The sequence below is a fragment of the Streptomyces sp. NPDC004051 genome, assembly GCF_053604275.1.
This window is the reverse complement of the sequence record NZ_JBSGHG010000002.1, coordinates 199,826-256,262: the sequence shown is the minus strand read 5'-3', so window position 1 is coordinate 256,262 and position 56,437 is coordinate 199,826. Positions and strand designations below refer to the sequence as shown.

The following is a 56,437-nucleotide window of genomic DNA, read 5'->3' as shown; positions in this document are numbered from 1 at the left end:
CGGGGTCTGCGGGGAGCACAGTTCCTGCCAGCTCTCCGCATCCGCGTACAGGTCGAGGATCAGCGTCGTGGCGCCCGGGGGCCGCAGCCGCAGCTCCTCCCGGAACCAGTGCCACGGGAACGCCGTGTAGCGCGCGGTCGGGGCGGTGGTGCGGGCCAGCGCCAGATGGGGCAGGCGCTGGCGCCGGTCGAGCAGCAACTGCCCGGTGACGTACACGGTGAGCGGCCCGGGAGCGGTCGCGGCGGCACGCAGCCGGGTCAGGACGGCCTGCGGCTCGAGCGGGTCGGCGAGTTCGACGACGTTCGCGGTGTCCGTTCCGGACAGCACGGCGGGCGGTACGGCCGCGAGGACGGGGAGCACCGACGCGGCGTCCACCAGCCGCCCCCGCCCCAACGGCGAGGCCGCCAGCAGCAGTACGGTCCCGGGCGTGGTCCCTGACACGGTTCCCTCCCTCTGTCGCGCTTCCGGCCGACCCCCCGGCCGCTCGGGCCGTAGATCAGCCGCTCGACCGGTCCGTCGATCACCCGAACAGCACCGTAACCGCTGTGGCTCCCGTCGGGGGGCTCAGATCCGTGAACGTCCCCCTTCGGGGCGTTCGCCCCCGGGCGCGCGGATCCGGCGGACGGCGAAGGCGGTCGTGTCGTCGGTCAGCCGCCCGCCACTGTGCCGGAGCGTCCCCTCCCTCACGAAGGCGGCCAGCCGGTCCGGTGCGGCGAGGCCCGGGTCCCGCGTGACCGCCCGCGCCACCTCCTCGGCGAGCCGGTAGAACGCCCCGTGGGCGTCCCGCGCCTCGGTCACCCCGTCGGTGACCATCAGCAGCGTCTCGTCGGCGGCCAGCGGCAGCCGGTGCACGTGCACCGGGGCGGGGTCCAGCTCGCGCAGACCCAGCGGAAGATCACCGGTCACGGGCAGCGAGCGTACGCTGCCGGGCCTCACGGCCAGCGGCGGTTCGTGGCCGAAGACGACGACCTCCACCATGTCGGAGGGGGTCGGGGAAAAGCCCAGCAGCACGGCGGTGGCGAAGCGGTCGGCATCGGTCCGGCCGAGGGCCCTGACGTAGTCCCGGTGACGCAGCATCCGCTGCTCCAGGCGCTCGGCGACGCCCGTCAGCTCCGACTCGTGGGGGGCAGCCTCACGGAACGTGCCGAGCAGCACCAACGCCGTCTCGACCGCGCCCAGCCCCTTGCCCTGGACGTCCCCGAGGAGGACCCGGGTGCCGTACGGACCCGGCTGGATGTCGTAGAAGTCGCCGCCGACCCGGGCGCGGGCCTCCGCGCTGAGGTAGACGCCCGCGTGTTCCAGACCGCCCCAGAACGGCGGCAGGGGGCGCAGCACCGTGCGGCGGACCGTGTCGGCCACGTCCCGTGTGTACAGCGCGCGCCGCTCACCGCGCACCCGGACCGCGCACGCCAGCGTCGCCAGGACGCCGCCGACGGTGACGAGGACGAAATCGGGCAGCCCGGTCTGGAACTCGTGCGGCCAGGCGCTGTCGACGAGCCAGAAGGTGCCGATCGCGAGCGCCGCGAACACGGCCGTGCCCCACACCCCGCAGATCGCGGCGGCGATGCCCGGCGCCAGCACGATCCAGGAGATGACCCGGAACTCTCCGCCGGTGCGGTAGTCGACCACCGCGATGCCGGCCAGCAGCAGGAGCGGCGGCACCCAGGCGACACTGCGTCCTCGTACCTGCAGCAGTTCGTACCGGGGCAGGGCGTCCCCCCGACCGGCCGGGGAGGACCGGTCGTCCCCCTTGCTGCCCTGGTGCACCGCCCCAGCGAAGCACGCGGCCGCACGGCACGCATCCGGTCGGTACGCCCCGGTATGCCTCGGTACACCCCGGTACGCCTCGGTACGCCTCGGTACGCCGACTTGCCGACGGCCCCGTACCGGTGTGCTCTGGAGGAGCAAGCGAGGAGAAGCCCGTTCAGGGGAAGCTGAGAGAGAAGCCGAGAGGAGCGCTCTCATGGCTCATGCGGCACCCGGACCCAGGACCGCGGGCAGGCGGCCCGGCACGACCCGTGTCTTCGGCGACCGGACCCACAGGATCACCAAGCTGGCGGTGCCCGTCGTCCTCGGGCTCGTCTACGGCTACTGGGCTGCGGCCAACGCCCGCTACGGCGGACCCGTCACCGGCTGGAACCTCCTGTTCGGGTTCCTCACCGCGCTGGTGTTCGCCGTCCTGTGCGCGGCCCTGCTGAACATCGCGCCGAAGTTGCGCCGCGAAGCGCACGCGGTGCTGTGGGGCGCCTTCTCCGGCATCGCGATCGGCTTCCTCGTCAACCAGTCCCACACGAGCGTGCTGCGCTCGGCGGCGCTGGGGCTGGCGACCGCGGCGGGCGTCTCCGCGTTCCTGTTCTACCGCTACTACACGCACGAGGACGCGAAGGGCCGCCGCGTCGAGTGACACGGCCCCCTCGTCCGCCCTCCCCGCGGCCACCGGTCCGGCACCGCGGGCGCCGGACGCTTCGGGCATCCCGGTACTCCGGTTGCCCGCCCCGCGTTCGCGTGTCCGGCCTCCGCCGCCTTGGCTGGGGAGATGCCTCCCGCCGCCGCACCGCCCCGCCGCGAGCCGACGCCCGCGCGCCTGCGCGACGCCCTGTCGGCGGCGCTCGTCGCCCTGGCGTGCCTGCTCGCGCCCTGCGGCGCGCTCGCGGCCTGGGCGGCGTACGGGCTGGCCGACACCGGACGGTACGTCGGCACGATGGCACCGCTGGCGGCCGATCCCGGCGTACGCGACGCGGTCGCCGAGGCCGTCGGGGACGAGGTGCTGCGGGAACTGGACACGGGGGCCGCCCGCTCGTCGCACAGCGCGTTCGAGCCGTTCGTACGGGAGGCGGTCCGCTCGTTCACCCGTACCGAGGCGTTCGCCACGGCGTGGGAGGCGGGGAACCGGGCCGTCCACGACGCCGTCCTGCACGCCCTGCGCGACGAGCGGGCGGCCTCCGGCCCGGTCACCGTCGACCTCGCCCCCGTCACCGCCCGGGTGAAGCAGCGGCTCGTCGCCGATCACATGCCGTGGGCCGAGCGCATTCCGGTCCGGCACACCGAGGTCGCGGTGGTGCCGGCGGGGGAGGTGCCCGGGCTCCGGCAGGGGTACCGCGTCCTGGCCGCCGCCGCCCTCCGGCTGCCGCCGGCGGCCGCCCTCCTGGCCGCCGCCGGGATCGCCGTCGCCGTCCGCCGCCGCCGCGCGGTCACCGCGACCGGGCTCGGCGTCGCGCTCGGCGGCGGTCTGCTCGCCGCCGCCGTCGTCATCGGCCGCCGTCTCACCCTGGCCGACCTGCCCGAGCCGGCCCACCGCCCCGCGGCGGGCGCGGTGTACGACGCCCTGACCGCCGCGTTGCGCACCGCGTCCTGGCTGTTGCTCGCGCTGGGCCTGGCGGTGGCCCTCGCCTCCTGGCTGACCGGGCTCCGCGGTCGCGGGCCCGAGCGCGGACCGCCGCAACCTCCCGCCGGACGCCCTCGTCCTTGAGGGAGGATCTCCGTGCATCCCGGTGCATCCCACCCGCGAGCGGAAGGCCGGACCTTGGAGACTGCGACTGCCGAGTGGACGGCCACCGAGGACGGCGCCGGACGCCGCCGCGGCGGCGGGCGGCGGTTCGGCGCGTGGTGTGCGGCGCTGCTCTTCGCCGGGGTGAGCGCCGTCGTCGGCTGCCGGACCGCCGGCATCGACGGCGTCACCCCGGTGCCCCAGCTGCTCGCGTTCCTGCCCTGGCTGCTGGTCCCCACCGCCGCCGGGCTGCTGTGCACCGTGCTCGCCCGGTGGTGGACCGGCGCGGTGTGGGGCGTCGCCCTGCTCGGGCTGCTGGCCTGGTTCATCGAGCCGTACGGGAAGACCGGCGAGCCCGCCGGGCCGCCCGTCGCCGAGCTGCGGGTGTTGACCTCCAACGTCGAGTTCGGCCGGGCCGCCGAAGGGCTGGTCGACGCCGTGCTCCGGGAGAAACCCGACCTGGTGTTCGTCCAGGAGTGCGAGTACACCTGCGACGCGCTGCTGAAGCGGGAACTGGCGGCCGCCTATCCGCACCGGCGGGCCGTCGAGGGCGGCGGCTCCGAGGGCTCCGTCATCCTCAGCCGCTTCCCGCTCGAGGGCACCGACGGCGTCCCCGGCACCATGGGCATGCCCGGCGCCGTCGCCGACGTCGACGGGCACGCGGTACGGCTCCAGCTCGCCCACCCCATGCCGCCGCTCCCCGGCCAGGTGGACCTCTGGCAGCGCGAGCTCGGCAGGCTGCGCGACGCGGCCGCCGCGGACCGGACGACCCCGACGGTGCTCGCCGGGGACTTCAACGCCTCCCAGGACCACGCCGCCTTCCGGCGCATCCTCGACACCGGCCTCGGCGACGCCGCCCGGCTGGCCGGCTCGTACCGGATTCCGACCTGGCCGGCCAAAACCACTCCGCGGTTCGGCGCCCAGATCGACCACGTGCTGGTGTCCGAACGGTTCGCCGCGGACCGGGCCCGCTTCCTCGACCTCGCCGACACCGACCACCGCGCGCTGGTCGTCGACCTGACCCTGCACCGCGGCGACTGACCCGGGCCCGTCCGCCCGCACCGCGCCCGGAGACGGACGGGGTGCGGGCCCCGCGGGAACCCGCACCCCGTGTCGCGTCGGCGTCGGCGTCGGACGCCGACCTCGGACGCCGACGTCAGACGCCGATGTCCCGCCCGTCGGCACGCCACACGGAGACCACGGACGGCCGGACGTACGTGCCGGGCCCGTCGGGCCAGGTACTGCCCGGGTTGTCGACCGACGCCCCGTCCACCTCGCCCGGGTGCTGCACGGCGATCAGCACCCGCCGGTCCTGGATGATCGGGCCGCAGGTCTCCGCGCCCCTCGGCACGGTCAGGAACTGCTTCAGCTCACCGCGCCGCTCCCCGCGCGTGGCGACGCCGAAGAGTCCGTCGTGCGAGCCGAGGGCGGCGCCGTCGGTGGAGATCCACAGGTTGCCGTGGGCGTCGAAGGCGACGTTGTCCGGGCAGGAGATGGGGCTGACGGAGTCCTTGGGGAAACCGGCGAAGTACGTCGCCGGGTCCTGCGGGTCGCCCGCCACCAGGAACAGCGACCAGGCGAACTCCGTGCTCTCCGGCCGGTTCCAGCGCTCGGTCAGCTCCAGGACGTGGCCGTGCTTGTTGGCGTTGCGGGGGTTGGCCTCGTCCGCCTTGGGGTTCGAGCCGACACCGCGGTTGGAGTTGTTGGTCAGGGCGACGTAGACCTTGCCGGTGACCGGGTTGGGCTCGACGTCCTCGGGCCGGTCCATCTTGGTGGCGCCCACCTTGTCGCCGGCGAGGCGCGTGAAGACGAAGACCTCCTCGGCGGTCATGCCCTCGACGTGCGAGACGGCACCGCGGGCGGTGGCGGTGGCCAGCGGGATCCACCGGCCGCTGCCGTCGAACTCGCCGTCCTTCGGGAGCTTGCCGGTGCCGTCGATCTCGACGGCCGGCGAGTCACCGGTCAGCTTGGCGACGTACAGGGTGCCCTCGTCGAGCAGCGTGAGGTTGTGCTCGCGCGCGGCCCGGCTGTTGCCGTTCTTCATCCGCTTGCTGCCGACGAACTTGTAGACGTAGTCGAACCGCTCGTCGTCACCGGAGTAGATGACCGGCCGCCCGTCGTGCGTCAGCCGCACGGTCGCGGCCTCGTGCTTGAACCGGCCGAGCGCGGTGCGCTTGCGCGGGGTGGAGTCCGGGTCGTACGGGTCGAGTTCGACGACGTACCCGAAGCGGTGCACCTCGTTGGGCTCCTGCGCGAGGTCGAAGCGCTTGTCGAAGCGCTCCCACTTGCGGTCGGTGGTGCCGGTGCCGATGCCGTACCGCTTGTCGGTGGCGCGGCTGCCGTTGGAGAAGTACTGGTTGAAGTTCTCCTCGGCGTGCAGCGTGGTGCCCCACGGGGTGGTGCCGCCGGCGCAGTTGTTGAGGGTGCCGAGCACCTTGCGGCCGGTCGGGTCGGCGGAGGTCTTCACCAGGTCGGACCCGGCGACGGGGCCGGTCAGGCGGAACTCGGAGGTGGCCGTGAGGCGCCGGTTGAGGTGGTGCCGGGTGACGGGCGTCAGCCTGCCGCTCTTCTTGTCCTCCTCGACGACGACCGCCGCGAGCCCGTGCGCGGCCCAGGCGATCTCCACCTGCTCACGGGTGGGGTTCTCGGAGTCGTAGTCACGGAACATGAGGATCTCGTCGGTGTACTCGTGGTTGGCCACGAGCACCTGCCGGCCGCGCTCACCCTTGAGGGGGAGCAGCGCCAGGAAGTCGACGTTGTACCCGAACTGCCCGGCCTGCGCCGCGGCGGTCTGGTTCTCCGGATCGAAGGCGGGCGCTCCGCGCAGGATGGGCTCGCCCCAGCGGATGACGACGTTCTGGCGGTAGCCCTCCGGCACGGTGACGGCGTCGGCGGTGTTGGGCGCGACCGGCGTGAACCGCAGACCGCGGGCGCCCTTCGCCTTGTTGTTGCCGTGCCCGTGACCGTGGCCCTTCCCGGCCGCGGGCGCCGCCTGGACCTCGGGGGCGCCGGCGAGGCCGACGGCGCCAGCGCCGGCCGCGACGACCGTGACGGCGGCGGCCGCCCGCATCATCGAACGGCGGCTGAGGGCGTCGGAGATGACGTCACCGACGTACTCGTTGGAGCTGGTGTTGGGCACCTCGTGGAAGCAGGCGTCACCACACCGGAAACGACAGGTCATGGCGGACCGGCCGCCAGGGTGCGAGCGGGACGGCGTTCCGATCAACGGCAACAACTTGCGCACGTGTCTCTCCTTGGAAACCCGGGGTGTCAGCGTGACCGTAGGAGTACATATGTGCGGCAGCCGGGCGCCGGGGTGAACGGAGAGTGAACCTGCGGAAGCGTCAAGGGAGTTGCTGAAAACGCGGCACGAGGGCCCGAGCAGGCCGGATAACGGCCTTGACAAGTACGGCACCCGATACCCGACCCTACCCAAGATCGCCCACAAGGGCCGCTAACCTTACGTGTCCGTCCTGGCCAGGGATTGACGGGCTACAACTCATGCGAAGGGTTGCGCACATGGGCATTCTCACTCTCCTGCGGAACGCGTTCGGTCGATCACGCAGGGCGAACACCGCAGAGGCGGAGGGTGCGACGCCGGTCGCCGAAACGGACGGTGCGGAACAAACCGCCCGTACGGACGAGGCGACCGCGGCCACCCCGACGCCGCCCGACCGGACCGACGAGCCCGCCGCGGCCGCACCGGCGGCCCCGAGGCTTCCGTCCCCCTCCCCCGAACCGACCCCCACGCCGACGCCGAAGGCCGAATTCTCCGTCCCGGAGCCCCGCACCGACGAGCACGACCTCGTCTCAGCAGCCTTCGACCACGTAACGCCCCCCACCCCGGAGCCGACGCCGGAGCCCGAGACAAAGACCGAGCCCATCCCCGAGCCCGAGCCCAAGGTCGAGACGAAGGCCGAGGTCAGGCCCGAGGCAGAGGCCGAGCCCACACCTGAAGCCGAAGCCACCCCCGAGGCAAAGTCCGAGCCCGAGACCAAGGCAGAGCCCGAGCCCGAGACCAAGGCAGAGGCCCCCAAGCCCGAGCCGGAGCCGACGCCCGAACCCGAGGCAGCCGAGCCCGAGACCGAGGTCAAGCCCGAGCCCGAGGCCGCCCCCGAAGCCAAGGCTGAGCCCGAGCCCGAGCCCGCCCCCGAAGCGAAGGCCGAAACCAAGGCCGAGCCCGAGGTCAAGCCCGAGCCCGAGGCCGCCCCCAAGGTGAAGACCGAGGCGGAAGCGAAGGCCGAGCCCGAGCCCGCCCCCGAAGTGCAGGCCGAGCCCGAGACCGCCTCCGAAGCGGAAGCCGGGCCCGAGGTCGCCCCCGAAGCAGCGGCCGAAACCGCACCCACCCCCGCCCCCGAGGCAGAGGTCGAGACCACACCCGAAGCTGAGGTCGCACCCGAGCCGGAAGCAGAACCCGAGCCGGAGGCGAAGCCCGAAGCCGAGCCGGAGCCGGCGACGGCTGCCGCCCCGGAAGCACAGCCGGAACCGGAGCCCGCACCCGCCGACGGCGAGGACGCCCCGCAGGGGCCACCCGCACCCGACGACGAAAGCCGCACGGGTGGTGCGGGTGGGAACCCCACCGAGGCCGAAGGCGAAGCCGAGGCCGAGCCGACCACCACCCCCTCGCTGCCCCAGGCACTCACCACCGCCCACGCCACCGCCGCCACCACCCTCGCGGAGCGAAACCTCACCGGCACCCGCGCCGCCGTCTACCTCGTACTCGACCGCTCCGCGTCCATGCGCCCGTACTACAAGGACGGCTCCGCACAGGCCCTCGCCGAGCAGACCCTCGCCCTCGCCGCCCACCTCACCGCCGACCCCGAGGCCACCACGGTCAAGGTCGTCTTCTTCTCGACCGAGGTCGACGGCACCGGCGAGCTCACCCTCACCGACCACGAGAACAAGATCGACACCCTGCACGCCTCCCTCGGCCGCATGGGCCGGACCAGCTACCACGCGGCCGTGGCCGAGGTCCTCGCCCTGCACGACAAGGCCGCCCCCGCGGGCACCCCCGCCCTGGTGGTCTTCCAGACGGACGGCGCCCCCGACGCGAAGACCCCCGCCACCCAGGCCCTCACCGAGGCGGCGAAGACCCACCCCGCGGTCTTCTTCTCCTTCGTCGCCTTCGGCGACCCGGAGAACAAGGCCTTCGACTACCTCCGCAAGCTCAAGACACCGAACACCGCCCACTTCCTCGCCGGCCCGTCCCCCCTGGAACTCACCGACAAGGAGCTCTACGAGGCCGTCCTGAAGTCCTGGCGCCCGTAGCCCCACGGGGGCACCCCCCAGCACGTCCCGCGCCGCCCGCTTCTCAGCACGTAGAACGAGAAGCGGGCGGCGCACCCGTGTCGGCTACGATTTGGAGATTCCGTACGTTTCAACCTGGGAGCAGCCCCCGATGGCTCGACACCTCATCACCAGCGCCCTTCCGTACATCAACGGGATCAAGCACCTGGGCAACATGGTGGGGTCCATGCTCCCGGCGGACGTCTACTCCCGTTACCTGCGCCAGCGCGGCCACGAGGTCCTGTACATCTGCGCGACCGACGAGCACGGCACCCCCGCCGAGCTGGCGGCGAAGGAGCAGGGCCTCCCGGTCGACACGTTCTGCGCGCAGGCGCACGACGCGCAGAAGGCCGTCTACGACGGCTTCGATCTCGCCTTCGACCACTTCGGCCGCAGCTCGTCGCCGCAGAACGTCGAGATCACCCAGCACTTCGCCCGCCGCCTGAACGAGAACGGTTTCATCGAGGAGCGCTCGATCCGGCAGGTCTACAGCCCGGCCGACGGCCGCTTCCTCCCGGACCGCTACGTGGAGGGCACCTGCCCCCACTGCGGCTACGACAAGGCCCGCGGCGACCAGTGCGAGAACTGCACGCGCGTACTGGACCCGACCGACCTGCTCGACCCGCGTTCGGCGATCTCCGGCTCCACGGACCTGGAGGTCCGCGAGACCAAGCACCTCTTCCTCCTCCAGTCGAAGCTCCAGCACGAGGTCGAGGAGTGGGTCGCCCGGCACGAGGAGGAGTGGCCCCAGCTGGCTGCCTCCATCGCTCGCAAGTGGCTGAACGAGGGCCTGCACGACCGTTCGATCACCCGTGACCTGGACTGGGGCGTCCCGGTGCCGGCCGACACCTGGCCGGAGCTGGCGGCCGAGGGCAAGGTCTTCTACGTCTGGTTCGACGCCCCGATCGAGTACATCGCCGCCACGAAGGAGTGGGCGGACTCCGCTCCCGAGGGCGAGACCCGGGACTGGAAGTCCTGGTGGTACGAGGCGGACGACACCGTCCGTTACACGGAGTTCATGGCGAAGGACAACGTCCCCTTCCACACGGTGATGTTCCCGGCCACCCAGCTGGGAGTCCGCGAGCCGTGGAAGAAGGTCGACTACGTCAAGGCCTTCAACTGGCTGACGTACTACGGCGGCAAGTTCTCCACCTCCCAGAGGCGGGGCGTCTTCACCGACCAGGCGCTGGACATCCTCCCGGCGGACTACTGGCGGTACTTCCTCATCGCCAACGCGCCCGAGTCGGACGACTCGTCCTTCACCTGGGAGCACTTCACCGCCACGGTGAACAAGGACCTCGCCGACACCCTCGGCAACTTCGTCAACCGTGTCCTGTCCTTCTCGAAGAAGCGCTTCGGCGAGGCGGTCCCGGCGGGCGGCGAGCCCGGCGAGGCGGAGACCCGGCTCGGCGAGGAGATCGCCGGGCTCCTCGCCGAGTACGAGTCCCAGATGGAGGCCAAGCAGTTCCGCAAGTCGGCGGCCGCGCTGCGCGCCCTGTGGTCCGCGGGCAACTCCTACCTGGAGGAGAAGGCCCCCTGGCTGGAGATCAAGACCGACCAGGACGCCGCCGCCCTCACCCTGCGCACGGCGATGAACCTGATCCGCCTCTACGCGGTGGTGTCGGAACCGTTCATCCCGACGGCGGCGGCCGCGATGCGCCGGACGTTCTCCCTCGCCGACGACACGGCGACCTGGGTCACCGCCGAGGAGGCCCGCGCGCTCACGTCGGTCCCGGCCGGCACCCCCTTCACCGTCCCGCCGGTCCTCTTCGCCAAGCTGACGGACGAGGACCTGGAGGCGTACAAGGAGCGCTTCGGCGGCGAGCCGGAGTCCGCGTAACGACCGCGCACCACCGACGTCAGGGCCCGGGAACAAAGGTTCCCGGGCCCTGACGCGTTCGCTAGCGTCTCAGCACGACCACTTCACCCAGGGGGGCGCTCATGGCACTGTTCGGCAACGCACACAGCATCGACCCGGCGTCGGCACAGCAGGACTACGCCCGCCTCCTGGGCCACGGCGAACAGGTGCACGCCGCCTACCTGCTGATCCGCGACACCATCCTCTTCACCGACCGCCGGCTGATCCTGATCGACAAGCAGGGCATCACCGGCAAGAAGACCGAGTACCACTCGATCCCGTACCGCAGCATCAGCCACTTCGCCGTCGAGACCGCCGGCACCTTCGACCTCGACGCCGAACTGAAGATCTGGATCTCCGGTGCCCCGGCCCCGGTGCAGAAGACCTTCACCAAGGGCGTCGACATCTACGAGGTCCAGGCCATCCTCACCCAGTTCGTGGCCCGCTGACCCGCACGGAGCCCACCGCCTCCGTCACGACCACGAGCGGAACCACGACCACAACCGGGTCCCGGGAGCCGACGCCACGCACAGGCCCGGATCGACCGACAGCATCCCGCGGGGCGATGCGCAGTCGAACGGTCAGCTTCCCGACGCGTGTGCCACGAAGTCGGCCCACGCGCCGGGCGCGAGCGCCAGACGGGGGCCGTCGACGTTCTTGGAATCGCGGACGTGCACGGTGCCGGGGGTGAGAGCAAGCTCGACGCAGGAGTTGCCGTCGTTGCCGCTGCTGTAGCTGCTCTTGAACCACGCCAGCTCGGAGGCGTCCCCGGCAGTGGTCTTGCGGATCATGTCTCTCCCAGCAGTTGTTCGATGAAGGCCAGCGACTCCCGTGGCGAGAGGGCCTGAGCCCGGATGGTGCCATACCGCAACTCAAGGATGCGCAGGTGTTTGGGTTCCGAGGTCGGACGACCGTTGAACGCGCCATCGGAGCGGCCCACCGCCGAACCATCCGCGAACTTCAGCAGCTCGATCTTGCCGTCCATGCCGGAATGCGTCTCGCAGTTCAGCGGCATCACCTGAAGAACGACGTTGTGCAGCCGACCCACCTCCAACAGACGTTCGAGCTGCTGGCGCAACACCATTGTGCCCCCGATCGGGCGGCGCAGAGCCGCCTCTTCCAGGACGAAGCTGAGCGCAGGCGCGGGTGAACGCTCGTAGATCGACGAACGAGCCGCGCGTGCTGCCACCATCCGCTCCACCTCCTCCGGGGAGTAGGGAGGCTGCATGGCTTCGAACAGGGCGCGTGCGTGGTCGGGGACCTGCAGAAGTCCGTTGATGCCGTTGCTCTCGTAGATGCCGATCTCTACTGCCTGGGCTTCCAGCTTGGCCAGCTCCCGAACCGTTTTCGGATACCGGACCTTCTTCACGTCCTCCCAAGCCGCCGCGATGAGTCCGCCCGCCTCCAACACCTCGTCGGCCCTGTCCAGGTACTCCTGCCGGGGAATCCGCTTGCCGCCCTCGACCTTGTACACAAGGTCATCCCCGTACCCGATCGCCCCCGCGAAGTCGACGACCCGCATCCCCACGGCTTCCCGCCGCAGCCTCAACTGGCGCCCCACCGTGGCGAGAACGGCCACGCCCCACTCGTCGTCCGGGTCCACCTCCCACCCCGGTTCGTCCGCCTCGGTCCGGAGCCGTACCGCCTCGCCGTCCACCGACATACCGCACTCCTCTGTCGTACCGCCGTGCTGCAACTCCCTTGCCCGCAGGCCGGTTTCCGACGGTCCGGACAGCGGCCGACAAGCCCCGACAGTCACCCTACGTGTCGAGACTGTCACTGTTCACGGTAAGCACGTCCGGCCACTCTCGGTGAGGTGAACAGCAAAAAGTCCACCCAACTCGTGTCGACCACCGACCACTTCAGCGTGCTCCTGTCACCCACACCCCGAGGCGCCCGCCTCGCCCGGCTGCTCGCCACGGACTGGATGCGCGACCGGGACCTGCCCCACCGCGTCGCCGAGGCCGCCGAACACCTCGTCGCCGAACTCGCCGCGAACGCGGCCACTCACGGCCGGCTCGCCGGACGCGACTTCCGCCTCGCACTCCTGGACCGCGGCGCGACCCTCCGCATCGAGGTCACGGACACCCGAGGTGACGACCTTCCGCTCTGCCGCGTGCCCGCCCCCGACGCCGAGTCCGGACGCGGCCTGCTCCTCGTCGAAGCGCTCGCCGACCGCTGGGGCGTGCGGCTCGGACCGGTCCCCCGCAAGACCGTATGGGCGGAACTCGATCTACCACCAGCCTGACCAGCGGAAACGGCTCAGGCACCGGAACCCGAGCGCGTGTGTTCCGGTGCCGTCGGCCGTCTTTTCCAAGGACCACGAGAGGGAAAGAACCCCCACCAAGCCCCACCCCTCCCGCCCACGGTGCACGCTCACTCTCGCGAGTGAACATCACCGACTGAGCTGGATATGTGACGGGTTGTCTGCCCTACGCTCAGCGCAGCACGGCACAACGACCCCAGACACACGACGGCCCCCGCCGGGACTGGCATCCCACTGCGAGGGCCTGACCACCAAGGAAGAAAGCAGCTTCCCGATGGATACCCGAAACACTAGCGTGCGCCCGCACGCCCAGTCCCGTAACGGCGGGAAAACCAACCCCTCCCGGAACGCCCACGCGAAGGGGCACCCCGGCGGCGTCACCCACGACAACTCCCGCCACACCACCCGCTTCACGGTGATCGGCAACCACCTCACCCAGCACCCGGACCTCTCCCTGCTGGCGATCGGACTGGCCTGCCACATCCAGTCCCTGCCCGCCGGTGCCCCCGTCGGCATCAAGTCCCTGGCCGCCCGCTTCCCGGAGGGCACGACCCGGATCGCCGACGCCCTGCGCGAGCTGGAGACGCACGGCTACCTGCGCCGTACCCGCGAACGCACCCCGACCGGCCGGATCGTCACTCGCACCGTCTCCTGCAACCAGCCTGGCCGACGCGACGCCATGTCCGAAACGGGCGAGGCGCCCAAGCCCCCGGCCCGCCGCGCGGCCACCGCCCCGCAGCAGGAACCCGCACGCCGCCGCGCCCTCCCCGCCGTACCGAAGCCCGCGTACACCTCCCCCGACCTCCTCCAGGCGGCCACCGACGTCCTCGCCGGCCTCCGTCGCGAGGACCCCCGCCTGCTGCTCTCCGCCACCGACGCCGAACATCTCACCCCCGGCGTCGCCGCCTGGCTGGAACGGGACCTGACCCCCGCCGCCGTACGCAGGGCCCTGGCCGGCGACCTGCCCCTGGAGCCCCTGGTCCGGCCCGCCGCCTTCCTGGCCCACCGCCTGACGGCCAAACTGCCGCCCCTCCCGCCGTTCCGCGCCCCCGAACCGCCCCCGCCCGTCCGGCACCCCCTGCGCAACTGCGACACCTGCGACCGCGGCTACCGCGGTCCCGACCCCCACCACTGCCAGGGCTGCGCCTCAGCGGGTGTCGGTTCCGGTGTCCCCGACACCGGAACCGACGAGCCGTCCCTCGTTGAACAGAGCCGACCGTGACAGGCCGCTCGCGGCCTGCCCAGTTCCCGGTCCGGCTCCTCCGCGGCACCGTCCGGATACTCTGGCCGGGGCACCCTGTGGAGGACGCCATGAGTACTCAGGCCGATCACGGGCACGAGCTGATCCCGCGTCCCGAACAGACTCCTGACGCCCTGCGCACGGCTCTCGCCGTGGTCGACCCGGGGCGCCTGGACGAGATGCAGGCCACAAAGGACGACGCCTTCACCAAGGCCGTGGAGTGGCAGTCCCTGAGCCCCGTGCGGAGCTGGGTCCTCACCTGGGCCCGAGACATCGAGATCGCCCGGCGCCCTGCTCTGTCCTCCCGCTTCGCGCAGGCACAGAACAGGCTGGAGCACGAAGATCCCGCCATCGCCGAGGAGGCTCTGCGGGAACTGAGCGCCGTCCTGGACGAAGCCATGAGAGCAGTGCGCGGTTGAGCTGGAAGTGGGAGTACGCCTTCGGTGCGGAGGAAACCGCCCGCACCGCACCCGCCGAGTTCCTCGCTGGTGTGGAGAGGAAGGCGGACGAGTTGGTCAGAGCCGCCGAAGCCGTCCACATTCACGGCCGGGCCCACGAGGACATCGACCCGAAGGGGGCGACGTCATCGTCCCCGGCGGCATGTTCAGATACCAGGTCGTCGTACGCAGCGAGCGTGTCCACATCGTCCAGATCACCTACCTGGGGTACTGAAATCAACGACGACCGTTCTGCTGTGACCGGCGACAGCTGGCGCGAGCGCAGGCGCGCGCTCCTTCAAGGCGAAGAGCTGGGCGTACTACGTCGCCTACCTGCGTGCCAAGTACGACCTTCCCGTCCTGCTGGTCGCCGTCTGCCGCGACCGCTCGACGGCGGCCTGGGCGATGGGCCCCTTCGAGTGCACCGTGGGCCCCTGGACCACCCAGGTCACCCGCCCGTTCGTCCTGGGCCCGCAGACCGTCCCGGAGGTCACCGACGAGTCAGTGGTGGTCCAGCAGCCGGCCATGGCGGCACTGTCGGCCATCGTTCACAGCCAAGGCCGGAGGGCGGCCGCCATCAGAACCTAGCCAGGGGACGCCCCGCTTCAGCGGGGTGGGGAATGGCTTCTCTCACTGCTCTGACCTCGGCTTTCTGTACTGATCTGCACTGTTGTCAGTGGGGCCCGCTAGGTTGTCTGCACTGGCTGTGACCGTGCGATTGCGACAGTGGGTGGTCCGGGATGATGCGTGCCTACAAGTTCCTTCTCCGGCCCACGGTCCGCCAGGAGCAGGCGCTTGCCGGAATGCTGCGGGATCACTGCTCGCTGTACAACGGCGCGCTCCAGGAACGCCGGGACGCCTACCGGCACGCCTCGAAGACCACTATCCGTTACGGCGGTCAGTCCGCGCAGCTCAAGGAGATCCGGGCGTTCGACCCCGAGCGGCAGGGCCGCTGGTCGTTCTCCTCCCAACAGGCCACCCTGCGCCGTCTGGACAGGGCGTTCACCGCGTTCTTCCAGCGGGTGAAGGCCGGTCTCACGCCGGGCTACCCCAGGTTCAAGGGTGTCGGGCACTTCGACACGGTGACCTTCCCGAAGGACGGGGACGGCTGCCGCTGGGACTCCACCCCGCACGACCCGCAGACCCGGGTGCGGCTGCAGGGTGTCGGGCACGTGCGCGTGCACCGGCACCGGCCCGTGCGCGGCCGGGTCAAGACGATCAGCGTGAAGCGAGAGGGCCGCCGCTGGTACGTGATCCTGGCCTGTGACGACGTACCGGCCGAGCCGCTGCCCGCGACGGGAAGCATCGTCGGTATCGACATGGGTGTGAGGCACTTTTTCACCACGTCCGACGGTGAGCACGTGGAGAACCCTCGTTTCCTCCAGGTGATGGCGAAGGAGCTGGCCGCCGCCCAGCAGCACCTCGCGACATTCCCCAAGCGGACCCGGCAGCACACCAAGCGCCACCGCGCGGCGGCCCGGAAGGTCGCCACGATCCACGCGAAGATCCGCAGGCAGCGGCTCGACCACCACCACAAGGCCGCACACACGCTCGTCGCCGAGCACGACGTGATCGTCCACGAGAAGCTGAATACTGCCGGGATGACCAAGAGCCCGGCGGCCAGGCCCGACCCCGAGCGGCCCGGCGGTTTCCTGCCGAACGGGGCCGCCGCGAAGGCCGGGCTCAACCGCAGCATCCTCGACGCGGGTTGGGGGCTGTTCTTCGGAATCCTGGCGCAGAAGGCTGAGAGTGCCGCTCGCCGCATGATCCCGGTGGACGCCCGCAACACCTCCCGTACCTGCCCCGACTGCGGGCACGTCGCCAAGGAGAACCGCGTCACCCAGGCAAAGTTCGAGTGCACCGCGTGCGGCTTCCTCGCGAACGCCGACCACGTAGGCGCGCTCAATGTGCTCAGCAGGGCCGGGCTGGCCCTCTGCGACGGTGCTTAGCCACCGACACAGGAAGCCCGCCGCTTCAGCGGGGGTGGAGTCACACTGGAAACGGTCGCCCGCGGACTCGTGTCCTTCGAGCCGGACATCACGAAGTACTGGTTCGAGGTGGTGGAGGTCGGTCTGGAGTCCACTCCGGCCAAGGAGAACTGGAGGAAGCTGATGCAGAACGTCGTCACCCACTTCCCGGGGCACGGAACGCTCTTCGAGGAGAAATACCTGGAGGGAAAGGCCGAGGGAAAGGCCGAGGACATCCTGCGCGCACTGCAGGTACGCGGGCTCACGGTCTCCGACAGCGTCCACGAGCGCATCACCACCTGCACCGACCTCGACACGCTCACCACCTGGTTCGACCGCTCCTTGACGGCCACCACGGCCGAGGACGTTCTCGCGGAGGACCCGACCGCCCCGACGGACGCCTCCGAACAGCCATGAAGACATGACGTCAGAGGCCGTTCATACCCGTCATGAACGACGGCGAGGGCCCGGAACCGATGTCGGACGTCGGTTCCGGGCCCTCGTCTCTGTGTGACTGCTTCGGCTGCGTCTTGCGGACCGTCAGATGGAGTCCCTCGGTGCGCGGCAGGATGTCGCGGTGCATGGGCTCGCGGCGCAGGTCCAGGAAGCGGTCCCGTGGCTCGTTCAAGATCCAGGAGCGTGAGAAGGACCGAAAACCCCCTGGTAGAGTCCGCTCACTTGTGCGAGAGCAGGGGAGGCCCTCGCCGGGAGGGAACCTCACGTGGGCAGACACGCCCTGCGACGGGGCGGTCTGGCCGCCACCGTCGCCACGCTCGCGGTCGCCGTCGCGGCCGCATCCGTCACCGTCCTCACCGGAAGCAGTGACCCCGCTCGGGCCGCGGGCGCGCAGAGCGCGGCCGGCACCACCAGGATCACGCTCACCGACCCGGCCTCGACCCAGCCGCGCGGCGAACGGCTGTTCGCCGCCGGTACCGGTGGCTTCCTGCACCGGCAGTCGGGAGTCCCCGGACTGCTGTGGACGAGCTATGCCGACGGCACCACCGTCGGCGTGCGGACCCCGGACGGCGTCTTCACGCCGACGGCGCCGTGCGAAGACCTCGGCTCGCTGTGCCGCCAGGCCTGGTACGGCTCGGACGGCGACCTCGTCGCCCTGCCGACGAGCACGTCCGCCACCACCGTCACCCTGTGGGACCCGGTCACCCGCAAGACGTCGACCGTGACGTCCGCGTACCCCTACCGGGCACTGGCCGGGACCACCGTCGTCACCAGCCGTACCCTCGTCGACACCGTGGCCGGCGAGCGCCGCGAGCGCCCCTTCGCACCGGCCGACGTGGTGGTCAACAGCGGCTATGTCCTGGCCGCCGACGCGGCCGGGGTGCTGGTCAGGTCGGGCAGCAACCTGTACTACATCGACATCGAGTCGGCCGCCGTCACCAAGGCGTTCAGCGGCGTCTCCGCCACCGCCCCCGCCGTCCTGAGCGAGGACAGGATCGGCTGGTACGGCGACGGCGGTCTGCACCTCAAGCCGCGCACCGAGCCGGGCGGCGAGGAGGAGTTCGTCGAACTGCCGGGTCCCTACCAGAGTGCCAAGCCGGTCCTGACCGGTGACTGGCTGCTGCTGCCTCCGCAGACGGGCGCCAGCAGTCTGACGGCCCTCTCCCTCACCGACGGCTCGTCCCGCACCCTGCTGGAGAAGGCCAGCAGGTTCGCGGTACGCGGCCCCGGCGACACCGCTCTCGTCAGCGGCGGCACGGGCGCCACCGACTGGTGGGTGCAGCGCGTGAGCACGGCCGCGGACGGCACGCCGAAGCTGACGAAGCTGTACCAGGTGCCCGCGGTCGAGAACGCCAAGACGGGCATCGCCCTCAGCCGCGGCAGCCTGCGGGTCGCACAGGTCGACCCCGGCAACGCCAACGGCCTCCACGCCACCTCCGTACGGACCCTGACGACCAACGGCGGTACGGTCCTCACCGCCTCCCCCGCCACCGAGAGCACCAAGATCCACCCGAAGTGCCCCTACCCCGGCACCACGTGCTCGGCTCTGTGGGGCAACACGGTCGCCTCCCCCCGGGACGTCTACCTGGAGGGGGCCTCCGACGTCTACGAGGGCGGCCCCGAACCGGGCTCGGACCGGCTGGTCCCGATCGGCTACCACGCCCTAGGGTTCAACACCACGGGCGGCAGCATCGTCGACGTCTCCGACGACTACGCGGTCTACGACTCCGGCGGTTCCGCCCCGGCCCAGTACGTCGGCCGGTTCGGCTACGGCCAACTGCTGAAGCGCTCGGTCCGGGCCGCCGCACTCAACGGCCCCGTGCTGTGGAGCGCCACCACCACCGCCGGCCGGGTCACCTCCTACAGCCTGGCGGAGAAGAAGACCCTCACCACGATCACCGTCCCGGGCGCGCGCTGCGTCCCGAGCGAGCTGCAGGCGGCGGGCCGCTGGCTGTACTGGTCCTGCGGCACTTCCTCGGCGGGCGTGTACGACACCGAGGCCGGCACCTCCCGTGCCGTCACCCCGGGTGACGTCCTGCTCGGCGACGGCTTCACGGTCCGCCACGACCACGCGGCCGGCACCCTCGTCCTGACCGACGCGGCCACCGGCGCCACCCGTGTACTGGCCTCCGAGGTGCCGGACACCGGCCTGGCCGCCGACCGCCGCTACCGCTGGACCGTGGACGAGTACACGGGCCTGGTGGCCTGGTTCGACGTCCACGAGCGCACCCATGTCGCCACGACCGGCTTCACCCCGTCGGCCCCGACCGCTTTCACGACGGACGCCGCCGCCCAGGCGAACCTGTCCGCCTCGAAGCCCTGGACCGGCACCTGGCTGCTGTCCCGCCCCGTCACCTCCTGGTCACTGACGTTCACGTCCGTGGAGAGCGGCGAGACCGGCAAGGCCACCCGCACCCTCACCGGCGGCGCGGCCACCGCGCGGGTGACGGCGAGCTGGAACGGCAAGACGGCGGGCGGTGTCCGCTTCCCCAACGGCCGGTTCAAGTGGAGCCTGAAGGCGACCGGCCTCGGCACCTCCAAGGCCGTGACCATCGGCAGCGGCAGCGGCACGCTGACCGGAGGCTCGCCCGTACGCCATGACTACAGCGGTTCGGACGGCATCGGCGACCTGCTCACCATGAACTCCACGGGCTCCCTGACCATCCACCGGGGCACGGGCAAGGGCACCTTCTCGACCAAGGTGGGCGGCACCGGCTGGCCGAAGGGGACCACGGTCGTACCCTTCGGCGACCTGAGCGGCGACCGCTGCAACGATCTCGTCGTCCGGCCGAGCAACGGCTCGCTGCGGCTGTACAAGCCGAAGTGCGGGGCCGCGCTGAAGGCCTCGACGCCGTACACCACGCTCGGCAAGAGCGGCTGGAACCAGTACGACATCATGGTCTCGACCGGTGACATCACCGGGGACGGACGCCCGGACCTGATCGCCCGCAAGACGTCCACCGGGGACATGTACCTCTACAAGGGCACCAGCACGGGCAAGCTCTCCGCCCGCGTCAAGATCATGAGCAACTGGAAGACGTACAAGAAGATCGTCGCCGTCGGCGACATCACCGGTGACGGCATCGGCGACCTGCTCACCCAGGACAAGTCCAACAACCTCTACCGCCACAACGGCACACGTACCGGCACCTTCAAGGCCCGCGTCAAGATCGCCACCAAGTGGGGCGGCTCCTACAACACCGTCGTCGGCGTGGGCGACCTCAACCACGACGGCGTCGGCGACCTGATCTCCCGGGACACCTCCGGCAAGCTGTTCCGCAACTACGGAAACGGAAAGGGCGGCATCGGCGCACGGACCCAGATCGGCACCGGCTGGGGCGGATACAAGGCCCTGTACTGACCGCGCCCGAACAGCGCCCGAACAGAAAGCGGCTCGGAACCGGTGTCCGGTTCCGAGCCGCTTTCACGCTGTGCTCGCGGCCTACTTCGGCTGCGGCTTGCGGACCGTCAGGTGGAGTTCCTTCAGGCGGGCCTCGTCCAGCTCCGTCGGCGCGCCCATCATCAGGTCCTGGGCGTTGCCGTTGAGCGGGAAGGCGATGGTCTCGCGGATGTTGGGCTCGTCGGCGAGGAGCATCACGATGCGGTCGACGCCGGGCGCGATGCCGCCGTGCGGCGGGGCGCCGAAGCGGAGCGCGCGCAGCATGCCGGCGAACTGCTCCTCGACGGTGTCGCGGTCGTAGCCCGCGATCTCGAAGGCCTTGAGCATGATCTCCGGCTCGTGGTTCCGGATCGCTCCGGAGGACAGCTCGACGCCGTTGCAGACGATGTCGTACTGCCAGCCCAGGATGTCCAGCGGGTCCTGGGTCTCCAGGGCCTCCAGACCGCCCTGCGGCATGGAGAAGGGGTTGTGGGAGAAGTCGATCCTCCCTGTGTCCTCGTCCTTCTCGTACATCGGGAAGTCGACGATCCAGCAGAAGCGGAAGACGCCCTCCTCGAAGTGGCCGGCCCGCTTCGCGGCCTCCACCCGGACCGCGCCCATGATCTTGGAGACCTCGTCGAACTCACCCGCGCCGAAGAACACCGCGTGCCCGGCGGCGAGCCCCAGCCGCTTGGTCAGCTCCGCGACGTTCGCCTCGGTCAGGAACTTCGCGATCGGGCCGGTGAGCGAACCGTCCTCGGCCACCCGCACCCAGGCCAGGCCCTTCGCGCCCTGCGCGACGGCGTAGTCACCGAGCTGGTCGAAGAACTTGCGCGGCTGACCGGAGACGTCCGGCACCGGCAGCGCGCGGACGTGCTTGCCGGCGAACGCCTTGAACTCCGAGCCCTCGAAGACGTCGGTGATGTCGACGAGCTCCAACTGGGCGCGGAGGTCCGGCTTGTCGGAGCCGTACTTCAGCATCGCCTCGCGGAACGGGATCCGCGGGAACGGCGAGGTCACGTGCCGTCCGTTGCCGAACTCCTCGAAGAGCTCGGTCATGAGCTTCTCGATGGGCTGGAAGACGTCCTCCTGCTCGACGAACGACATCTCCACGTCGAGCTGGTAGAACTCGCCCGGCGAGCGGTCCGCGCGGGCGTCCTCGTCGCGGAAGCAGGGCGCGATCTGGAAGTAGCGGTCGAAGCCGGAGATCATCAGCAGCTGCTTGAACTGCTGCGGGGCCTGAGGCAGCGCGTAGAACCTGCCCGGGTTGAGGCGCGACGGGACGACGAAGTCGCGGGCGCCCTCGGGGGAGGTGGCGCTGAGGATCGGCGTCGCCATCTCGTTGAAGCCCAGCGCCGTCATCTTGTGACGGATCGCCGAGATCACCGAGGTGCGCAGCAGGATGTTGCGGTGCATGCGCTCGCGGCGCAGGTCCAGGAAGCGGTACTCCAGGCGCCGCTCCTCGTTGACCCCGTCCTCGGCGTTGATCGTGAAGGGGAGGGGGGCCGCCGCGCCCAGCACCTCGACCTCGCCGACCTCGACCTCGATCTCACCGGTGGGCAGCTCGGCGTTGACGTTCTCCGCACCGCGGGAGACGACCTTGCCGTCGATCCGGACGACGGTCTCCTTGGAGAGCCGGTCGAGGGTCTCGTAGGAGGGTGTGCCCGGGCGGGCCACGAGCTGCGTGATGCCGTAGTGATCGCGCAGATCGATGAAGAGAATGCCGCCCAGGTCGCGCCGATTGTGCAGCCAGCCGCTCAACCGGACGTCGGTGCCGACGTCAGAGGCGCGGAGCTCGCCGCAGGTGTGGGACCTGTACCGATGCATCGTCGTTCATCCAGCCTTCGCGGATCGGGGTCTTGGTGTCGGGGTTTTGTTTCACGTGAAACTCCCCCAAGCCTACCGGCCACCCCAAGATCGCTTGCCCCGGACGATCCGCCGGCCCCACGCGAACGGCATCGGTGGCGTTTTTCTGCTGAATCTCCATAAAGTAGGGCAATGCGAACCGGCGAGTCCTTGCCGCCCACGGCGGATGTCCTCGCCCTCCTCGGCACCGGCAGGTGGCACTGGGACACGGCAGCCAAACTGGTCGTGGTCGACGGGGTGACGGCACGGCTGCTGGGGCTGCCCGCCGAGGAGACCACCCTCACGGAGCCCCAGGTACGCGCCCGGCTGCACCCGGCCGACTGGAACGAGATCGTCGGGGTGGTCCAGCTCGCCGTCGCCGAGGACACGCTCGCCGAGGTGCGCATCCGGGTCATGGACGACCAGGGACAGGTCGTGCGGGTGGTGCGCAGCCGCTCCAAGCCGACCTTCGACCCCCTGCGCGAGGCGTACCTCCTGACCGGCACCCTTCAGGAGGTCACCGATCCGGCGCCGGGTACTCCCGCGGGGCACAGGGCGGTCATCGGCGACTGGCGCCGGTCACGGGAGGCGTTCCTGCTGGACGCCGGCCGGGCGCTGGCCGAGGCGCGCTCGACGCGGGAGGTGCTGCGGGTCGCGGCCAACCTGGCGATGCCGGGCTTCTCACCGGACGGGTTCGCGCTGTTCGGCGTCGCGGGCGACGAGCTCACCGTCATCGGCCACCACGGGCACGACCCCCGCGCCGAGGGCTCGTTCCACATGCCGCTGGACACCGCCTACCCGGCCGCCGAGGTGGTGCGGACGGGCCGCGCCGTCTATCTGTCCAGCCCGGAGCAGTACAAGGACCGCTACCCCCTCACCTGGCCGCTCGCCGAGAGCTTCGGCCGTCAGTCCTGGGCGTTCCTGCCGCTGGTCGTGTCCGGCCGCACGATGGGCACCTGGCTGGCGGCCTTCGCCCACCCGGTCGCCTTCACCCCCGACGAGCGGTCGGTGCTGACCACCGTGGCGCGGATGCTGGCCCAGGCCCTGTCCCGCGCGGGGACCGCCGAGAACGAGCGGGCCCTGACCGACAGCCTGCAGCGCTCGATGCTGCCGAAGCTCGGCCCGCAGCGCATCCCGGGGATGAGCGTCGCCGCACGCTACGTCCCCACCGGCGGCGGTCTCCAGGTCGGCGGTGACTGGTACGACGTCATCCCGCTGCCCAGCGGACGGTTCGCCCTGGTCATCGGGGACGTGCAGGGCCATGACGTCCAGGCCGCCGGGATCATGGGCCAGCTGCGCATAGCCCTGCGGGCGTACGCCGCCGAGGGGCACCGGCCCGACGCCGTGCTCTCCCGCGCCTCCCGCTTCCTGTACGGGATCAGCGAGGCCGACCCCTACGAGCTGCGCTTCGCGACCTGCCTGTACATCGCGGTCGACCCCGACAGCGGGGAACTGGAGATCGCCCGCGCGGGACACCCCGACCCGGCGGTCCGCACGCCCGACGCGACCGTGCTGACCCGGCCGACGGCCGGCGGGCTCCCGCTGGGCATCGACCCGGACGCCGACTACCCCGTCACCCGCATGGTTCTGGAGCCCGGCGAGACCATGCTGGTCTGCACGGACGGTCTGATCGAGACCGGCGGCCACGACCTGGACACCGGCTGGCAGCGGCTGCGCGACGTCCTCGAACACCACCGGGGCGACCTGGAGGCACTGGCCGACGCCCTGGTGCAGGCCGTCCACGGTCCCCCCTCGCACCACACCCCCGGACCCCTGATCGACCGCCGCGAGGACGACATCGCCCTGATGCTGCTCTCCCGGCAGTGCCACGGCCCCGAACAGGAGCCGGTGGGGCCCTCGGTGCGCCGCACCATGCTGACGGTGGCGCAGACCGAGCCGGAACGGATCTCGGAGGCCCGGCAGCACCTGCGCCAACTGCTGCACGACTGGCGCTCGCCGGACCAGGTCGACTCGGCGGTGCTGCTGCTGTCGGAGATGCTCACCAACGTCCTCGTGCACACCGACACCGACGCGCTGCTCGTCGCCGCGGTCATCGCCGGGCGGGAGGGGCGCCGGATGCGGATCGAGGTCACCGACGCGGGCGACGACCTCCCGCACCGGCGCTCCCCCGGCGAGCTGGCCTCGTCCGGCCGCGGCCTCCTCCTGATCGAGTTCCTGGCCCACACCTGGGGCGTCGATCCCCGGGGCAAGGGGAAGAGCATCTGGTTCGAGCTGCACGAGCCGCCCGCAGAGCCGGACGCCACCGCTCGGCGGAGGGCCGGACCCTCACGGTGACACCGGGGGCGGAGCCTGCTCCTCCGGCGCGGTGTGGCGTCGGCGCAGTTCGTTCAGGACGCCGACGGCCGCCGCCGTCAGCGGCACCGCCATCAGCATGCCGACGATCCCGGCGACCGAGGCGCCCGCGGTGATGGCGAGCATCACGACCGCCGGATGCATCTGCACGGTGCGGCTCTGGATCATCGGCTGGAGCACGTGCCCTTCCAGCAACTGCACCGCGAGCACCACGCCGAGCACCCACAGCGCGATGACGAACCCCCGGTCGGCCAGCGCCACCAGCACGGCCACCGCCCCGGAGATGAACGCCCCGAGGTAGGGGATGTACGCCCCGACGAAGACCAGCGCGCCCAGTCCGAGGGCGCCCGGCACCTTGAGGACGAGCAGCCCGACGGTGATGCAGAGGGCGTCGATGAGCGCGATGAAGGTGGTCCCGCGCATGAACCCCTCGACCGCCTGGAAGGCCCGGCGGGCCATGGCCACCGCCGTCTCCCCGGAATCGGGCGGCACCAGCCCGCGCAGTGTGTCGGCGGCACGGTCGGAATCACGCAGGAAGAAGAAGACCAGCAGCAGCGCGAGCACCGCCATGGCGAGCGCCTCGCCCACCACGCCTACCCCGCTGAGGACACCCGACGCGGCCGTACCGCCGAACTTGGACAGCAGTCCGCGCGCGTTCGCCGCGATGTCGTCCAGCGAGGTGCCGGCCGCCCCGAAGTGACGGCTGAGATCCCGCGCCGCGGTCCTGAGCGAGGCGATGATCTGGTCCCCGGAGTCGATCAGCGCGGACACCACGATGTACACCGCACCGCCGACCACGGCGACGACGGCGACACAGGTGAGCGCCGCCGACAGGGACCGCTGCACCCCCATCCGCACCAGCCGCCGGTGCAGGGGCTGCAGCAGAGCCGTACCCAGCAGGGCGAGCAGGACGGGGATCACGGCCACCCGGAACTGCACGCACAGCAGGATCCCGACGTAGCCGACCCCGGAGACGAGCAGGGCGACGGCACACCAGGCGGCGAGACGCCGGACGGGTTCGGGCAGCAGCGGAGGCGGAGAGGAGTCCTGCACACCCCCACACGATCACGCCCGACACCCCCTGTCCAACTCCACCACCCCGCCCATGTCCCGCCCATGCCCCGCCCAGGGAACGGCGAGTGGCCCCGCCCGGAAACGGACGGGGCCACTCCACGCGCTCGGCCGGTCAGGACTCCCGCGGTCCCGAGCCCTCCATCCCGTGCACCGCCGGGATCGTGCCCAGGCGGCCCTTCTGGAAGTCCTCGAACGCCTGCTGGAGCTCCTCGCGGGTGTTCATCACGAACGGGCCGTAGTGCGCCATCGGCTCACGGATCGGCCGGCCGCCGAGGAGGACGACCTCCAGGTCCGGCGTGTTCGAGTCCTGCTTCTCGTCCGCGCGGACGGTCAGCGTGCCGCCGGCGCCGAAGACGGCCGTCTGCCCCAGGTGGATCGGACGGCGCTCGGCGCCGACCGCGCCGCGCCCGGCCATGACGTACGCCAGCCCGTTGAAGTCCTCGCGCCACGGCAGGGTCAGCTCCGCGCCCGGCGCGAGCGTCGCGTGGATCATCGTGATCGGCGTGTGCGTGATGCCGGGGCCCTCGTGGCCGTCCAGCTCACCGGCGATGACCCGCAGCAGCGCGCCGCCGTCGGGGGAGGTGAGCAGCTGGACGCTGCCGCCGCGGATGTCCTGGTAGCGCGGCGCCATCATCTTGTCCTTGGCCGGCAGGTTCACCCACAGCTGCAGGCCGTGGAAGAGACCGCCCGACATGACGAGCTGCTCCGGCGGCGCCTCGATGTGCAGCAGACCCGCGCCGGCCGTCATCCACTGGGTGTCGCCGTTGGTGATGGTGCCGCCGCCGCCGTTGGAGTCCTGGTGGTCGAAGGTGCCGTCGATGATGTAGGTGACGGTCTCGAAGCCGCGGTGCGGGTGCCAGGGGGTGCCCTTGGGCTCGCCCGGCGCGTAGTCCACCTCACCCATCTGGTCCATCATGATGAACGGGTCGAGGTGGCGGTAGTTGATCCCGGCGAACGCCCGGCGCACCGGGAAACCCTCACCCTCGAAACCGCTCGGCGCGGTCGTGACGGTGAGCACGGGTCGGGCCACGGCGTCGGCGGGCGCGGCCACACGGGGCAGCGTCAGCGGGTTCTCGACGGTCACTGCAGGCATGTCGGTACCTCCTCTTGTACGGCCATCTTAGTTGAACGTTGAACTTCCTGCCACCCCCAACGCGGAAAGCCCGGAGGGCATTCCCTCCGGGCTGCAGAGATTCCGGGGCGGACGGGGACACCCGCCCCGCGCACGGCGGTCGCGGTGGCGGCGACCACGACGGCGACGGCGACGGCGGTGACAGCGGTGACGGCTACGACCGCGGCGTTCAGCCGTACATGCGTCGCATCGCGAACTCGACCATCTGCTCGACGGCCTTCGCGTCGAACACCATCCGGTGCTCGCCCTCCATGTCGAGCACGAAGCCGTAGCCGGTGGGCAGCAGGTCGATCACCTCGGCGCCGGTGATCACGAAGTACTTGGACTCCTTGCCCGCGTACCGCCGCAGCTCCTTCAGCGAGGTGAACATCGGGATCACCGGCTGCTGGGTGTTGTGCAGGGCGAGGAACCCGGGGTTGTCGCCGCGCGGGCAGTACACCTTGGACGTCGCGAAGACCTGCTGGAAGTCCTCGGCGGTCACCTGGCCCGTGGTGAACGCGCGCACCGCGTCCGCGAGCGAGGGCGGGGACGGCTCCGGGTACAGCGGCGGCTGCTGCTGCCCGTAGCCGCCCGGCATCTGCTGCTGTTGCTGCTGCTGATGCTGCTGCTGCGGCGGGACGTACCCCTGCTGTGCCCCTACGTTCTGGTCGTAGCCGTACATGCGCGCAAGAGTACCGAGCGCACCGGATCCCCGGGCCGGTACGGGCGGGTGACGCGTTCCGCCGGCCCCGCCGGAGCGCGTAACGCGTCACAGATGACCGGATCAGGCTTGCTTCTTATTACCGGCGGGTAGCATAGTCGTAGCTACTTGCTGGTATGCAAACCCGTGCGAGGAACGAAGTGCCTCGCCGATCTCTCTACGGAGCCGGGAGCCGTCACCATGGGGCACTACAAGTCCAATCTCCGCGACATCGAGTTCAACCTCTTCGAAGTACTCGGACGCGACAAGCTGTACGGCACCGGTCCGTTCGAGGAGATGGACGTCGAGACCGCCAAGAGCGTCCTCGAGGAGCTGACCCGCCTCGCGGAGAACGAGCTGGCCGAGTCCTTCACCGACGCCGACCGCAACCCGCCGGTCTTCGACCCGGAGACCAACACCGCGCCGGTCCCGGCGTCCTTCAAGAAGAGCTACCAGGCCTTCATGGACTCCGAGTACTGGCGTCTGGGCGTGTCCGAGGCCATCGGCGGCACGACGGCTCCCCCCTCGCTGATCTGGTCGTACGCCGAGCTGATCCTGGGCGCCAACCCGGCCGTGTGGATGTACTCGTCCGGCCCCGCCTTCGCCGGGATCCTGTACGACGAGGGCAACGACACCCAGAAGAAGATGGCCCGGATCGCCGTCGAGAAGCAGTGGGGCTCCACCATGGTCCTCACCGAGCCGGACGCCGGCTCGGACGTGGGCGCCGGCCGCACCAAGGCCGTGCAGCAGGAGGACGGCTCCTGGCACATCGAGGGCGTGAAGCGCTTCATCACCTCCGGTGAGCACGACATGTCGGAGAACATCCTCCACTACGTGCTCGCGCGTCCCGAGGGCGCCGGACCGGGCACCAAGGGCCTGTCGCTCTTCCTCGTCCCGAAGTACCTCTTCGACGCCGAGACCGGCGAGCTGGGCGAGCGCAACGGTGTCTACGCCACGAACGTCGAGCACAAGATGGGCCTCAAGGCCTCCAACACCTGCGAGATGACGTTCGGCGACCGGCACCCCGCCAAGGGCTGGCTGATCGGCGACAAGCACGACGGCATCCGCCAGATGTTCCGCATCATCGAGTTCGCCCGCATGATGGTCGGCACGAAGGCGATCTCCACCCTCTCCACCGGCTACCTCAACGCGCTGGAGTACGCCAAGGAGCGCGTCCAGGGCCCGGACCTCGCCGACTTCATGGACAAGACCGCGCCCAAGGTCACCATCACCCACCACCCCGACGTGCGCCGCTCGCTGATGATGCAGAAGGCGTACGCGGAGGGCATGCGCGCGCTCGTCCTCCACACCGCCTCGGTGCAGGACACCATCGCGGTCAAGGAGGCGGCGGGCGAGGACGTGTCGGCGGAGCACGCGCTCAACGACCTCCTCCTGCCCATCGTCAAGGGCTACGGCTCCGAGAAGGGCTACGAGCAGCTCGCCCAGTCGCTGCAGACCTTCGGCGGCTCCGGCTTCCTGCAGGAGTACCCGATCGAGCAGTACATCCGCGACGCCAAGATCGACACCCTGTACGAGGGCACCACGGCGATCCAGGGCCAGGACTTCTTCTTCCGGAAGATCGTCCGCAACCAGGGCGCGGCCCTGAACTCGCTCGCCGAGGACATCAAGCAGTTCCTCGCCCTCGGCACCGGCGGCGAGCAGCTGGCGGGCGCCCGCGAGCACCTGGCGAAGGCCGCCGTCGAGCTGGAGGCCATCGTCGGCCTGATGCTCACGGACCTCGCGGCCACCGAGCAGGACGTCAAGAACATCTACAAGGTGGGCCTGAACACCACCCGCCTGCTGATGGCCTCCGGTGACGTGATCGTCGGCTACCTGCTGCTCAGGGGCGCCGCGGTCGCCGCCGACAAGCTCCAGACGGCCTCCGCCAAGGACGTCGCCTTCTACACCGGCAAGATCGCCGCGGCGAGGTTCTTCGCCGCCGAGGTCCTGCCCGGCGTCACGCTGGCCCGCAAGGTCGCCGAGGGCGTCGACCTGGACCTGATGGAGCTGGACGAGGCCGCCTTCTAGAGCCTCCCGCAGGAGGTCCTGCGACGGACGGCGCGAGCCCGAACGGGATCGAACAGGCCCGAACGGGAACGCCCGGGTCCGCACGCGACCGTCGGAGCCCGTACGAGGGCCCGCTTCCACACCGGGGAAGCGGGCCCTCGCCCTCGTTAAGGTGACCCCATGAGCGAACCCTCCCCCTTCGACCGCAGCCACACCGACGACCTCATGTCCTTCCTCGCCGCCTCCCCCACGCCGTACCACGCGGTGGCGAACGCCGCCGAGCGGCTGGAGAAGGCAGGCTTCCGGCAGGTCGCGGAGACGGACGCCTGGGACGGGTCGTCGGGCGGCAAGTACGTGCTGCGCGGTGGCGCCGTCGTCGCCTGGTACGTCCCCGAGGGCGCGGACCCGCACACCCCGTTCCGGATCGTCGGCGCCCACACCGACTCCCCCAACCTGCGGGTGAAGCCGCGGCCCGACAGCGGGGCGCAGGGCTGGCGCCAGGTGGCGGTGGAGATCTACGGCGGTCCGCTGCTCAACTCCTGGCTCGACCGCGACCTGGGCCTGGCCGGCCGGCTCTCCCTGCGGGACGGCTCCACCCGGCTGGTGAACGTCGACCGGCCGCTGCTGCGCGTCCCGCAGCTCGCCATCCACCTGGACCGCTCGGTCAACTCCGACGGCCTCAAGCTCGACAAGCAGCGCCACATGCAGCCCGTCTGGGGCCTGGGCGAGGACGTGCGCGACGGCGACCTCATCGCCTTCCTCGAGGAGACCGCGGGCATCCCCTCCGGCGAGGTCACCGGCTGGGACCTGATGGTGCACTCCGTGGAGCCGCCGGCGTACCTGGGCCGCGACAAGGAGCTGCTGGCCGGCCCGCGCATGGACAACCTGCTGTCCGTGCACGCCGGCACGGCCGCGCTGGCGGCGGTCGCGACGGCCGGGGCGGGCGGCGGCGGACTGTCCTGCATCCCGGTCCTCGCCGCCTTCGACCACGAGGAGAACGGCTCCCAGTCCGACACCGGCGCGGACGGGCCGCTGCTCGGCAGCGTGCTGGAGCGCTCGGTGTTCGCCCGCGGCGGCTCGTACGAGGACCGGGCGCGTGCCTTCGCCGGCACCGTCTGCCTCTCCTCGGACACCGGTCACGCCGTCCACCCCAACTACGCGGAGCGGCACGACCCGACGCACCACCCGCGTATCGACGGCGGTCCCCTCCTCAAGGTCAACGTGAACAACCGTTACGCCACGGACGGCTCGGGCCGGGCGGTGTTCGCCGCCGCCTGCGAGAAGGCGGGCGTTCCCTTCCAGTCGTTCGTCTCCCACAACGCCATGCCGTGCGGCACCACCATCGGCCCGATCACCGCGGCACGGCACGGCATCCGGACCGTCGACATCGGCGTGGCCATCCTGTCGATGCACAGCGCGCGCGAACTGTGCGGCGCCCAGGACCCGTTCCTACTGGCGAACGCTCTGGCGGCGTTCCTGGAGTCGTAGCCGCCGGCTGCCGACGGGGGGTCAACCCTGCGGCACTGCATGAGTGACGGCCGACCGGGTACCCGGATGCAACCGGAAGGACCGGGCAGGAAGGCGGCACTCATGGGCCTCGGCGGATGCATCATCCTCATCGCCGTGGGAGCGATTCTCACGTTCGCGACCGACTGGGACATGCAGGGCGTCAACGTGAACCTGGTCGGCGTGATCTTCATGGTCGTCGGACTGATCGGTGTGGCGGTCTTCAGCAGCATCGCCCGACGCCGGCGCGTCGTCGTACCGCCCGCCACACCGGTCATCGACGACACCCGCCCGCACCACCGCGACGGCTACAGCGACGGGTACGGGGTCTGACGGGACACCGGTGGCCGGGAGATCCGGCAACCGGCCCAGTGGCGGCGTCGGAGGACGGGAGAGAGGGCATCCCTGGTGCCATGAGATTCCTCGTACGCGACCGGATCCTCGGGATCGGTGACGACTACTGGATCGAGGACGACCGGGGCAACAAGGTCTTCCTCGTCGACGGCAAGGCCATGCGGCTGCGGGACACCTTCGAGCTGAAGGACGTCCGGGGCCGCGTCCTCATCGACATCCGCAAGAAGATGTTCGCCCTGCGGGACACGATGGTGATCGAGCGGGACGGTGGGACGCTGGCGACGATCCGGCGCAAGCGGCTGTCCCTGCTGCGCAACCACTACCGGGTCGCCCTGGCCGACGGCTCCGAGCTGGACGTCAGCGGCAGGATCCTCGACCGCGAGTTCGCCGTCGAGTACGACGGCGAACTGCTCGCCGTGGTCTCGCGGCGCTGGCTGCACATCCGGGACACCTACGGCGTCGACGTCGTACGCGAGGACGCGGACCCGGCCCTGCTGATCGCGGTGGCGGTGTGCGTGATCCACCTGGTGGAGAAGGAACGCGAGGACTGAGACCCCGGTGCCGGGGCCTGGGCCGGGACCGGGACCGGGGTCGTGCGGGTCAAGGTCGCGGGGTCGGGGTCGGCAGCCCCAGTACCCGGTCCTTCAGGGCCGGGAACTGCTCGCGGGTCTTCGCGACCTTCGCCGGGTCGAAGTCGACCGTGAGGACCTGCTCGTCGGGACCGGCCTCCGCGAGGACCTCGCCCCAGGGGTCGACCACGATCGAGTGACCCGCCTGCGGGATCCCGGCGTGCGTCCCGGCCGTTCCGCACGCGAGGACGAACGCCTGGTTCTCCACGGCCCGCGCCCGGGCCAGCAGCGTCCAGTGGGAGCGGCGGCGCTCCGGCCAGCCCGCCGGGACGACGAGCGTCTCGGCGCCGGCGTCGACGAGACCGCGGAAGAGTTCGGGGAAGCGGAGGTCGTAGCAGGTCGCCAGCCCGAGCGTGGTGTGCGGCAGCGGCACCGTCACCAGTGTGTCGCCCGCGCTCATCAGCACGGCCTCGCCCTCGTCGAAGCCGAAGCGGTGGATCTTGCGGTAGACGGCGGCCAGGTCACCGGAGGGGGAGAAGACGAGCGAGGTGTTGTAGAGCGGCCCCTCGCCCGCGCCGGAACCGCCGCCGGAGCCGCCGTCCGGGGCGCCCCGCTCCGGGACGGAGCCCGCGTGCAGCCACACGCCGGCGTCGCGCGCGGCCTCGGCCATCGCCCGGCGGGTCGGCCCGTCGAGGGGTTCCGCCGCGCGCCCGAAGTCCTCGTGGGCGAAGGCTCCCGTCGTCCACAGCTCCGGCAGGACGACGAGATCGACTCCGGCCTGTTCCCGTACCAGATCGGCGACCCGACGCCGACGCGATTCGACCGTTTCGTCCTCGTTCACGGCGACTTGGAGCAAAGAAGCGCGCACGATACCACCGTCCTGGCATTCGACTTGTCGGCACGGCCTACGATCGTCACACGAAAGCACTGCCGGGGTGCCTCACGACAGCGTAACTTGGGGCCCTCCCGGTTCGAGCGAAGCCGAGAACCTGGGGAGTCCCGAGACGCCCGCCGAGTGCAGCCACCACCCACTGGCACCGCCGCCACCACCTGCCCGTGTACCGACCGCCGAGGGGTCCCGTTCCGTGAGCCTGCATCCCACCCTCCAGCCCTACGCCGACGCCTGGACCCACTCCGTCGAGGCGATATCCGAGCTGGTGCAGCCCCTCGTGGAGGCCGACTGGAACCGGCGGACACCGTGCCCGGGGTGGTCGGTCCGCGACGTGGTCTCCCACGTCATCGGGCTGGACTCCGAGATGCTGGGCGACCCCCGCCCCATCCACACGCTGCCGCGCGACCTGTTCCACGTCACCAACGACCGGCAGCGCTACACGGAGATGCAGGTCGACGTGCGCCGCCACCACACGGCGCCGGAGATGACCTCCGAGCTGGAGTACATGATCATCCGCCGCAACCGGCAGCTGCGGAACGAGTCGCGGGACCCGGCCGCGAAGGTGCGCGGCCCGCTCGGCACGGAACTCACGCTGGAGGAGTCCATGCGCCGGCACGCGTGCGACGTGTGGGTGCACGAGCAGGACCTGCGCGCCGCCCTCGGCCGCCCCGGCAACCTCGACTCCCCCGGCGCGCACGTCGCCCGCGACGTGCTGCTCGCCGAGCTGCCCCGGGTGGTGGCCGAGCTGGCGCAGGCGCCGCGCAGCTCGGCCGTGGTCATCGACGTCCACGGCCCCGTGGAGTTCCTGCGCACCGTCCGCGTCGACATACAGGGCCGCGGCACGCTGGAGACCGCCCCGGCGCTCGGTCCCGCCGTCACCCTCACCCTCGACTGGGAGACGTACGTCCGCACGGCCTGCGGCCGGGTGACGCCGGAGGCGGTGTCGGACCGGGTGAAGACGGAGGGCGACCCGGACCTGGCGGCGGCGATCCTGCGGCACTTCGCGGTGACTCCGTAGGGCCGCCCGGGTGGACGCGGTGTGCCGGACCCGGGACGTCGTTCCCGGGTCCGGCACACCGCGTCCGCGGCCGCACCCGCCCTCACACCGGCACGTGCACGCTCTCCACCCGGGCGGCGACGAGCCGCTCCCGCTCCCTGCGCGCCGCCCGCCCGCGCAGCCGCAGGATCTGGACGAGCCCGAGGGCCTGGAGGGCGAAGACGGCGGAGAAGGCGACGGTGTAGTCGCCGCCGGTGGCGTCCAGCAGGACGCCGACGGCCAGCAGGGTCGTGATCGAGGCGGTGAAACCGCCCATGTTGGTGATGCCGGCCGCGGTTCCCTGCCGCTCCGGCGGATTCACCGGCCGGGAGAAGTCGAAGCCGACCATCGAGGCCGGTCCGCAGGCGCCCAGCCCCGTGCACAGCAGCACCAGCAGCCACATCGGCGCCGTCTCGGCCGGGTGGAACAGGGTGACCGCCCACAGCAGGGCCGTCACCCCCACGGTCCCCAGGACCAGCGGCAGCCGCGCACCGTGGTTCCGGGCGATGACCTGGCCGTAGACGACCCCGAGGACCATGTTGGACAGCACCACGAGGGTGAGGAGTTCACCGGCCGTGGCCCGGGACAGCCCCTGCGCCTCGACGAGGAACGGCATGCCCCACAGCAGCAGGAACACCATCCCCGGGAACTGGGTGGAGAAGTGCACCCACATCCCGAGCCGGGTCCCCGGCTCCCGCCAGGAGGCCGCGATCTGACGGCGCACGGAGGCGGCGCCCCTGTGCGGGGCGGGTCCCGGTCCGTGGCCCTCGGGGTGGTCCTTGAGGAACAGCACGAGCAGGACGAGCACCACGACCCCGGCGAGCGCACTGCCCGCGAAGGCGGCCGTCCAGCCGATGCCGTGCAGCAGCCGGGCCAGGACCAGCGTGGAGACGAGGTTGCCCGCCATCCCGGCCAGCGCGGCGAACTGCGCGATCAGCGGACCGCGCCGGGCCGGGAACCACCGGCTGCCCAGCCGCAGCACGCTGATGAACGTCATGGCGTCCCCGCAGCCGAGCAGGGCGCGGGAGGCGAGCGCCGTGCCGTACGTCGGGGAGAGCGCGAACCCGAGCTGCCCGACCGTGAACAGCACGGCGCCGATGCCCAGCACCTTCTTGGTGCCGAGCCGGTCGACCAGCAGGCCGACGGGTATCTGCATGCCCGCGTAGACCAGCAGCTGGAGGATGGAGAAGGTGGACAGGGCGGAGGCGTTGACGTCGAACCGGTCGGCCGCGTCGAGACCGGCCACGCCCAGGGACGTGCGGAAGACGACCGCGACGAAGTAGACCGCCACGCCCACCCCCCACACCGCGAGGGCACGCCGTCCGCCCGGGGGGTCCCCGAGCGCACGGGCGGACGGGGCGACGTCGTCCGCGCGGGTCATCGCACTTCTCCCCGGGCCAGGTGGGAGAACCAGCCGACATGCCGGTTGACCGCGCCGGCGGCCGCCTCCGGGTCCCCCGAGCGCAGCGCGTCGAGGATCTCCCGGTGCTCGGCGAGGGTCTTGGCGACCCGGTCGGGGTGCGACTGCATGACGGCGACACCCATGCGCAACTGGCGGTCGCGGAGCTGGTCGTAGAGGCGGGAGAGGATCTCGTTGCCGCCGCTGCGGACGATCTCCGCGTGGAAGCAGCGGTCGGTGACGGACGCGGCGGCGAAGTCACCGGCGGCGGCCTGCTCCCGCTGCCGGGCGAGCAGTTCCTCCAGGCGCTCGACGAGTCCGGGCGGCGCGGGCACGGCCTTGCGCACCGCGTGCTCCTCGACGAGCAGCCGGGTCTCGACCACGTCGGCGATCTCCTGCGCGGAGACGGGCAGGACGAGGGCGCCCTTCTTCGGGTAGAGCCGGATCAGCCCTTCGGCCTCCAGCCGCAGCAGCGCCTCCCGCACCGGTGTGCGCGAGACCCCGACGGCCTCGGCCAGCTCACCCTCGGTCAGGAGCGTGCCGCCCTCGTAACGGCGGTCGAGGACGCCCTGCTTGACATGGGTGTAGACGCGATCGGCGGCAGGGGGTTGTTTCACAGGGGCCAGACTCATGCCCACATGATAGATACAACACGTACCCATGGGATCGTCGGTCCAGGATGCGGACCCGGACCCCGAAGCCGCCCGCCCCCGCGCACAACCATCCGCGCCAGGTATGCGTCAGAAATGTGCGGCCCCTGCCGGCCGCGCCTCAACTCGGCCGCACCACTAGGGCATTCAACGCAATCGGGGTACCTTACTTGAATACCGTCATTCAGGGCATCCGTATCCGCAGAGCCGTCGGCGTCGTCGTGACCGCCGGCGCCGTGCTGGCCTCCGGAGCCCTCTACGCGACACCCGCGCAGGCCGCCGCCAAGCCCACGATCGCCGCCAAGGGCGGCTACGTGATGAACGACGGGACCGGCAAGTCCCTCTACACCAAGGCCGCCGACACCCGCCTCTCGACCGGTTCCACGACGAAGATCATGACCGCGAAGGTCGTGCTCGCGCAGAAGAACCTGAACCTCGACGCCAAGGTCACGATCCAGATGGCGTACAGCGACTACATCGTGGCGAACAACGCGTCGTCCGCGCGGCTGATCGTCGGCGACAAGGTCACCGTGCGCCAGCTGCTGTACGGGCTGATGCTGCCGTCCGGCTGCGACGCCGCGTACGCCCTGGCGGACAAGTTCGGCACCGGCACGACGCGGGCCGCGCGCGTGAAGTCCTTCATCGGCAAGATGAACGCCGACGCGAAGAAACTGGGCCTGAAGAACACCCACTTCGACTCGTTCGACGGCATCGGCAAGGGCAACAACTACTCCACGCCGCGCGATCTGACGAAGATCACGAGCAGCGCGCTGAAGAGCGCCAACTTCCGCGCGATCGTCAAGACGAAGAGCTACACGGCGAAGACCATCACGAAGACGGGCAGCACCCGCACGATGGCGCCGTGGACCAACACCAACGGTCTGCTCAGCAGCTACAGCGGCACCATCGGCGTGAAGACCGGCTCGGGCCCGACGGCCAAGTACTGCCTGGTCTTCGCCGCGACACGGAACGGCAAGACCGTCATCGGCACGGTCCTCGCCTCCACCTCGTCCGCCCAGCGCGAGACGGACGCCAAGAAGCTCCTGAACTACGGCTTCAGCGTCGCCTGACTCACGCCTAAGCACGCAGACGGACACAGACGGGGGCTCACCCGCACCGGGTGAGCCCCCGTCACATGCGGGATCACGGGGAGGAAACCAAGATCCGTGGGTCGGGTGAACCGCCGACGGACTTCTCGGCTTCCCGGGTGAGGCGGCACAGTTCGTCGGCCAGGACCTCGATCCGGGATCCGGAGACCGGCGGAATCCGACACAGCCGGAGCATGAGTTCGCATCGTCCGTGCCTGTCGCGGATGGGGGCCCCAGCCTGTGACACGGCGGCGGCCACTCCACCCGTGGGTGGAGTGGCCGCCGCCGTCCTTGCGCATCGCTTTCCTCAGGTCGAGGGCGTATCAGGCCGACGGCGCGCGAGAACGATTCCTCCGAGCGTGCTCTCAGCCGAGCTGAGAGTCCTGTGTGTCTCGACCGCGAAGCCGGCGTCGTCGAGCCAGGCGATCACTGGGCCGGGGCGGCGACGATGGACGTGGACCTTCATCGGGTGGCCGCCGTATCCCTGCGTCTTCAGCTGCGATCCGTCACCGACGTGGAAGCCGAGGAGCAGCGGGCCGCCGGGCCGCAGCACTCGCCGAAAGTGCGCAAGGACCGGGCCGATCTCGTCGTCGGGGACGTGGATGAGCGAGTACCAGGCGACCAGGCCGGCCATGGAGCCATCGGTGAGGTCGAGGTCGGTCATGGAACCCACCTCGAACCGCAGGCCGGGGTGATCGCGTCGAGCCACCTCGATCATCCCGGGCGACAGGTCCATCCCGAATGCGTCCACACCCAGGTCGCGCAGGTGGGCCGTGATCCTTCCCGGCCCGCATCCCACATCCGCGACGGGCCCTCCGCCTCCGGTGTGCACCAGATCCGCGAACAGCGCCATGACCGCGCGTTCCTCGGGCGTTTCGTCCAGGAGGTGCCGGACCTGGTCCGCATAGCTGGTGGCGACGGTGTCGTAGGACGCTCGAGTATCCGTCAACCAGTCCTCAGAACTCACTTCTTGACGGCCTCTGCGAGGAACGCCGCCCAGGCGCAGGGTCCGAGCCGAAGTATCGCCCCGCCGACGTGCTTGGAGTCCCGGACGGCGACGATACCGGGGACGTTGCGGGCGACCTCGACGCACTCTTGACCGGCATCTCCGCCGCTGTGACTGGACTTGACGTACTCGAACTCGAACACCGCGCCTACATCTCCTTGCGAATGGTTTCCATCAGGTCGAGGGCATTGCGCTCCGCCAGTCCCACCCGCGCGACGCGGTCGAAGATGCGTCGGTGCCTGGCGGCGTCCTCCTCGCTCTCCAACCAGAGGGTAGAAGAAGGTACGTCCATGTGTACGACGTCCAGCGCGCCGGGTTCAGCAAACGAGACGAGGCTGAACGCCCCGATCATGCCCGGATTGGCACCCGCCAGCGAGGGCACCACCTGTACCTTCACGATGTCGGTGCGGGCCATGTCCAGCAGATGCCCCAACTGGTCCCGCATCACGTCACGGCCCCCAACGAGTTGACGCAACGCCCCTTCGTGTATCACGGCCCACAACTCCAGCGGGCGTTCCGATCGCAGCCGCGCCTGCCGAGCCAGCCGGGCTTTCACGAACGGCTCGATTTCATCCGGGTCCTCCCACGAACCGGCGCCGACCGCTACCGCCCGCGCGTAGTCAGGCGTCTGCAACAGCCCCGGGATGAAGGCGAGCTGCCAGGTACGAATGCTGGTGGCGATGTCCTCCAGGGCCACGTACTCGACCATCGCCGGAAGCTGGGGGTATTGATTCCACCAGCCAGGAGCCTTGCGCCTTTCGCGGTCCGTACGCGCAAGCTGCAGGAGTTTCTCGAGCACTGCCTCGTCGGTCTCGCTGTACAGGTGACACAACGCGCGAATGTCCGGGTCCCGCATCGGCACTCCGCCACGCTCCATCTTGGCCACCTTGGCCACGGAGGCCGACAACGCCTCGGCCGCATGGGACTGGCGCATCCCGCGCGCCTCACGCATACGCAGCAGCTCACCGCCCAGCCGACGTGCCAAAACCGTCGAGACCGTGATGCCGCGGTCTGGGTTCCTACCTGCCATCTCACCTTCCCTCCCACTGAGTTGGTGACAGTCTGTGCGGCCTCCACACAGAGAGCAAGCACGTTCGAGTAGAATTCTATGTCCTCAAACTTGATGCCCCATCACCATGAACGCTACTGTCAGCACCTTCCCGCTCGCTCAGGGCGATGTCGGCGGCAGTGCACCGTGCGCCCACACCCGCACGGCGGAGCCACCGCCGACTCGCACAAGGAGGCGCATCCCGTGACTGATTCCTGCCCATCCCCGTTCCCCAAGAGCTACGACCGCTACGACACGGCCAGTTACACGCCCTACCCCCAGAACATCCCCCGCGCCCGCAGGCACGTCGCACAGCTCGTCGTCGACTGGGGGCACCCCGGAGCCGCCGGGGACGCGGCGCTGGTGGCAAGCGAGTTGTGCACGAACGCCTTGCTGCACGGGTGTCTGCAGGACCGTCTGTTCCGGGTGGAGACCTCCCTCGCCGGTGCCGCGCTGCGTATCGCCGTCACGGACCCGAAGGGCGAGCGCCTGCCGCAGGACCAGCCGGCCGATGCCGACGCCCAGTTCAGGCGCGGCCTCCTCATCGTCCGCGCCCTGGCCGACAGGTGGGCCGTGGAGCACCTGACCGTGGGCAAGACGGTGTGGGTGGAAATCACCATGCCCCGGAGGGCTGATGCGTAGCCCGTCCGGCCGTCTGCCGACGCGCTGCCGCAGTACGGTGACCCCACGGAAGAAGGAGGAGCAGATGGCGGCCGAGTGGTGGGAAGCGGTCACAGAGGCACGGGAGGCCACCGGGTTCACCGGCGAGGCCGTTCCCCGCACCGTGGACGGGATCGGTGCGGTGCTCCGCATTGATCGTCGCGCCGAGTTCTACACGGAGTTGGGCGCGCTGGGTGACGCCGACGGCTTTGACGCCTTCCTGAACCACTGGTGGACCCAGGCCCTCGCCGACGCCGCGCCGCACAAGGACGCGCGCGAGCAGGCAATCGACTTCGCCGATGCGGCCGTATCCCTGCACGCACGCCTCACTGACGGTCCCACGGCCACCCAGGCGGAGATCAACACCCTCGTCATGGGGGCGGAAGCCTCGTGAGCTACACGATACTTCAAGGCCCGCTTCCGGTCGGTGATGAGCGTGGACGTCCCGCAGGGCCGCGACCTGCAGGTCAAGCGCGTGCACCGCCGCTGGGGCATGGTCAACATTCCGAAGGTCGGCCGCGTCCGCTTCCGCTGGACCAAAGACCTCCCCGTCGGGAAAGACGCCGACACGGACAACAGGATCACCGGCGCCCGGCTGGTCAAAGACGCGCTCGGCTGGCACACCGCCTTCCGCGTCCAGACCCTGGAGCCCAGGCCCGAACCCCACCAGGGGCCGGAGGTCGGCATCGACGCCGGGGTGAACCTGCCCCTCGCCCTCTCGGACGGCAACCACCAGGACCACGGCCGCCCCGCGCGGCTCCCGAACGGCACGGCCGACCGGGACAAGTGGCTGAACCCCGACGAGAAGGCCAAGCTGCTCCGCCTGGAGCAGCGGGCCGCGCACCGCAAGAGCTTCCGCAAGCCGGGCCAGAAGACCTCCAACCGGCTGAAGCGGACCTACGACCAGATTGCGAGCCTCCGCGCGACAGCCAAGCGCCGGGCGAGTGACTGGCAGCACCGGACCACCGCCGAACTCGCCCGCACCTACGGCGTGATCGTGGTGGAGAAACTGGACATCCCGAACATGGTCAAGAGTGCCAGAGGCACCATCGAGAACCCGGGGAAGAACATCGCCCAGAAGTCCGGCCTCAACCGCTCCATCAGCCAGGAGGCGTGGGGACGCACCGTGACGATGCTGACGTACAAGGCGGCCCGCCACGGCGGCACCCTGCACAAGGTTCCCGCTCCCGGCACATCCCGGCGCTGCTCGATGTGCGGCTTCACCACGCCGGGCAGCCGGGAGTCCCAGGCCGTGTTCGTGTGCAAGAACGAAGGCTGCGGCTGGTCCGACAACGCCGACCACAACGCTGCACGCAACGTCCTGCACCTGTACCGGATGGGCCACGCGCTCGTCCCGGCTGCCGGAAGGGCAGTCGTCAGGCGCCCTCGCGGCGTCAAGCCCGCCACCGCAAGGTAGGAGGGAATCTCCCGGCTTCAGCCGGGAGAACACTTCAAGTTCCGCAGCGGAGGTGGTTCGCATGAACGAACCCAGCAAGCAGCCCGGCTCCGCAGAACGGACCGGGTCCATCGACATCAGCGACTTCGTCTACGCAGCGACCGGAGAACGGGGCCGGCGGCTGACCATGCCGAACGGAAGCCACTGGTTCCCAGCGGTGGATGTCTGCAAGTCGCTGGGGTACGCCACTCCCCGCAAGGCGCTCCTCGACCATGTTCCGGAGGACCATCGAGACAATCTCGAGACAGTGACTGGAAGTCACTGTCTCAGCATTCCCGCTGGTCGGAGCTGACGCCGAGACCTTCAGCTCATCGATCTGCAAGGTCTGATCCTGCTCGTCAACGCCTGCACGAAGCCAGCCTGCACACCCTTCAAACAGTGGGTGGCCGAGGTGATCGAGGCAGTGCAGCAGGAAGGGCACTGCACCCTGACGGAGGCCGAGGTGCAGTCCGCCGAACCCGGTGCACCCATCGCCTACGCCATGCCGGAGCAGATCGCCGAGGCGCCTCCCGTACGGGGCTTTCCGTGCGGCGCGTCAACGAGTGCCTCCGGCTGTTGCGCAAGCACGCCTGCATTCGCTCGCGGGGCGGGACCGGGGACGGGGCTCCGGTGTACGTGCTCCATCAGGTCTGAGGGAGCGGTACGGCAGGAGGGGCGTCGCAATCCGAAGTTGCGGCGCCCCTCCTGTGGTGAACCTAGTGGTTCGTGGGCGTCACGCCCAGCTGATCAACCGTTTCGGCTGTTCCAGGATCGCGGCCACGTCGGCCAGGAACTTGGAGCCGAGTTCGCCGTCGATCAGGCGGTGGTCGAAGCTCAGGGCGAGGGTGGTGACCTGGCGGGGCTTCACCTTGCCCTTGTGGACCCACGGCTGGAGCTTGATCGTGCCGACGGCGAGGATCGCGGACTCACCGGGGTTGAGGATCGGCGTGCCCGTGTCGACGCCGAAGACGCCGACGTTGGTGATCGTCACCGTGCCGTTCTGCATCGCGGACGGGGAGGTCCTGCCCTCCCTGGCCGTGGACACCAGCTCGCCCAGGGACTCGGCGAGCTGCGGCAGCGTCTTGGCGTGGGCGTCCTTGACGTTCGGGACGATCAGGCCGCGCGGAGTGGCCGCCGCGATGCCCAGGTTGACGTAGTGCTTGACCACGATCTCCTGGGCCGCCTCGTCCCACGAGGCGTTGACCTCGGGGTTGCGTCTGACCGCGACCAGCAGGGCCTTGGCGATCAGCAGCAGGGGGTTCACCCGCAGGCCGGTGAACTCCTTGTCCTGCTTGAGCTCCTCGACCAGCTTCATCGTGCGCGTCACGTCGACCGTCACGAACTCCGTGACATGCGGTGCGGTGAACGCCGAGCCGACCATCGCGGCCGCCGTCGCCTTGCGGACGCCCTTGACCGGGATACGGGTCTCGCGCGCCGTGTCGTACGACACCGGAGCCGGGGCCGGGACCGGGACCGGGGCGGCCGGGGTGAGAGCCGGGGCCTCGAAGGCCGGGACCGCGGGTGCCGGGGCCGCGGCCACCGCCGCATGGACGTCCTCGCGGGTGATGATGCCGTCCGGACCGGTCGGGATGACCGTCGTCAGGTCGACGCCGAGGTCCTTCGCCAGCTTGCGCACCGGCGGCTTGGCCAGCGGGCGTTCCCGAGGAGCGGCAGGGGCGCCGTAGCCGTTCAGTTCCGTCTGGACGGGTGCCGCCTCCTGCTGGGCGTGGGCGGCGGCGGTGTCCGGAGCCGTCTTGCGCGGGCGGCGGCGCGTCGAGGACGTCGCCACGCCGTAGCCGACCAGGACCGGCTGACGGGCCGGGGGCCCGGCCGCCGGCTCCTTTGGCGCCTGCTCCGGCTCGGCGGCCGGGGCGGGTGCCTCCACCGCCGGCGCCGCGCCGCCCGAGACGTCCACCGCGATGATGGACGTGCCCACGTCCACCGTGGTGCCCTCGGGGAAGTGCAGCTCGCTCACCACGCCGGTGTAGGGGATGGGGAGTTCGACGGCGGCCTTCGCCGTCTCGACCTCGCACACCACCTGCCCGTCGGTGACCGTGTCACCGGGCTGGACGTACCACTTGAGGATCTCGGCCTCGGTGAGGCCCTCGCCCACGTCCGGCATCTTGAACTCGCGTACGGACGCGTTCGTCATCGTCGTCACGACCCTCTCCCTCAGTACGCCAGCGAGCGGTCGACGGCGTCCAGCACCCGGTCCAGGTCCGGGAGGTAGGACTCCTCCAGGCGGGCCGGCGGGTACGGGGCGTGGTAGCCGCCCACCCGCAGGACCGGGGCCTCCAGGTGGTAGAAGCAGCGCTCCGTGATCCGCGCTGCGATCTCCGCGCCCGAACCGAAGAACACCGGCGCCTCGTGGACGACGACCAGACGGCGGGTCTTCTCCACCGACGCCTGGATCGAGTCGAAGTCGAGCGGGGAGACCGAGCGCAGGTCCAGCACCTCCAGGGAGCGGCCCTCCTCGGCGGCGGCGTCCGCGACCTCCTGGCAGAGCTTCACCATCGGCCCGTAGGCCGCCAGCGTCAGGTCGGTGCCCCCGCGGACCACGCGCGCGGTGTGCAGCGGTCCGGGGATCGCCTCGGTGTTGACCTCGGCCTTGTCCCAGTAGCGCCGCTTGGGCTCGAAGAAGATCACCGGGTCGTCGCTCTGGATGGCCTGCTGCATCATCCAGTACGCGTCCGACGCGTTGGACGGGGAGACCACCTTCAGGCCCGCCACGTGGGCGAAGAGCGACTCGGGGGACTCGGAGTGGTGCTCGACCGCGCCGATGCCGCCGCCGTAGGGGATGCGCACCACGACCGGGAGCTTCACCTTGCCCAGCGAACGGGCGTGCATCTTCGCCAGCTGCGTGACGATCTGGTCGTACGCCGGGAAGACGAAACCGTCGAACTGGATCTCGACCACCGGGCGGTAGCCGCGCAGGGCGAGGCCGATCGCCGTGCCGACGATGCCCGACTCGGCGAGCGGGGTGTCGATGACGCGGCTCTCGCCGAAGTCCTTCTGCAGCCCGTCCGTCACCCGGAACACGCCGCCGAGCTTGCCGACGTCCTCCCCCATGACGAGGACCTTGGGGTCGGTGTCCAGGGCACGGCGCAGCGACTCGTTGATCGCCTTGGCCAGGGCCATGTTCTTGGATGTCATGGTCTCCGCCATGTCACTTCCCCCCGTCCGTGTCGTCGAACGATGCCTGGTAGGCGGCGAACTGCGCCCGCTCCTCGTCGACGAGGGCGTGGCCGTCCGCGTACACGTTCTCGAAGATGGCGAAGTGGTCCGGGTCCGGCATGGCGCGGACCGCTTCGCGCACTCGTTTGCCCAACGTCTCGCTCTCGCTCTCCAGTTCCGCGAAGAATCCCTCGTCCGTGTGGTGTGCGGACTCCAGGTGGCGGCGAAGGCGCAGGATCGGGTCCTTGGCCTCCCAGGCGACCCGCTCGTCGTCGTGACGGTAGCGGGTGGGGTCGTCGGAGGTGGTGTGGGCGCCCATGCGGTAGGTGAACGCCTCGATCAGCGTCGGCCCCTCACCGCCGCGGGCCCGCTCCAGGGCCCACCGGGTGACGGCGAGGCTCGCCAGCACGTCGTTGCCGTCCACCCGCACGCCCGGGAAGCCGAAGCCCTGCGCGCGCTGGTACAGCGGGACGCGGGACTGCTTCTCGGTCGGCTCGGAGATCGCCCACTGGTTGTTCTGGCAGAAGAACACCACCGGGGCGTTGTAGACCGCGGAGAAGGTGAACGCCTCGGCCACGTCGCCCTGGCTGGAGGCGCCGTCGCCGAAGTAGGCGATCACCGCGCTGTCCGCGCCGTCCTTGGCGACGCCCATCGCGTAGCCCGTGGCGTGCAGCGCCTGGGAGCCGATGACGATCGTGTACAGGTGGAAGTTGTTGCCGTTCGGGTCCCAGCCGCCGTTGTTGACGCCGCGGAACATGCCGAGCAGGTTGGTCGGGTCCACCCCCCGGCACCAGGCGACGCCGTGCTCCCGGTAGGTGGGGAAGACGTAGTCGTCGTCGCGCAGCGCCCGGCCGGAGCCGATCTGCGCCGCCTCCTGGCCCAGCAGCGAGGCCCACAGGCCCAGCTCGCCCTGGCGCTGCAGCGAGGTCGCCTCGGCGTCGAAGCGGCGGGTGAGCACCATGTCGCGGTACAGGCCGCGGAGGTCCTCGGCGGTGATGCCCTCGACGTACTGGTCGAACTCGGCGTTCTCGACGCGCTCGCCCTCGGGCGTCAGCAGTTGCACGAGGTGGGGCTCGGCACTCTTCACCGCGCCGCCGGCCTTCTTGGCGGCGGTGGCCTTCCTGGCCGTGGTAGCGGGCTTCCTGGCCGTGGTAGCGGGCTTCTTGGCCGTGGTGGCGGGCTTCTTGGCCGTGGTGGCGGGCTTCTTGGCCGTGGTGGCCTTCTTGGCCGCGGCGGTCTTCTTTCCAGTGGTGCTGGTGGTGCGTTTGGTGCCGGTGGCGCCGGCGTTGCTTCCGGCGCTGCGTCGCGGTGCGTGCGCGGCAGTGCTCTCCACGGTCACGTGTGCTCCTCCGTCGGTCCGACCCCCGGGGTTGCCGGTAGGTCTGGGGTCCTCCTCCAGCTCGTCAAGGCCTGGGGGAGGCTCACCTCTTCTCGACCACGGGCACGGGGTGGGTGCCGCTCGGCCGGGAACAGGCGTGACAGGCGCCCCGGCGAGCGACCTGCAACAAGCACGTTACCCAGTGCGCCACATTTCTGTGAAACCCTCCCTGACCTGGGATTTTGCTTGGATTTCCAAGTAAATCGGAAAGGTCGGGAAGGCGCGCTGGTCACAGCCTTGCAGGAGGCCGGAGCAACGGCACGTTATCCCGGGGACCCCGGGCTCGGGAAGGGTTGAGTGTCGCGCCCCGCTCCAGAATGAGCAGGTAATGCGACCAATAAGTACAGAGTGGGACAATTCCCAGCTCACAGGGTGCGTGAGGGCCGGTCGTCCGGCGGGGTGTCACGCTCACGGGGCCCGCTTGCGCGCCTCACGCGCTCCCCCACTGGGCGCAGCGGCACGCCGACCGGCGTCCGCCGCGCGGGGCGGGCGCGGCGGTGTCCACCCGTTCGGCCCGCTCGGCCGGGGTGGGGCGAGGCGGAACGGGACGGGGCGGGCACGAGGCCCGCCCCTGGTCAGCCGCCGGTCAGCCCTCGGTCAGCCGCCGGTCACGGCGCCGGCTTCTCCGCCGCCACCGTCCGCGCCGCCGTTGACCGGGCCGCCGTCCGCGCCGCCCGTCTCCGGGTCCGGGTCCGTCTGGGGCGGCGGCTGCTCGTTCGTCGGGTCTTCCGTCGGCGTGGTCGGGTCGTTCGTCGGGTCGTTCGTCGGGTCCTCGGGCTGCGACTGGTCGTCCGACGGCGTCGGGGACTGGGGGTACGACGGGGGCCAGTTGTTGTTGCCGCCGGACCCGTTGCCGTTGCCGTAGCCGTTGCCGGTGCCGGTGTCCGTGTTGCCCGGCGCCTGCGGCTCCTCGGGGGCGTCGTCGCTCGGCGACTCGCTGGGCTTCTTCTCCTTCTCCTCGCTGGACTGCGAGGAGCTCGGGGACTCGACCGGCTTCTTTCCGCCCTTGCCCGAGTCGTCGCCGTTCAACGCCAGGGCGACCCCAGCCGTGATGGCGATCACCGCGAGCACCGCGAGGATCCACAGCTTGCCGCGGCCGCTGCCCCGGTTGCCGCCGCCCTCGAAGCCGCCGTCGTCCCCGCTCCCGTACCGGTTGGGCAGGATCGGCTGCGGGATGGCCGCGGTGCCGGTGGTGTCCGGGTGCGGCATCGCCGTCGTGCCGGCGAAACCGGCCGACGGGGTGTGCCGGCCGTCGTGCATGTCGACCACGCCGGTGTTCCAGGTGCCGGTGTGGCCGCCCTGGTCGTAGAGCATCTGCAGCCCGTACTGGACCAGCCCGCGCATCTCCTCGGCCGTCTGGAACCGGTCGTCCGGCTCCTTGGCGAGTGAGCGCATGACGAGCCCGTCCAGCTCCGGCGGGCTGGCGTCCGAGACCTCCGACGGGGGCGTGGGGATGTCCTGGACGTGCTGGTAGACCACGGACAGCGGCGTCTCACCGGTGAACGGGGGCCGCAGCGCCAGGAGTTCGTACAGCATGCAGCCGGTCGCGTACAGGTCGGACCGGTGGTCGACGGCCTTGCCGAGCGCCTGCTCCGGCGAGAGGTACTGCGGGGTGCCCATGACCATGCCGGTCTGCGTCATCGTCGTGGACGCGCCGTGCATGGCGCGGGCGATGCCGAAGTCCATCACCTTCACGGCGCCGTTGTGGGTGATGATGACGTTGGCGGGCTTGATGTCACGGTGCACGATGCCGTGCTGGTGCGAGTAGGCCAGCGCCTCCAGCACACCGGAGACGATGATCAGCGCCTGTTCTGGGCCGGGCGCCTCGGCGTTGAGCAGGAGATCGCGGATCGTGCGGCCCTCGACGATCTCCATGACGATGTACGGCACGGCCTGGCCGCCCACCGTGTCCTCGCCGGAGTCGTACACGGCGACGATCGCATGGTGGTTGAGCCCGGCCACCGACTGCGCCTCGCGCGTGAAGCGCGCTTTGGCGATCGGGTCCTCGGCGAGGTCGGCACGCATCAGTTTGACCGCGACCGTACGCCCGAGGCGCACGTCCTCGGCGGCGAACACCTCGGCCATGCCGCCCCGGCCTAGTCGGTGCGTCAGCCGGTAACGGCCGTCGCCGATGAGCCCGCCGTTACCCCAGCTGTCCGGCGCGTCCGACATTCCGCCGCCAGTCGCCTCGGGGTCGGACGGGCCCTGAGCGCGCTGCTGCTGTGCCATCGGTCCTCGCCGTCGTTTCTGCCCGCGGTGCGCGCGGTGTTGTCACGGTCTCCGTCGGCCACGCTACAGCCTCTGCGGGGGCCTCCGGTCCGAGACGGGTTGCCAGGACCAGCACGAGACGGACCGGCCATGAAACCCGCTCTCCGTATCGTCATGCAAATTCTGTGTGTCAGGCGTCGCTTCGGCCACACGTCCCCGGTAACGCTTCCGCGACGCTTCTTTTCCGTACCGTCACGGAACGGGCCCCCTGCTTGACGTGTCAGTGGCCTGCGGCAGACTTGGCCGGGAATAGCGCATTCGATCTACTTCGGTCTACAGGGCATCGGTCGCCGACGGCAACGCCGGAGAGGCTACGGGGGACGCGGAAACATGAGCCAGGACGGCGCACAGGGCCAGAACTCGGGGCGGGCGCTCGCCGGCGGCCGCTACCAGCTGCGGGACCTGCTCGGCCAGGGCGGCATGGCCTCGGTCCACCTGGCGTACGACAGCGTGCTCGACCGCCAGGTCGCCATCAAGACCTTGCACACGGAACTCGGCCGGGAGCAGGCCTTCCGCGAACGCTTCCGCCGCGAGGCCCAGGCCGTGGCGAAGCTCACGCACACCAACATCGTCTCGGTCTTCGACACCGGCGAGGACGAGGTGGACTCCGTGACGACGCCGTACATCGTCATGGAGTACGTCGAGGGCCGCCCGCTCGGCTCCTTGCTCGACGAGGACGTACGGCAGCAGGGCGCGATGCCCGCCGACAAGGCGCTGAAGATCACCGCCGACGTGCTGGCCGCCCTGGAGATCAGCCACGAGAAGGGCCTGGTCCACCGGGACATCAAGCCGGGCAACGTGATGATGACCAAGCGCGGCGTGGTCAAGGTGATGGACTTCGGCATCGCCCGCGCCATGCAGTCCGGCGTGACGTCGATGACGCAGACCGGCATGGTCGTCGGCACCCCGCAGTACCTCTCGCCGGAGCAGGCGCTCGGCCGGGGCGTCGACGCGCGCTCCGACCTGTACTCGGTCGGCATCATGCTCTTCCAACTGGTCACCGGGCGGCTCCCGTTCGACGCGGACTCGCCGCTGGCCATCGCCTACGCGCACGTGCAGGAGGAGCCACCGATCGCCTCCTCGGTCAACCGCGCGCTGCCCCCGGCCGTCGACGCGCTGATCGCCCGCGCGCTGAAGAAGAATCCGAACGAGCGCTTCCCCAGCGCCGAGGCCATGCGCGGCGAGTGCCTGCGGGTGAGCCAGTCCTTCCAGGCGGCCCCGCCGAACATCGTCCCCGGCACCCCCGGACAGAGCGGCTCGGGCGTCGGCTCCGCGGTGTTCCCGCCGGTCGACCAATCGTCGGCGCCGGGGGTCCAGGGCAGCGTCCGGACGCCGTACCAGCCGGCCCCGCACCCGAACCCGTACGGCACTCCGGCCCCCGCTCCTTCTGCGGGGTACGGCTATCCGCAGCAGGGCGGCTACCAGACGCCCCACCCGTCGCCGTACGCCCCGCAGCAGAGCGGCCCGTCGACCCCGCCGCCGTACGACCTGACACCCCAGAACCCGGCTCCGGGCGGTGCGGGCCGCGGCAGGAACAACAAGCCGGTGATCATCGGATCGATCGCCGTGTCCGTGCTCGCCGTCGGCGGCCTGGTCGCGGCACTGCTGTCCAACGGCGGGGGGAACGGCGACGACCAGGGCGGCGGGGGCAGTTCGCCGTCGGCGTCCGCGTCCGTCGAGAAGGCGGCCGGCCACCGGGGACCCGACCCGTCCAGGACGATCGACCCGGACGAGTGCACGGAGCCGAAGGAGTCGTACAACGACCCCGACAAGATCGAGATCCCGAAGCTGAAGTTCAAGTACATCAAGTCGGTCAAGGAGTGCTTCCAGCAAGCCGGCTGGGACCTGGACGTGCGCGACGTCAACGAGAACACCTACGGCGAGGGGACGGTCATGAACCAGTTCCCCGCCGCCGGCACGGCCGTCGACCCCGAGGACATGCCCAAGATCCAGCTCTACGTCTCCACGGGCAACCCACCGTCCGCCTGACCGGGCCCCCGGGCGCCCCCCGGGCGCGGCCCAGGAGGAACAAGGCGGAACAAGCGGAACAGGTGAAAGGGGCCCGGCCTCCGGGCCGGACCCCTTCGTGTTCGTGCACCGCGGGATTCGTGGACCGCGCCGGGACGCTTACAGGTACGGGCCGCCCACGCGGCCGCCCATCGGGGGTTCCTCCTGGCCGCCGTCGCCCATGCCCGGCGGGAGGGCGCGGCGCATCTGCTCCAGCTGGGCACGCGCGGCCATCTGCTGGGCGAAGAGCGTGGTCTGGATGCCGTGGAAGAGGCCTTCCAGCCAGCCCACCAGCTGGGCCTGCGCGATCCGCAGTTCGGCGTCGCTCGGGGTCGCCTCGTCCGTGAAGGGCAGGGAGAGCCGCTCCAGCTCCTCGACCAGCTGCGGCGCGAGCCCGTCCTCCAGCTCCTTCACCGAGCTGGCGTGGATCTCCTTGAGCCGCGCCCGGCTGGCCTCGTCCAGAGGAGCCGCGCGCACCTCCTCCAGCAACTGCTTGATCATGCTGCCGATCCGCATGACCTTCGCGGGCTGCTCCACCTGCTCCGTCACCGGAACCTCGCGGGAGTCCTCGTCCCCGGTGCCGCCACCGAGCGCCATGCCGTCCTGGCCGACGACCAGTACCTGCGGATTGTCCGGCGACCGTTCGTTCCTCGGCATCTCCATGAGGCCATTCTCTCGCACGCCCACCGCACACTTCCGGGCCCCCCTGACGGGGGTATCCGTAATGCCGGGTGTGCGAAGGAATGGGAACCTGTGGGAGTCCATCCGGCCCATCTAGCCGGCGGTGCGAACGGGCACCGGCCCGGCGCGGGAGGTCACGGTCGTGACTCCATGGCTGCGTGTAGTGGGAGCGGGGGTCGCCCTGCGAGCGGGCGTCGTGCTCGGGGTGACGGCAGGGGTGGGGGTGGTGATGCCGCACGTCCCTGCCCCGGCGCCCTTCGGTACGACTGCGGCTTTCGGGGCCGAGAGGGAGGTCGCCGGCCACCAGGAGGTCGGGAGGGCGGTCGCCGGGCACCAGGAGGCGCCGGACGAGCACACCGATGTGCCGCACCGCGAGCCCTCGCCGTCTCCCGCGCCCCTCTCACCGCTCTCTCCCCTCACCCCCCTCTCTCCGTTCTCCTCTTTCTCACCGCTCTCACCCTTCTCGCCTTTCTCTCCGCTCTCGCCGCTCTCGCCCCTCTCGTCTGCGGGGGCGCCGTCGCCGGTGCCCTCCGCCGAACCCTCCAGGGCCGGGAGCCGGCCGGGCGAAGGGCGGGAGCGGCCGGGACGGGAGGTGCCCGAGACGACGGAACCGAGCGGGGAGACGGCGAAGACCGGCGAGCACAGGAAACCCGGGGAGCCCGGAACACCCGAGGAACCCGGGAGGTCCGGGGAGACGGGTCCGCGGGGCGGACACGACGGCGGACCGCACGACAGCGGAGGCGGGGCCGACCGCGGCGGGGTGAACGCGGTGCCGAAGTCCTCCGGCCTCGGAGACGGCGCGCATGCCGGGAAGCCGCGGGAGGCGGGCATCGGTGTTCCGCCCGAAGCGTCGGGCGCCGCGGATGCCGCAGCCGGTACGCGCCTGCCCGAGGAAGGCGGCGTCGGCGCCACCCGCCGGGCGCCGGAGTCGGGGGAGGCCGTTCCGCCGTCCTCCGGAGCGTCGCAGAGTCCCGCGTCGAACACCGCCGCCGGCGCGGAGCCCGTGGTGCGCATCCTGCCGCTGGGGAGCGGGCTGGTCCTCATGGGGCTCGGGCTGGGGCTGGCGTTCGTGGGCCTGAGACTCCGGCGCAGCTGAAGCCCCGGGCCCACGGATCCAGTGGTCCGGCGGCCCTACGGCGCGACCAGCAGCACCTTGCCGATGTGACCGCTCTCCTCCACGACACGGTGGGCCTCGGCCGCCTCCGACATCGGGAGCTCACGGTCGACGACGGGGCGCACATGGCCGTCGGCGATCAGGGGCCACACGTGGTCCCGGACGGCCGCGACGATCGCCGCCTTCTCCTCCGGCGGCCGGGCGCGCAGTGACGTCGCGCTGATCGCGGCGCGCTTGCTCAGCAGCGCGCCGATGTTCAGTTCGCCCTTGACGCCGCCCTGGAGGCCGATGATCGCGAGCCGGCCGTTGACCGCGAGGGCCTGGACATTGCGGTCCAGGTACTTGGCGCCCATGATGTCGAGGATGACGTCCGCGCCCGCGCCGCCGGTCGCCTCCTTCAGCTCGGCGACGAAGTCCTGTTCGCGGTAGTTGATCAGGATGTCGGCACCCAGTTCGGCGCAGTGGTCCAGCTTCTCCTTGGTTCCGGCGGTGACGGCGATCCTGGCGCCGACGGCCTTGGCGAGCTGGACGGCCATGGTGCCGATGCCGCTGGACCCGCCGTGCACGAGCACGGTCTCGCCGGGGCGGAGGTGGGCCACCATGAAGACGTTCGACCAGACCGTGCAGACGACCTCCGGGAGCGCCGCCGCCTGCTTGACGTCGAGCCCCTCCGGGACGGGGAGCAGCTGTCCGACCGGGACGGCGACCTGCTGGGCGTAGCCGCCGCCGGCGAGCAGCGCGCAGACCTCGTCGCCGACCGCCCACCCGGTCACCCCGGGGCCGAGTGCGGTGATCCGCCCGGAACACTCCAGACCGGGGTAGGGGGAGGCGCCGGGCGGGGGGTCGTAGAAACCCTGCCGCTGCATGATGTCGGCACGGTTGACGGCACCGGCCACCACCTCGACGAGCACCTCGCCCGGGCCGGGGACGGGATCGGGGACCTGCTCCCACACCAGCGCCTCGGGTCCACCGGGTTCGGGAATCGTGATCGCATACATGGGGGCGACGCTACTCCCTGGCCCGCTTCACCCGCGCCGTCCGCGCGCCATCGGTCGGTCGGCCCGGGCCGACGGGCGGAGGCGGTTCCGCCATCGGACCGGTTCCCGGGGAGAACCATGTGCCGGAGCGATGAATTCGCGCGACGGTGACGGTCTCTCCATGCGTAGCCCCAGCATGCGGAAGGACCTCCAGCATGAGCACGCAGACGTCCGGCCTGGCGATCGAGACCGCCGGCCTGGTCAAGACCTTCGGTGAGACACGGGCCGTGGACGGAGTCGATCTCGCCGTGCCGGCCGGCACGGTGTACGGCGTCCTCGGACCGAACGGCGCCGGCAAGACCACCACCGTGAAAATGCTCGCCACCCTCCTCCGGCCGGACGGCGGCGACGCGCACGTCTTCGGTCACGACGTCGTGCGCGAGGCCGACACGGTGCGCGGCCTGGTGAGCCTCACCGGGCAGTACGCGTCCGTGGACGAGGACCTCACCGGCGCGGAGAACCTGATCCTGCTGGCCCGGCTCCTCGGCCACCGCAAACCGGCCGCCCGCACCCGTGCCGCCCAGCTTCTGGAGGCCTTCGGTCTGACGGAGGCGGCGGCCAGGCAGGTCAAGCACTACTCGGGCGGCATGCGGCGGCGCATCGACATCGCCGCGTCCATCCTCAACACCCCCGACCTGCTGTTCCTCGACGAACCGACGACCGGTCTGGACCCGCGCAGCCGCAACCAGGTGTGGGACATCGTGCGCGCGGTGGTCGCCCAGGGCACCACCGTGCTGCTGACCACGCAGTACCTGGACGAGGCCGACCAGCTGGCGTCCCGGATCGCCGTCATCGACCGCGGGAAGGTGATCGCCGAGGGCACCAAGGGCGAGCTGAAGGCGTCCGTCGGCGCCGGCTCCGTCCATCTGCGGCTGCGCGATCCGGACCACCGGCCCCGCGCGGCGGACCTGCTGCGCCGGACACTCGACGCACAGGTGCAGCTCGAACCCGACCCGGTGGCGCTCACCGCCCGCCCGGGGACGGCCGTGCACCACGACACCGCCGCCGGACAGGCCGCTCGCGCGCTGAGCGAACTGGCCGCGGCCGGCATCACCGTCGACAACTTCTCGCTCGGCCAGCCCAGCCTGGACGAGGTGTTCCTCGCCCTCACCGGGCATGACACCCACGCCTCCGGACCGGGCCCGGGCCCCGGATCCGGTCCCGGATCTGGTCCCGGATCCGGTCCCGGCTCGGGCTCCGGGGGCGACCGCTCCCACGGCCCGAAGGACGAGGTGGCGGCATGAGCACCGCGACGACGACCACCGAGAGCGCGGAACTCGCCCCGGTCCGCACCGACTCCCTGGCCGAGCTGCTGGTCGCGAAGGAGCGCCCGCCGCGGCCCAGCGCGTGGTCGGCCTCACTGACCTTCGGCTGGCGCGCGATCCTCAAGATCAAGCATGTGCCGGAGCAGCTGTTCGACGTCACCGCGTTCCCGATCATGATGGTGCTGATGTACACGTACCTCTTCGGCGGGGCGCTGGCCGGCTCGCCGAAGGAGTACATCCAGTTCCTGCTGCCCGGCATCCTGGTGATGTCGGTCGTGATGATCACGATGTACACCGGTGTCTCGGTCAACACGGACATCGAGAAGGGTGTGTTCGACCGGTTCCGCACCCTGCCGATCTGGCGTCCGTCGACGATGGTCGGCTACCTGCTCGGCGACGCCCTGCGCTACACCATCGCCTCGGTCGTGATGCTCACCGTGGGCATGGTCCTCGGCTACCGTCCGGACGGCGGGGTGGCCGGTGTGCTCGCGGGGATCGTCCTGCTGGTGGCCTTCGCGTTCGCGTTCTCGTGGATCTGGACGATGTTCGGGCTGATGCTGCGCACCGAGAAGTCGGTCATGGGCGTCAGCATGATGGTGATCTTCCCGCTCACCTTCCTGTCCAACGTCTTCGTCGACCCGCGCACCATGCCGGGCTGGCTCCAGGCGTTCGTCAACAACAGTCCCGTCACGCATCTGGCGTCCGCGGTGCGCGGGCTGATGGCGGGCGACTGGCCGGCCGACGAGGTCGCCTGGTCACTGGGGTGGTCCGCCCTGTTCGTGCTGGTCTTCGGACCGATCACGATGCGGCTCTACAACCGCAAGTGACACGGGCCCGCGGACGGTACGGGCCATGAGGCCCGTACCGTCCGCGGGGTCTGCGGTCAGTCCCGGGGGAGCGGGCGCATGTCGGGCGCCACCTGCCTGGCCGGCGTCCTCCGCACGATCGTGATCAGCCGGTCGGTCAGCTCGAGCGTCCCGACGTTCGCGTCGTCGTAGCCGAGCAACCGGTGCCCGCGCAGGACGCTCACCACCAGATCGTCGACCTCTCGCGGCGTCCTGCCCACCTCGGCCTTTATGACCGGCCGTTCGACCATGTCGAGCCCCGTGCCCTGCTGGATGAGATCCTCCATCACCACGCCGGCCGCGGGGCTGAGCAGCGACAGCCCGAGCAGCCGGCCGGCCGCGCTGGCGCTGGTGATGACCGCGTCGGCGCCGGACTGCTTCAGCAGCGGAGCGTTCTCCTCCTCGCGCACCGCGACCGCGATCTTCGCGCCACGGTTGAGCTGTCGGGCCGTCAGCGTCACCAGCACAGCGGTGTCGTCGCGCTGCGTGGCGATGATGATCTGCTTCGCCCGGTACACCTCGGCCCGCTTCAGCACCTCGCTGCGCGTCGCGTCCCCTATGACGCCCGCGTATCCGTCGGCCGCGGCGGCTTCGATCGCCTTGCCGCTGGGGTCGACCACCACGACCTGCTCCTTGCGGAGTCCCGTCTTGCAGATGGTCCGGATCGCGGACCTGCCCTTCGTGCCGAATCCGACGACAACGGTGTGATCACGCAACGTGGACCTCCATCGGTTCAGTCGCCACTCCTCCCGGGTGCGTTCGGTGAGGGCTTCGAGGGTGGTGCCGACCAGGATGATCAGGAACATCACGCGCAACGGCGTGATGACGAGGATATTGGTCAGCCGGGCGCTGTCGCTGACCGGCGTGATGTCGCCGTATCCGGTGGTGGAGAGGGTGACGGTCGCGTAGTAGAAGGCATCGAGGAAGTCGAGGGTGCCGTCGGCGCCGTCGTTGTAGCCGCCGCGGTCGAGGTACACGATCAACGCCGTCACCACGAGGATCAGCAAAGCCATGGACAGCCGTTTGGTGACCTGGCGGATCGGGTGCTCGACCACCTTCCTCGGCAGCTTCACCCGATGCGTCACCAAGTGCTCGTCCGCCTGGCGAGCAATGGCGTCCTGACCCGGAAGTTTCACGTGAAACACACCCCGATTCCCCCGGACGCCCAGGGGAGGTCGAGCAGTTCCGTCTCCTGCCGGGGCCGCGTGCCGCCCGGCGGTACGACGGCGAGGGCATCGGCCGCCGCGATGCCGCGCAGCATGGCGGGACCGTTGTAGTGCAGCGGCAGGGCGATGTCCCCGCGCAGCACGACGGGGATGAGCCGGGTGTCGTGCGGATGCCCCTGGACCGCGTCCCGCAGCGGCATCGTGTACGGCTCGGGGGCCGGGCGGGCCGCGAGGGCACGCAGCAGGGGTTCGGCGAGCGTGAGCAGTCCGGAGACGGCGGCGAGGGGATTGCCCGGCAGACCGACGAGGTGCTGGTTCTCCTTGGTGCGGGCCAGGAGCATGGGGTGGCCGGGGCGTACATCGACCCCGTCCACCAGGAGTTCGGCTCCGATGCGGCTCAGCGTCGGGTGGACGTGGTCGACCGGGCCCGCGG

At 70.8% G+C, this 56,437-nt stretch carries 50 protein-coding genes and 2 pseudogenes (2 of these 52 cut by a window edge); 28 read left to right on the top strand and 24 right to left on the bottom strand.

Annotated features, from left to right (window positions below):
- Together ACWEQO_RS04715 and ACWEQO_RS04710 are read right to left on the bottom strand one after the other, a co-directional pair.
- On the bottom strand, window positions 1-441 hold the start of the coding sequence (locus ACWEQO_RS04715) for a hypothetical protein (RefSeq protein ID WP_452978897.1). It extends 669 nt beyond the left edge of the window; the window shows 441 of its 1,110 coding nt (coding positions 1-441); it begins with the start codon at window positions 439-441; the stop codon falls past the left edge of the window.
- A gap of 123 nt (window positions 442-564) precedes the next feature.
- Window positions 565-1,767 carry a PP2C family protein-serine/threonine phosphatase gene (locus tag ACWEQO_RS04710; protein ID WP_452978894.1) on the bottom strand — a complete coding sequence of 401 codons (1,203 nt, stop codon included), beginning with the start codon at window positions 1,765-1,767 and terminating at the stop codon, window positions 565-567.
- A 196-nt stretch (window positions 1,768-1,963) separates the two neighbouring features.
- On the opposite strand from ACWEQO_RS04710, the gene ACWEQO_RS04705 reads away from it, so the two are divergent.
- The 3 genes from ACWEQO_RS04705 to ACWEQO_RS04695 all read left to right on the top strand — a co-directional run bounded on the left by ACWEQO_RS04705 (window position 1,964) and on the right by ACWEQO_RS04695 (window position 4,528).
- A complete protein-coding gene (locus tag ACWEQO_RS04705; protein ID WP_452978891.1) occupies window positions 1,964-2,404 on the top strand; it encodes a hypothetical protein in 441 nt (146 codons plus the stop codon).
- Between the two features lie 132 nt (window positions 2,405-2,536).
- A complete protein-coding gene (locus ACWEQO_RS04700; protein WP_452978888.1) occupies window positions 2,537-3,469 on the top strand; it encodes a hypothetical protein in 933 nt (310 codons plus the stop codon).
- A gap of 54 nt (window positions 3,470-3,523) precedes the next feature.
- Complete coding sequence (locus ACWEQO_RS04695) at window positions 3,524-4,528, top strand: endonuclease/exonuclease/phosphatase family protein (RefSeq protein ID WP_452978885.1); 1,005 nt, start codon at window positions 3,524-3,526, stop codon at window positions 4,526-4,528.
- 115 nt (window positions 4,529-4,643) lie between these two features.
- On the opposite strand, the gene ACWEQO_RS04690 is transcribed toward ACWEQO_RS04695, so the two are convergent.
- Window positions 4,644-6,731: a PhoX family protein gene (locus ACWEQO_RS04690; RefSeq protein WP_452978882.1), complete on the bottom strand. Its 2,088-nt coding sequence runs from the start codon at window positions 6,729-6,731 to the stop codon at window positions 4,644-4,646.
- Window positions 6,732-7,006: 275 nt separating this feature from the next.
- Between ACWEQO_RS04690 and ACWEQO_RS04685 the strand changes: the two genes are divergently transcribed.
- The 3 genes from ACWEQO_RS04685 to ACWEQO_RS04675 all read left to right on the top strand — a co-directional run bounded on the left by ACWEQO_RS04685 (window position 7,007) and on the right by ACWEQO_RS04675 (window position 11,080).
- On the top strand, window positions 7,007-8,755 hold the full coding sequence (locus ACWEQO_RS04685) for a VWA domain-containing protein (RefSeq protein ID WP_452978879.1): 1,749 nt from the start codon (window positions 7,007-7,009) through the stop codon (window positions 8,753-8,755).
- 130 nt (window positions 8,756-8,885) lie between these two features.
- Window positions 8,886-10,613: a methionine--tRNA ligase gene (metG, locus tag ACWEQO_RS04680; protein ID WP_361453794.1), complete on the top strand. Its 1,728-nt coding sequence runs from the start codon at window positions 8,886-8,888 to the stop codon at window positions 10,611-10,613.
- 101 nt (window positions 10,614-10,714) lie between these two features.
- Window positions 10,715-11,080: a PH domain-containing protein gene (locus ACWEQO_RS04675; protein ID WP_452978876.1), complete on the top strand. Its 366-nt coding sequence runs from the start codon at window positions 10,715-10,717 to the stop codon at window positions 11,078-11,080.
- Window positions 11,081-11,212: 132 nt separating this feature from the next.
- Here the strand turns inward: ACWEQO_RS04675 and ACWEQO_RS04670 are convergent, their stop codons facing one another.
- Together ACWEQO_RS04670 and ACWEQO_RS04665 are read right to left on the bottom strand one after the other, a co-directional pair.
- Window positions 11,213-11,422 (bottom strand): DUF397 domain-containing protein, encoded by a 210-nt coding sequence (locus ACWEQO_RS04670; RefSeq protein ID WP_452978873.1) that lies wholly within the window; start codon window positions 11,420-11,422, stop codon window positions 11,213-11,215.
- Window positions 11,419-12,294 carry a helix-turn-helix domain-containing protein gene (locus tag ACWEQO_RS04665; protein WP_452978870.1) on the bottom strand — a complete coding sequence of 292 codons (876 nt, stop codon included), beginning with the start codon at window positions 12,292-12,294 and terminating at the stop codon, window positions 11,419-11,421. Before ACWEQO_RS04665 ends, ACWEQO_RS04670 begins: the two co-directional genes overlap by 4 nt.
- Before the next feature lie 153 nt (window positions 12,295-12,447).
- Between ACWEQO_RS04665 and ACWEQO_RS04660 the strand changes: the two genes are divergently transcribed.
- The 6 genes from ACWEQO_RS04660 (at window position 12,448) to ACWEQO_RS04635 (ending at window position 16,958) form a co-directional block, all read left to right on the top strand.
- Entirely contained in the window at window positions 12,448-12,879 is a 432-nt protein-coding gene (locus tag ACWEQO_RS04660; RefSeq protein ID WP_452978867.1) for an ATP-binding protein, read from the top strand.
- A gap of 292 nt (window positions 12,880-13,171) precedes the next feature.
- Window positions 13,172-14,119 carry a helix-turn-helix domain-containing protein gene (locus ACWEQO_RS04655; protein WP_452978864.1) on the top strand — a complete coding sequence of 316 codons (948 nt, stop codon included), beginning with the start codon at window positions 13,172-13,174 and terminating at the stop codon, window positions 14,117-14,119.
- 89 nt (window positions 14,120-14,208) lie between these two features.
- Complete coding sequence (locus tag ACWEQO_RS04650) at window positions 14,209-14,556, top strand: hypothetical protein (RefSeq protein ID WP_452978861.1); 348 nt, start codon at window positions 14,209-14,211, stop codon at window positions 14,554-14,556.
- Window positions 14,557-14,979: 423 nt separating this feature from the next.
- Entirely contained in the window at window positions 14,980-15,162 is a 183-nt protein-coding gene (locus tag ACWEQO_RS04645; RefSeq protein ID WP_452978858.1) for a hypothetical protein, read from the top strand.
- Window positions 15,163-15,314: 152 nt separating this feature from the next.
- Window positions 15,315-16,523 (top strand): RNA-guided endonuclease InsQ/TnpB family protein, encoded by a 1,209-nt coding sequence (locus ACWEQO_RS04640; protein WP_452978855.1) that lies wholly within the window; start codon window positions 15,315-15,317, stop codon window positions 16,521-16,523.
- Window positions 16,524-16,592: 69 nt separating this feature from the next.
- Window positions 16,593-16,958 (top strand): hypothetical protein, encoded by a 366-nt coding sequence (locus ACWEQO_RS04635; protein WP_452978852.1) that lies wholly within the window; start codon window positions 16,593-16,595, stop codon window positions 16,956-16,958.
- 10 nt (window positions 16,959-16,968) lie between these two features.
- Here the strand turns inward: ACWEQO_RS04635 and ACWEQO_RS04630 are convergent, their stop codons facing one another.
- On the bottom strand, window positions 16,969-17,169 hold the full coding sequence (locus ACWEQO_RS04630) for a hypothetical protein (protein WP_361453761.1): 201 nt from the start codon (window positions 17,167-17,169) through the stop codon (window positions 16,969-16,971).
- A 93-nt stretch (window positions 17,170-17,262) separates the two neighbouring features.
- Here ACWEQO_RS04630 and ACWEQO_RS04625 point away from each other — a divergent pair, with 93 nt between their 5' ends.
- Window positions 17,263-20,358 (top strand): FG-GAP repeat domain-containing protein, encoded by a 3,096-nt coding sequence (locus ACWEQO_RS04625; RefSeq protein WP_452978848.1) that lies wholly within the window; start codon window positions 17,263-17,265, stop codon window positions 20,356-20,358.
- 81 nt (window positions 20,359-20,439) lie between these two features.
- Here ACWEQO_RS04625 and aspS read toward each other — a convergent pair whose 3' ends face one another.
- On the bottom strand, window positions 20,440-22,203 hold the full coding sequence (gene aspS / locus ACWEQO_RS04620; RefSeq protein WP_452978845.1) for an aspartate--tRNA ligase: 1,764 nt from the start codon (window positions 22,201-22,203) through the stop codon (window positions 20,440-20,442).
- Window positions 22,204-22,374: 171 nt separating this feature from the next.
- On the opposite strand from aspS, the gene ACWEQO_RS04615 reads away from it, so the two are divergent.
- A complete protein-coding gene (locus ACWEQO_RS04615; protein ID WP_452978842.1) occupies window positions 22,375-24,516 on the top strand; it encodes a SpoIIE family protein phosphatase in 2,142 nt (713 codons plus the stop codon).
- Here ACWEQO_RS04615 and ACWEQO_RS04610 read toward each other — a convergent pair.
- The 3 genes from ACWEQO_RS04610 to ACWEQO_RS04600 all read right to left on the bottom strand — a co-directional run bounded on the left by ACWEQO_RS04610 (window position 24,508) and on the right by ACWEQO_RS04600 (window position 27,401).
- Window positions 24,508-25,587, bottom strand: a complete 1,080-nt coding sequence (locus ACWEQO_RS04610; RefSeq protein ID WP_361453749.1) for an AI-2E family transporter — start codon at window positions 25,585-25,587, stop codon at window positions 24,508-24,510. The genes ACWEQO_RS04615 and ACWEQO_RS04610 overlap by 9 nt on opposite strands.
- A gap of 133 nt (window positions 25,588-25,720) precedes the next feature.
- Window positions 25,721-26,701, bottom strand: coding sequence for a pirin family protein (locus ACWEQO_RS04605; RefSeq protein WP_452978839.1), 981 nt, complete (start codon window positions 26,699-26,701; stop codon window positions 25,721-25,723).
- Between the two features lie 208 nt (window positions 26,702-26,909).
- The gene (locus ACWEQO_RS04600; RefSeq protein ID WP_452978837.1) at window positions 26,910-27,401 is read right to left on the bottom strand and encodes an SseB family protein; all 492 of its coding nucleotides are present in this window, start codon (window positions 27,399-27,401) and stop codon (window positions 26,910-26,912) included.
- Between the two features lie 219 nt (window positions 27,402-27,620).
- On the opposite strand from ACWEQO_RS04600, the gene ACWEQO_RS04595 reads away from it, so the two are divergent.
- From ACWEQO_RS04595 to ACWEQO_RS04580, 4 genes are all read left to right on the top strand, one after another.
- Window positions 27,621-29,447 carry an acyl-CoA dehydrogenase gene (locus tag ACWEQO_RS04595; RefSeq protein WP_361453740.1) on the top strand — a complete coding sequence of 609 codons (1,827 nt, stop codon included), beginning with the start codon at window positions 27,621-27,623 and terminating at the stop codon, window positions 29,445-29,447.
- Between the two features lie 159 nt (window positions 29,448-29,606).
- On the top strand, window positions 29,607-30,914 hold the full coding sequence (locus tag ACWEQO_RS04590; RefSeq protein WP_452978832.1) for a M18 family aminopeptidase: 1,308 nt from the start codon (window positions 29,607-29,609) through the stop codon (window positions 30,912-30,914).
- A gap of 102 nt (window positions 30,915-31,016) precedes the next feature.
- A complete protein-coding gene (locus ACWEQO_RS04585) occupies window positions 31,017-31,265 on the top strand; it encodes a DUF6458 family protein (protein WP_361453734.1) in 249 nt (82 codons plus the stop codon).
- An 80-nt stretch (window positions 31,266-31,345) separates the two neighbouring features.
- Entirely contained in the window at window positions 31,346-31,837 is a 492-nt protein-coding gene (locus ACWEQO_RS04580) for an LURP-one-related/scramblase family protein (RefSeq protein ID WP_452978829.1), read from the top strand.
- A 49-nt stretch (window positions 31,838-31,886) separates the two neighbouring features.
- On the opposite strand, the gene ACWEQO_RS04575 is transcribed toward ACWEQO_RS04580, so the two are convergent.
- A complete protein-coding gene (locus ACWEQO_RS04575) occupies window positions 31,887-32,723 on the bottom strand; it encodes a carbon-nitrogen family hydrolase (RefSeq protein ID WP_452978826.1) in 837 nt (278 codons plus the stop codon).
- Window positions 32,724-32,940: 217 nt separating this feature from the next.
- On the opposite strand from ACWEQO_RS04575, the gene ACWEQO_RS04570 reads away from it, so the two are divergent.
- On the top strand, window positions 32,941-33,765 hold the full coding sequence (locus ACWEQO_RS04570) for a maleylpyruvate isomerase family mycothiol-dependent enzyme (RefSeq protein ID WP_452978823.1): 825 nt from the start codon (window positions 32,941-32,943) through the stop codon (window positions 33,763-33,765).
- Window positions 33,766-33,847: 82 nt separating this feature from the next.
- Here the strand turns inward: ACWEQO_RS04570 and ACWEQO_RS04565 are convergent, their stop codons facing one another.
- Window positions 33,848-35,164, bottom strand: coding sequence for an MFS transporter (locus tag ACWEQO_RS04565; RefSeq protein ID WP_452978820.1), 1,317 nt, complete (start codon window positions 35,162-35,164; stop codon window positions 33,848-33,850).
- Entirely contained in the window at window positions 35,161-35,814 is a 654-nt protein-coding gene (locus ACWEQO_RS04560; RefSeq protein WP_361453719.1) for a GntR family transcriptional regulator, read from the bottom strand. Before ACWEQO_RS04560 ends, ACWEQO_RS04565 begins: the two co-directional genes overlap by 4 nt.
- A gap of 188 nt (window positions 35,815-36,002) precedes the next feature.
- On the opposite strand from ACWEQO_RS04560, the gene ACWEQO_RS04555 reads away from it, so the two are divergent.
- Window positions 36,003-36,902 carry a D-alanyl-D-alanine carboxypeptidase family protein gene (locus ACWEQO_RS04555; RefSeq protein ID WP_452978816.1) on the top strand — a complete coding sequence of 300 codons (900 nt, stop codon included), beginning with the start codon at window positions 36,003-36,005 and terminating at the stop codon, window positions 36,900-36,902.
- A gap of 325 nt (window positions 36,903-37,227) precedes the next feature.
- On the opposite strand, the gene ACWEQO_RS04550 is transcribed toward ACWEQO_RS04555, so the two are convergent.
- From ACWEQO_RS04550 to ACWEQO_RS04540, 3 genes are read right to left on the bottom strand one after another with little or no spacing between them, the layout of a single operon-like run.
- Complete coding sequence (locus ACWEQO_RS04550) at window positions 37,228-37,887, bottom strand: class I SAM-dependent DNA methyltransferase (protein WP_452978813.1); 660 nt, start codon at window positions 37,885-37,887, stop codon at window positions 37,228-37,230.
- Complete coding sequence (locus ACWEQO_RS04545; protein ID WP_452978810.1) at window positions 37,884-38,069, bottom strand: DUF397 domain-containing protein; 186 nt, start codon at window positions 38,067-38,069, stop codon at window positions 37,884-37,886. Before ACWEQO_RS04545 ends, ACWEQO_RS04550 begins: the two co-directional genes overlap by 4 nt.
- Before the next feature lie 5 nt (window positions 38,070-38,074).
- Window positions 38,075-38,956: a helix-turn-helix domain-containing protein gene (locus ACWEQO_RS04540; RefSeq protein WP_452978807.1), complete on the bottom strand. Its 882-nt coding sequence runs from the start codon at window positions 38,954-38,956 to the stop codon at window positions 38,075-38,077.
- Window positions 38,957-39,178: 222 nt separating this feature from the next.
- Here ACWEQO_RS04540 and ACWEQO_RS04535 point away from each other — a divergent pair, with 222 nt between their 5' ends.
- The 4 genes and pseudogenes from ACWEQO_RS04535 to ACWEQO_RS04520 all read left to right on the top strand — a co-directional run bounded on the left by ACWEQO_RS04535 (window position 39,179) and on the right by ACWEQO_RS04520 (window position 41,723).
- Window positions 39,179-39,616 (top strand): ATP-binding protein, encoded by a 438-nt coding sequence (locus tag ACWEQO_RS04535; protein WP_452978804.1) that lies wholly within the window; start codon window positions 39,179-39,181, stop codon window positions 39,614-39,616.
- Between the two features lie 64 nt (window positions 39,617-39,680).
- Window positions 39,681-40,028, top strand: a complete 348-nt coding sequence (locus ACWEQO_RS04530) for a hypothetical protein (protein WP_452978801.1) — start codon at window positions 39,681-39,683, stop codon at window positions 40,026-40,028.
- A 12-nt stretch (window positions 40,029-40,040) separates the two neighbouring features.
- Window positions 40,041-41,051: pseudogene (locus tag ACWEQO_RS04525) on the top strand (RNA-guided endonuclease InsQ/TnpB family protein); the annotation flags it as partial.
- A 61-nt stretch (window positions 41,052-41,112) separates the two neighbouring features.
- Window positions 41,113-41,723: pseudogene (locus tag ACWEQO_RS04520) on the top strand (BRO-N domain-containing protein).
- Window positions 41,724-41,802: 79 nt separating this feature from the next.
- Here ACWEQO_RS04520 and ACWEQO_RS04515 read toward each other — a convergent pair.
- The 4 genes from ACWEQO_RS04515 to ACWEQO_RS04500 form a co-directional block, all read right to left on the bottom strand.
- A complete protein-coding gene (locus tag ACWEQO_RS04515) occupies window positions 41,803-43,230 on the bottom strand; it encodes a dihydrolipoamide acetyltransferase family protein (protein ID WP_452978798.1) in 1,428 nt (475 codons plus the stop codon).
- 11 nt (window positions 43,231-43,241) lie between these two features.
- Complete coding sequence (locus ACWEQO_RS04510) at window positions 43,242-44,234, bottom strand: alpha-ketoacid dehydrogenase subunit beta (protein ID WP_361453639.1); 993 nt, start codon at window positions 44,232-44,234, stop codon at window positions 43,242-43,244.
- Between the two features lies 1 nt (window position 44,235).
- The gene (gene pdhA / locus ACWEQO_RS04505; RefSeq protein ID WP_452978794.1) at window positions 44,236-45,582 is read right to left on the bottom strand and encodes a pyruvate dehydrogenase (acetyl-transferring) E1 component subunit alpha; all 1,347 of its coding nucleotides are present in this window, start codon (window positions 45,580-45,582) and stop codon (window positions 44,236-44,238) included.
- Window positions 45,583-46,218: 636 nt separating this feature from the next.
- Entirely contained in the window at window positions 46,219-47,850 is a 1,632-nt protein-coding gene (locus tag ACWEQO_RS04500) for a protein kinase domain-containing protein (protein ID WP_452978791.1), read from the bottom strand.
- 369 nt (window positions 47,851-48,219) lie between these two features.
- Here ACWEQO_RS04500 and ACWEQO_RS04495 point away from each other — a divergent pair, with 369 nt between their 5' ends.
- Window positions 48,220-49,878, top strand: a complete 1,659-nt coding sequence (locus ACWEQO_RS04495) for a protein kinase domain-containing protein (RefSeq protein ID WP_361453630.1) — start codon at window positions 48,220-48,222, stop codon at window positions 49,876-49,878.
- 138 nt (window positions 49,879-50,016) lie between these two features.
- Here the strand turns inward: ACWEQO_RS04495 and ACWEQO_RS04490 are convergent, their stop codons facing one another.
- A complete protein-coding gene (locus tag ACWEQO_RS04490) occupies window positions 50,017-50,559 on the bottom strand; it encodes a bacterial proteasome activator family protein (protein ID WP_279334938.1) in 543 nt (180 codons plus the stop codon).
- A 610-nt stretch (window positions 50,560-51,169) separates the two neighbouring features.
- Here ACWEQO_RS04490 and ACWEQO_RS04485 point away from each other — a divergent pair.
- A complete protein-coding gene (locus ACWEQO_RS04485; RefSeq protein ID WP_361453626.1) occupies window positions 51,170-51,673 on the top strand; it encodes a hypothetical protein in 504 nt (167 codons plus the stop codon).
- A 35-nt stretch (window positions 51,674-51,708) separates the two neighbouring features.
- On the opposite strand, the gene ACWEQO_RS04480 is transcribed toward ACWEQO_RS04485, so the two are convergent.
- Window positions 51,709-52,689 carry an NAD(P)H-quinone oxidoreductase gene (locus ACWEQO_RS04480; RefSeq protein WP_361453623.1) on the bottom strand — a complete coding sequence of 327 codons (981 nt, stop codon included), beginning with the start codon at window positions 52,687-52,689 and terminating at the stop codon, window positions 51,709-51,711.
- Between the two features lie 194 nt (window positions 52,690-52,883).
- Here ACWEQO_RS04480 and ACWEQO_RS04475 point away from each other — a divergent pair, with 194 nt between their 5' ends.
- Window positions 52,884-53,972: an ATP-binding cassette domain-containing protein gene (locus ACWEQO_RS04475; protein ID WP_452978786.1), complete on the top strand. Its 1,089-nt coding sequence runs from the start codon at window positions 52,884-52,886 to the stop codon at window positions 53,970-53,972.
- Window positions 53,969-54,820 carry an ABC transporter permease gene (locus ACWEQO_RS04470; protein WP_361453617.1) on the top strand — a complete coding sequence of 284 codons (852 nt, stop codon included), beginning with the start codon at window positions 53,969-53,971 and terminating at the stop codon, window positions 54,818-54,820. The genes ACWEQO_RS04475 and ACWEQO_RS04470 overlap by 4 nt, the downstream gene beginning before the upstream one ends.
- A gap of 56 nt (window positions 54,821-54,876) precedes the next feature.
- Here the strand turns inward: ACWEQO_RS04470 and ACWEQO_RS04465 are convergent, their stop codons facing one another.
- On the bottom strand, window positions 54,877-55,974 hold the full coding sequence (locus ACWEQO_RS04465; RefSeq protein ID WP_452978783.1) for a potassium channel family protein: 1,098 nt from the start codon (window positions 55,972-55,974) through the stop codon (window positions 54,877-54,879).
- Window positions 55,971-56,437: the 3' portion of a molybdopterin molybdotransferase MoeA gene (locus tag ACWEQO_RS04460; RefSeq protein ID WP_452978780.1), read on the bottom strand. It continues 1,063 nt past the right edge of the window; only the last 467 of its 1,530 coding nucleotides appear in the window; its start codon lies beyond the right edge, outside the window; its stop codon occupies window positions 55,971-55,973. Before ACWEQO_RS04460 ends, ACWEQO_RS04465 begins: the two co-directional genes overlap by 4 nt.

Excerpts from the sequence above, each read along its gene's own strand:
- ACWEQO_RS04705 (WP_452978891.1), top strand. The coding sequence starts at position 1,964 with ATGGCTCATGCGGCACCCGGACCCAGGACCGCGGGCAGGCGGCCCGGC.
- ACWEQO_RS04700 (WP_452978888.1), top strand. The coding sequence starts at position 2,537 with ATGCCTCCCGCCGCCGCACCGCCCCGCCGCGAGCCGACGCCCGCGCGC.
- ACWEQO_RS04685 (WP_452978879.1), top strand. The coding sequence starts at position 7,007 with ATGGGCATTCTCACTCTCCTGCGGAACGCGTTCGGTCGATCACGCAGG.
- metG (WP_361453794.1), top strand. The coding sequence starts at position 8,886 with ATGGCTCGACACCTCATCACCAGCGCCCTTCCGTACATCAACGGGATC.
- ACWEQO_RS04675 (WP_452978876.1), top strand. The coding sequence starts at position 10,715 with ATGGCACTGTTCGGCAACGCACACAGCATCGACCCGGCGTCGGCACAG.
- ACWEQO_RS04670 (WP_452978873.1), bottom strand. The coding sequence starts at position 11,422 with ATGATCCGCAAGACCACTGCCGGGGACGCCTCCGAGCTGGCGTGGTTC.
- ACWEQO_RS04665 (WP_452978870.1), bottom strand. The coding sequence starts at position 12,294 with ATGTCGGTGGACGGCGAGGCGGTACGGCTCCGGACCGAGGCGGACGAA.
- ACWEQO_RS04655 (WP_452978864.1), top strand. The coding sequence starts at position 13,172 with ATGGATACCCGAAACACTAGCGTGCGCCCGCACGCCCAGTCCCGTAAC.
- ACWEQO_RS04650 (WP_452978861.1), top strand. The coding sequence starts at position 14,209 with ATGAGTACTCAGGCCGATCACGGGCACGAGCTGATCCCGCGTCCCGAA.
- ACWEQO_RS04645 (WP_452978858.1), top strand. The coding sequence starts at position 14,980 with ATGGGCCCCTTCGAGTGCACCGTGGGCCCCTGGACCACCCAGGTCACC.
- ACWEQO_RS04640 (WP_452978855.1), top strand. The coding sequence starts at position 15,315 with ATGATGCGTGCCTACAAGTTCCTTCTCCGGCCCACGGTCCGCCAGGAG.
- aspS (WP_452978845.1), bottom strand. The coding sequence starts at position 22,203 with ATGCATCGGTACAGGTCCCACACCTGCGGCGAGCTCCGCGCCTCTGAC.
- ACWEQO_RS04615 (WP_452978842.1), top strand. The coding sequence starts at position 22,375 with ATGCGAACCGGCGAGTCCTTGCCGCCCACGGCGGATGTCCTCGCCCTC.
- ACWEQO_RS04605 (WP_452978839.1), bottom strand. The coding sequence starts at position 26,701 with ATGCCTGCAGTGACCGTCGAGAACCCGCTGACGCTGCCCCGTGTGGCC.
- ACWEQO_RS04600 (WP_452978837.1), bottom strand. The coding sequence starts at position 27,401 with ATGTACGGCTACGACCAGAACGTAGGGGCACAGCAGGGGTACGTCCCG.
- ACWEQO_RS04595 (WP_361453740.1), top strand. The coding sequence starts at position 27,621 with ATGGGGCACTACAAGTCCAATCTCCGCGACATCGAGTTCAACCTCTTC.
- ACWEQO_RS04590 (WP_452978832.1), top strand. The coding sequence starts at position 29,607 with ATGAGCGAACCCTCCCCCTTCGACCGCAGCCACACCGACGACCTCATG.
- ACWEQO_RS04585 (WP_361453734.1), top strand. The coding sequence starts at position 31,017 with ATGGGCCTCGGCGGATGCATCATCCTCATCGCCGTGGGAGCGATTCTC.
- ACWEQO_RS04580 (WP_452978829.1), top strand. The coding sequence starts at position 31,346 with ATGAGATTCCTCGTACGCGACCGGATCCTCGGGATCGGTGACGACTAC.
- ACWEQO_RS04565 (WP_452978820.1), bottom strand. The coding sequence starts at position 35,164 with ATGACCCGCGCGGACGACGTCGCCCCGTCCGCCCGTGCGCTCGGGGAC.
- ACWEQO_RS04560 (WP_361453719.1), bottom strand. The coding sequence starts at position 35,814 with ATGAGTCTGGCCCCTGTGAAACAACCCCCTGCCGCCGATCGCGTCTAC.
- ACWEQO_RS04540 (WP_452978807.1), bottom strand. The coding sequence starts at position 38,956 with ATGGCAGGTAGGAACCCAGACCGCGGCATCACGGTCTCGACGGTTTTG.
- ACWEQO_RS04530 (WP_452978801.1), top strand. The coding sequence starts at position 39,681 with ATGGCGGCCGAGTGGTGGGAAGCGGTCACAGAGGCACGGGAGGCCACC.
- ACWEQO_RS04510 (WP_361453639.1), bottom strand. The coding sequence starts at position 44,234 with ATGGCGGAGACCATGACATCCAAGAACATGGCCCTGGCCAAGGCGATC.
- ACWEQO_RS04500 (WP_452978791.1), bottom strand. The coding sequence starts at position 47,850 with ATGGCACAGCAGCAGCGCGCTCAGGGCCCGTCCGACCCCGAGGCGACT.
- ACWEQO_RS04495 (WP_361453630.1), top strand. The coding sequence starts at position 48,220 with ATGAGCCAGGACGGCGCACAGGGCCAGAACTCGGGGCGGGCGCTCGCC.
- ACWEQO_RS04490 (WP_279334938.1), bottom strand. The coding sequence starts at position 50,559 with ATGGAGATGCCGAGGAACGAACGGTCGCCGGACAATCCGCAGGTACTG.
- ACWEQO_RS04480 (WP_361453623.1), bottom strand. The coding sequence starts at position 52,689 with ATGTATGCGATCACGATTCCCGAACCCGGTGGACCCGAGGCGCTGGTG.
- ACWEQO_RS04475 (WP_452978786.1), top strand. The coding sequence starts at position 52,884 with ATGAGCACGCAGACGTCCGGCCTGGCGATCGAGACCGCCGGCCTGGTC.
- ACWEQO_RS04470 (WP_361453617.1), top strand. The coding sequence starts at position 53,969 with ATGAGCACCGCGACGACGACCACCGAGAGCGCGGAACTCGCCCCGGTC.